The organism is Pseudoalteromonas sp. bablab_jr011, assembly GCF_016464045.1.
Classification (GTDB): domain Bacteria; phylum Pseudomonadota; class Gammaproteobacteria; order Enterobacterales; family Alteromonadaceae; genus Pseudoalteromonas; species Pseudoalteromonas lipolytica.
The window spans coordinates 1-57,671 of the sequence record NZ_JACDWU010000304.1; the positions used below are offsets into that span (position 1 = coordinate 1).

46 protein-coding genes (1 of these 46 running past the window's edge) are annotated in these 57,671 nt (G+C 41.6%); 23 read left to right on the forward strand and 23 right to left on the reverse strand.

What is annotated here, in order from left to right; genetic code table 11:
- Positions 1–255: 255 nt before the first annotated feature.
- The gene (locus JIG41_RS19535) at positions 256–1,713 is read right to left on the reverse strand and encodes a HAMP domain-containing sensor histidine kinase (RefSeq protein ID WP_036970681.1); all 1,458 of its coding nucleotides are present in this window, start codon (positions 1,711–1,713) and stop codon (positions 256–258) included.
- A 312-nt stretch (positions 1,714–2,025) separates the two neighbouring features.
- Between JIG41_RS19535 and JIG41_RS19540 the strand changes: the two genes are divergently transcribed.
- The 5 genes from JIG41_RS19540 to JIG41_RS19560 all read left to right on the forward strand — a co-directional run bounded on the left by JIG41_RS19540 (position 2,026) and on the right by JIG41_RS19560 (position 4,831).
- Positions 2,026–2,253, forward strand: a complete 228-nt coding sequence (locus JIG41_RS19540; RefSeq protein WP_118844038.1) for an EF-hand domain-containing protein — start codon at positions 2,026–2,028, stop codon at positions 2,251–2,253.
- Between the two features lie 9 nt (positions 2,254–2,262).
- Complete coding sequence (locus JIG41_RS19545; RefSeq protein WP_065978056.1) at positions 2,263–2,490, forward strand: hypothetical protein; 228 nt, start codon at positions 2,263–2,265, stop codon at positions 2,488–2,490.
- Positions 2,491–2,608: 118 nt separating this feature from the next.
- Positions 2,609–2,842, forward strand: coding sequence for an EF-hand domain-containing protein (locus JIG41_RS19550; protein ID WP_036970689.1), 234 nt, complete (start codon positions 2,609–2,611; stop codon positions 2,840–2,842).
- A 4-nt stretch (positions 2,843–2,846) separates the two neighbouring features.
- Positions 2,847–3,080 (forward strand): EF-hand domain-containing protein, encoded by a 234-nt coding sequence (locus tag JIG41_RS19555; RefSeq protein WP_065978055.1) that lies wholly within the window; start codon positions 2,847–2,849, stop codon positions 3,078–3,080.
- A gap of 104 nt (positions 3,081–3,184) precedes the next feature.
- Entirely contained in the window at positions 3,185–4,831 is a 1,647-nt protein-coding gene (locus tag JIG41_RS19560; protein WP_118844037.1) for an amidohydrolase, read from the forward strand.
- Between the two features lies 1 nt (position 4,832).
- Here the strand turns inward: JIG41_RS19560 and JIG41_RS19565 are convergent, their stop codons facing one another.
- Positions 4,833–5,066, reverse strand: a complete 234-nt coding sequence (locus JIG41_RS19565) for a YgjV family protein (RefSeq protein WP_036970694.1) — start codon at positions 5,064–5,066, stop codon at positions 4,833–4,835.
- A gap of 267 nt (positions 5,067–5,333) precedes the next feature.
- Between JIG41_RS19565 and JIG41_RS19570 the strand changes: the two genes are divergently transcribed.
- Positions 5,334–5,990 carry a Crp/Fnr family transcriptional regulator gene (locus tag JIG41_RS19570; protein ID WP_036970695.1) on the forward strand — a complete coding sequence of 219 codons (657 nt, stop codon included), beginning with the start codon at positions 5,334–5,336 and terminating at the stop codon, positions 5,988–5,990.
- 359 nt (positions 5,991–6,349) lie between these two features.
- Positions 6,350–7,984 (forward strand): hypothetical protein, encoded by a 1,635-nt coding sequence (locus JIG41_RS19575; protein ID WP_199525317.1) that lies wholly within the window; start codon positions 6,350–6,352, stop codon positions 7,982–7,984.
- Between the two features lie 674 nt (positions 7,985–8,658).
- Here the strand turns inward: JIG41_RS19575 and JIG41_RS19580 are convergent.
- On the reverse strand, positions 8,659–9,225 hold the full coding sequence (locus JIG41_RS19580; protein ID WP_036970696.1) for a phosphoribosyltransferase: 567 nt from the start codon (positions 9,223–9,225) through the stop codon (positions 8,659–8,661).
- Positions 9,226–9,418: 193 nt separating this feature from the next.
- Positions 9,419–10,714 carry an aminopeptidase PepB gene (pepB, locus tag JIG41_RS19585; protein WP_036971743.1) on the reverse strand — a complete coding sequence of 432 codons (1,296 nt, stop codon included), beginning with the start codon at positions 10,712–10,714 and terminating at the stop codon, positions 9,419–9,421.
- A gap of 161 nt (positions 10,715–10,875) precedes the next feature.
- On the opposite strand from pepB, the gene sfsA reads away from it, so the two are divergent.
- The gene (sfsA, locus tag JIG41_RS19590) at positions 10,876–11,595 is read left to right on the forward strand and encodes a DNA/RNA nuclease SfsA (RefSeq protein ID WP_199525318.1); all 720 of its coding nucleotides are present in this window, start codon (positions 10,876–10,878) and stop codon (positions 11,593–11,595) included.
- Here sfsA and JIG41_RS19595 read toward each other — a convergent pair.
- Positions 11,585–14,134, reverse strand: coding sequence for a penicillin acylase family protein (locus JIG41_RS19595; protein ID WP_118844034.1), 2,550 nt, complete (start codon positions 14,132–14,134; stop codon positions 11,585–11,587). The two genes, sfsA and JIG41_RS19595, sit on opposite strands and share 11 nt — an antisense overlap.
- Before the next feature lie 147 nt (positions 14,135–14,281).
- Between JIG41_RS19595 and JIG41_RS19600 the strand changes: the two genes are divergently transcribed.
- The 10 genes from JIG41_RS19600 to mdoH all read left to right on the forward strand — a co-directional run bounded on the left by JIG41_RS19600 (position 14,282) and on the right by mdoH (position 24,949).
- A complete protein-coding gene (locus JIG41_RS19600; RefSeq protein WP_036970703.1) occupies positions 14,282–15,271 on the forward strand; it encodes an AraC family transcriptional regulator in 990 nt (329 codons plus the stop codon).
- A 211-nt stretch (positions 15,272–15,482) separates the two neighbouring features.
- Entirely contained in the window at positions 15,483–15,926 is a 444-nt protein-coding gene (gene dksA, locus JIG41_RS19605; protein WP_036970706.1) for an RNA polymerase-binding protein DksA, read from the forward strand.
- A gap of 20 nt (positions 15,927–15,946) precedes the next feature.
- Positions 15,947–16,891, forward strand: a complete 945-nt coding sequence (gene gluQRS / locus JIG41_RS19610; RefSeq protein ID WP_118844033.1) for a tRNA glutamyl-Q(34) synthetase GluQRS — start codon at positions 15,947–15,949, stop codon at positions 16,889–16,891.
- A gap of 293 nt (positions 16,892–17,184) precedes the next feature.
- A complete protein-coding gene (gene pcnB / locus JIG41_RS19615; protein WP_118844032.1) occupies positions 17,185–18,471 on the forward strand; it encodes a polynucleotide adenylyltransferase PcnB in 1,287 nt (428 codons plus the stop codon).
- Positions 18,472–18,473: 2 nt separating this feature from the next.
- The gene (folK, locus tag JIG41_RS19620; protein WP_036970716.1) at positions 18,474–18,962 is read left to right on the forward strand and encodes a 2-amino-4-hydroxy-6-hydroxymethyldihydropteridine diphosphokinase; all 489 of its coding nucleotides are present in this window, start codon (positions 18,474–18,476) and stop codon (positions 18,960–18,962) included.
- A 29-nt stretch (positions 18,963–18,991) separates the two neighbouring features.
- Positions 18,992–19,786 carry a 3-methyl-2-oxobutanoate hydroxymethyltransferase gene (gene panB / locus JIG41_RS19625; RefSeq protein ID WP_036970718.1) on the forward strand — a complete coding sequence of 265 codons (795 nt, stop codon included), beginning with the start codon at positions 18,992–18,994 and terminating at the stop codon, positions 19,784–19,786.
- A complete protein-coding gene (gene panC, locus JIG41_RS19630; RefSeq protein ID WP_199525319.1) occupies positions 19,786–20,637 on the forward strand; it encodes a pantoate--beta-alanine ligase in 852 nt (283 codons plus the stop codon). Before panB ends, panC begins: the two co-directional genes overlap by 1 nt.
- A gap of 57 nt (positions 20,638–20,694) precedes the next feature.
- Entirely contained in the window at positions 20,695–20,934 is a 240-nt protein-coding gene (locus tag JIG41_RS19635; protein ID WP_065978048.1) for a hypothetical protein, read from the forward strand.
- Positions 20,935–21,330: 396 nt separating this feature from the next.
- Entirely contained in the window at positions 21,331–22,995 is a 1,665-nt protein-coding gene (locus tag JIG41_RS19640; protein ID WP_199525320.1) for a glucan biosynthesis protein, read from the forward strand.
- Entirely contained in the window at positions 22,967–24,949 is a 1,983-nt protein-coding gene (gene mdoH, locus JIG41_RS19645) for a glucans biosynthesis glucosyltransferase MdoH (RefSeq protein WP_036970731.1), read from the forward strand. The genes JIG41_RS19640 and mdoH overlap by 29 nt, the downstream gene beginning before the upstream one ends.
- 53 nt (positions 24,950–25,002) lie before the next feature.
- Here the strand turns inward: mdoH and JIG41_RS19650 are convergent, their stop codons facing one another.
- The 12 genes from JIG41_RS19650 to JIG41_RS19705 form a co-directional block, all read right to left on the reverse strand.
- On the reverse strand, positions 25,003–25,971 hold the full coding sequence (locus JIG41_RS19650; RefSeq protein WP_036970734.1) for a PstS family phosphate ABC transporter substrate-binding protein: 969 nt from the start codon (positions 25,969–25,971) through the stop codon (positions 25,003–25,005).
- A 91-nt stretch (positions 25,972–26,062) separates the two neighbouring features.
- Positions 26,063–27,394 (reverse strand): phosphate regulon sensor histidine kinase PhoR, encoded by a 1,332-nt coding sequence (gene phoR, locus JIG41_RS19655; RefSeq protein WP_182396142.1) that lies wholly within the window; start codon positions 27,392–27,394, stop codon positions 26,063–26,065.
- A gap of 54 nt (positions 27,395–27,448) precedes the next feature.
- Entirely contained in the window at positions 27,449–28,138 is a 690-nt protein-coding gene (gene phoB / locus JIG41_RS19660; protein WP_036970740.1) for a phosphate regulon transcriptional regulator PhoB, read from the reverse strand.
- Between the two features lie 147 nt (positions 28,139–28,285).
- Positions 28,286–29,236, reverse strand: a complete 951-nt coding sequence (locus JIG41_RS19665; RefSeq protein WP_199525321.1) for a porin — start codon at positions 29,234–29,236, stop codon at positions 28,286–28,288.
- A 398-nt stretch (positions 29,237–29,634) separates the two neighbouring features.
- Positions 29,635–30,699, reverse strand: a complete 1,065-nt coding sequence (gene fba / locus JIG41_RS19670) for a class II fructose-bisphosphate aldolase (protein ID WP_036970746.1) — start codon at positions 30,697–30,699, stop codon at positions 29,635–29,637.
- 193 nt (positions 30,700–30,892) lie between these two features.
- On the reverse strand, positions 30,893–32,068 hold the full coding sequence (locus JIG41_RS19675) for a phosphoglycerate kinase (RefSeq protein WP_036970748.1): 1,176 nt from the start codon (positions 32,066–32,068) through the stop codon (positions 30,893–30,895).
- 41 nt (positions 32,069–32,109) lie between these two features.
- Complete coding sequence (gene epd, locus JIG41_RS19680; RefSeq protein ID WP_036970750.1) at positions 32,110–33,126, reverse strand: erythrose-4-phosphate dehydrogenase; 1,017 nt, start codon at positions 33,124–33,126, stop codon at positions 32,110–32,112.
- Between the two features lie 262 nt (positions 33,127–33,388).
- Positions 33,389–33,850, reverse strand: coding sequence for an isoprenylcysteine carboxylmethyltransferase family protein (locus tag JIG41_RS19685; protein WP_074988879.1), 462 nt, complete (start codon positions 33,848–33,850; stop codon positions 33,389–33,391).
- 43 nt (positions 33,851–33,893) lie between these two features.
- Complete coding sequence (locus JIG41_RS19690) at positions 33,894–34,517, reverse strand: 3'-5' exonuclease (RefSeq protein ID WP_036970755.1); 624 nt, start codon at positions 34,515–34,517, stop codon at positions 33,894–33,896.
- Between the two features lie 9 nt (positions 34,518–34,526).
- Complete coding sequence (locus tag JIG41_RS19695) at positions 34,527–36,365, reverse strand: DUF294 nucleotidyltransferase-like domain-containing protein (protein ID WP_199525322.1); 1,839 nt, start codon at positions 36,363–36,365, stop codon at positions 34,527–34,529.
- A 120-nt stretch (positions 36,366–36,485) separates the two neighbouring features.
- Entirely contained in the window at positions 36,486–38,210 is a 1,725-nt protein-coding gene (locus tag JIG41_RS19700; RefSeq protein WP_036970761.1) for a sodium:solute symporter family protein, read from the reverse strand.
- A gap of 10 nt (positions 38,211–38,220) precedes the next feature.
- A complete protein-coding gene (locus JIG41_RS19705) occupies positions 38,221–38,484 on the reverse strand; it encodes a DUF4212 domain-containing protein (protein WP_036970763.1) in 264 nt (87 codons plus the stop codon).
- 385 nt (positions 38,485–38,869) lie between these two features.
- On the opposite strand from JIG41_RS19705, the gene JIG41_RS19710 reads away from it, so the two are divergent.
- Entirely contained in the window at positions 38,870–42,310 is a 3,441-nt protein-coding gene (locus JIG41_RS19710) for a PAS-domain containing protein (RefSeq protein WP_075594105.1), read from the forward strand.
- 12 nt (positions 42,311–42,322) lie between these two features.
- Here the strand turns inward: JIG41_RS19710 and JIG41_RS19715 are convergent, their stop codons facing one another.
- Positions 42,323–44,965: a DUF2339 domain-containing protein gene (locus tag JIG41_RS19715; protein ID WP_199525323.1), complete on the reverse strand. Its 2,643-nt coding sequence runs from the start codon at positions 44,963–44,965 to the stop codon at positions 42,323–42,325.
- Between the two features lie 459 nt (positions 44,966–45,424).
- On the opposite strand from JIG41_RS19715, the gene purU reads away from it, so the two are divergent.
- Positions 45,425–46,255, forward strand: coding sequence for a formyltetrahydrofolate deformylase (gene purU / locus JIG41_RS19720; RefSeq protein WP_074988871.1), 831 nt, complete (start codon positions 45,425–45,427; stop codon positions 46,253–46,255).
- 51 nt (positions 46,256–46,306) lie between these two features.
- Here the strand turns inward: purU and JIG41_RS19725 are convergent, their stop codons facing one another.
- Positions 46,307–46,957 (reverse strand): response regulator transcription factor, encoded by a 651-nt coding sequence (locus JIG41_RS19725; protein WP_036970789.1) that lies wholly within the window; start codon positions 46,955–46,957, stop codon positions 46,307–46,309.
- 96 nt (positions 46,958–47,053) lie between these two features.
- Complete coding sequence (gene acs / locus JIG41_RS19730; RefSeq protein ID WP_180311371.1) at positions 47,054–48,994, reverse strand: acetate--CoA ligase; 1,941 nt, start codon at positions 48,992–48,994, stop codon at positions 47,054–47,056.
- Positions 48,995–49,265: 271 nt separating this feature from the next.
- Between acs and JIG41_RS19735 the strand changes: the two genes are divergently transcribed.
- Both JIG41_RS19735 and JIG41_RS19740 read left to right on the forward strand, forming a co-directional pair.
- Positions 49,266–50,435 (forward strand): DcaP family trimeric outer membrane transporter, encoded by a 1,170-nt coding sequence (locus JIG41_RS19735; protein WP_036970793.1) that lies wholly within the window; start codon positions 49,266–49,268, stop codon positions 50,433–50,435.
- A gap of 138 nt (positions 50,436–50,573) precedes the next feature.
- On the forward strand, positions 50,574–52,697 hold the full coding sequence (locus JIG41_RS19740; RefSeq protein ID WP_199525324.1) for a TonB-dependent siderophore receptor: 2,124 nt from the start codon (positions 50,574–50,576) through the stop codon (positions 52,695–52,697).
- 535 nt (positions 52,698–53,232) lie between these two features.
- Here JIG41_RS19740 and recA read toward each other — a convergent pair.
- Positions 53,233–54,279, reverse strand: coding sequence for a recombinase RecA (gene recA / locus JIG41_RS19745; RefSeq protein WP_036970796.1), 1,047 nt, complete (start codon positions 54,277–54,279; stop codon positions 53,233–53,235).
- A gap of 58 nt (positions 54,280–54,337) precedes the next feature.
- Positions 54,338–54,835, reverse strand: coding sequence for a CinA family protein (locus tag JIG41_RS19750; protein WP_036970798.1), 498 nt, complete (start codon positions 54,833–54,835; stop codon positions 54,338–54,340).
- A gap of 21 nt (positions 54,836–54,856) precedes the next feature.
- Between JIG41_RS19750 and mutS the strand changes: the two genes are divergently transcribed.
- Positions 54,857–57,427, forward strand: a complete 2,571-nt coding sequence (gene mutS, locus JIG41_RS19755) for a DNA mismatch repair protein MutS (protein ID WP_036970801.1) — start codon at positions 54,857–54,859, stop codon at positions 57,425–57,427.
- A 95-nt stretch (positions 57,428–57,522) separates the two neighbouring features.
- Here mutS and rpoS read toward each other — a convergent pair whose 3' ends face one another.
- Positions 57,523–57,671, reverse strand: partial view of an RNA polymerase sigma factor RpoS gene (gene rpoS / locus JIG41_RS19760; protein WP_199525325.1) — the 3' portion only. It continues 835 nt past the right edge of the window; 149 of the gene's 984 nt are visible here — the last part of the coding sequence; its start codon lies beyond the right edge, outside the window — the gene reads right to left on this strand; it ends in the stop codon at positions 57,523–57,525.

Consider the following 57,671-nt stretch of genomic DNA (forward strand, 5'->3'; position numbering starts at 1 on the left):
AGTGTTTTCGGGCTATGACGAAATTGTTGATGAAGTTTCAAAAGCATGGAATCACTTTATTTCAATACCGGAGCGAGTGATGAAGATATGTAATCGGGAATGGATAAAGTTGATTTAATCTTTATGCGGAATGGTATTAGCTGTGTTTTATGCTCTTTTTGTGCTGTCGATGATGTTGGCTGTGTTAAGGCACACCCGGTCAAAAATACAACGAGTACAGCGGGTATAAAACTGGCTTTATTTACGAAGCCCATATCAGTTAACTCCTTGGGTTACTTGAATTGGTAATGTCACTGTAAATCGACAGCCTTGCGGTTCATTATCAGCAATATTAAGTGTGCCTCTCAGCTGCTCAACCGTTTCTTTCACTATTGTGAGGCCAAGACCACTGCCCATTTCAGTTTGCTCTTTGGCATTTTTCCCCTGATAAAAGGCACCAAAAACAGCGGTCTTTTCAGAATCAGCAATGCCTTTACCGACATCACTGACCGTCACTTGAAGCTGAGTGTGTTTATAACGCGCTTCGACCGTGACAACGCCTTGTTCAGGTGAAAATTTCAAGGCATTGGAAATGAGTTGCACAAGCATCATTTCTAACAACTCGGAAGAAATATACATCGCTTTTGAGGGGAGTTCATTTACCCATATTAACGACTGATTTCGCGCAATTAAACGATGTTCAAAGTGACGCTCAATATTCGTTTTCATACTATTGAAGTTAAGCTCTGTGACACTCTCTTTACTGGTACGAATCGCGTTATAATTTAATAAGCTTTCAATCATCACTCGTAAACGCGCCATACTCTGTGTAATTAGCTCAAGGACAGCCTGCTGCTCGCTATTAATTGGGCCAACAATTTCATCAGCGAGTAAATCAGTGCCTTCAACCATGGAGGCAAGCGGTGTTTTTAATTCGTGAGTAACATGACGTAAAAAGGTGTCTTTTTGTTGCTCTAGCATATGCAGCTGCGCTTGCACCCATTCTAATTTATTACCTAACTCAACTAGCTCCGATGAGCCTCGTACAGAAATTTTCTGCTGCCAATGACCTTGACCTAGTTTATCTATTACACTTGTTAGTTCACCTAAACGGCCGCTGATCCGCCATAAAAACCCACCACTTACTAATAATGTGAGTGGAATTAATGCAATCAACCAGTTTATAAACGACGCTTGAAGCGCCTTTAATTGCTGTTGATTCTTGGTGATCCGTAATTCATTTTGATCACGTAGCCACACAGTTTGCTCTGCAATAAGTTTGCTTGCTGGGGCAAATAATTCACCATCTTGTTTTTGCTCTGCAACTAAGTGTTGCTGGGCAAAGTTGAGTACTTCTGCCAATTGCTGCCACTGCGCCACATACTCTGTCGATGGACTAAGAAAAATAAGCTCATCAATACTTTGCAGCGATGACTGCCACTTATTTTCAATTAAGGTATCGAGTGATTCACTTTTTAAAACCCAATTTTGTCTTGTTGCTCTTTCTAGGCTATTTAAATCTTGTTTTAAACTATTAAACGCCTTTGTAACTAAATAATTATCGCTGACAATTTTTTGTGTCACAGCCAATTGTTTATTCAGTGCGTTTAAAAACACGATCACAACCAACGATAAAGGCAGCAAAGACAACAAAGTGCTAAAGACAAACTGGCCAATTAAACTGGGCCGCCAATCGAGCGCATGTTTAAATTTATTCGCAACGAGACCTTGCATACTGATCCTTTTCAACGTGACAGAAGATGATTATTAGATAAATAACTTAGACACTCGCTGAATCCAGCCTATATAACAGCACTTTTTAACCAACAAATGCTTTTTTGTTGCTAATCAGCAACAATATAACTCTCTGTTTTAAAATGAATAATCCTTTAGAACCCAAAAAACGTTGCAAAAAAGACACAACTCTTTGTAAGTATTGCTGAGCAAACCACTCAGAAAAAAATTAAACCATTGATATTAAACACATTTTAAAGTTGGCATTGTTTTTGTTAATACCGTAATAAGTTATAGATTTTAGGAAACAAAATGAAAACGATGGCCTGTATTTCAATCATGCTTGCCAGCTTAGTATCAATAAGCTCATACGCGCTTGATCTCAACGAGACGTTTAATGAACTTGATAAAGACAGTAATGGCGCGCTAAGTGAGTCTGAAGCATCTGAGGACGCACTGTTACATGGCAATTTTTCTCAAATTGATAGTAATGAGGATGGCCAAATTTCATTTCCAGAGTTTCAGTCGTTTATTCTATAGGAGATTGTTATGAAACAACTTATCGCTGCCTTTTCGCTGATATTTTTGGCTATCAGTGCGACCGTTTTGGCATCTCAAATGGATGTTCGTTTTACTAAGTTTGATAGCAATGCAGACAATGCAATTTCACTTTCTGAAGCTAATGAACACCCTGAGCTAATTAAGCAATTTACTGATCTTGATACAAATAATGATCAGCGATTATCTGAACAAGAGTTTGAAAAATTCAAACCTTAACCTCTTAAAGTGCTTGCCATAATCCCAGAGGGAGCGTGTAAACGGATTTAAATTTTGGGATTTAAATTATGGCAAGCACTTTTCCCAAAAAGGATTTTACTTTCTGAGGAGTTTTATTATGAAAATTGCGACACTTGCTTCATTCACTTTAATTACTATAAGCTTCAATACCTTAGCATTAGATGTTAAGCAGCGATTTGATCATTTAGACAAAGATAAAAATGGTTATTTAAGTGTTGAAGAGCTTGCATCTCAGCCACACTTGCAAAAGCACATGGCTAAATGGGATACAGACAACGATCAGCAAATATCACTCCTTGAATTTAAGCACTACTTAACAAACAAGAGTTAAAGCAATGTCAAAATACACTTTCGCCAGTCTTATAATCTGTGGTTTATATAGCAGTATGGTTTTTGCAACAGAAAGTATTGGAGAAAAATTTAAACAACTCGATCGTAATGAAGATGGCTTCTTAAGCCGTTCTGAATCTGCACGAGACCCCGCTCTGTGGTCTCGTTTTAAAAGTTACGACAGCGATAAAGACAATAAGTTATCGTTTGCTGAATTTAATGAATATGCTAGCAAATAATGCTGAGGGTGCGAGTCACCCTTTGCACGTTTTAATTACCTAATTATTTGCAGTTTACAGCAACTCTGATACTGTTTTTATAAATCAATAAAAATAAGAATAGTATGAAACTCATTATCAGCTTACTCGCAACTGCATCGATATCTTGCTTCGCTAACACCACCGTTATTTATAACGTAAATGGTTACACACCAACCTATCAAGGTCAGACACAGCAATTTTCAACCTTAGTCTTTAAAGATGGAAAAGTTGTCAAAACAGGCGATGATTCCCTTAAGGCTAGTTTTCCTGATGCGACAACGATCGATGGTAAAAAGGCAACACTGCTGCCCGGGCTTATTGATGCACATGGTCATATAATTGGGCTTGGCAATAACTTATCACAACTGGATGTTAGAAATACCCAATCTGTCGATATGGTCGGTAAAATGTTGGCCGAATTCGCTAAAGATAAACAAGGTTGGATAATTGGCCGAGGCTGGAACCAAGAACATTGGCCTGGCGGTCAATTTCCTACGGCAGCAGATTTAGACAAATACGTAAAAGACAAGCCTGTTGTGCTGTCTCGCGTTGATGGTCATGCCGTGTGGGTCAATTCAAAAGCAATGGCGTTGGCTGGCATAACGGCGCAAACAGATACGCCCTCTGGAGGCGAAATAATTAAACTTCCTTCGGGTCAGCCATCAGGGGTGTTTATTGATAAAGCAGAAACATTAGTAACGCAACACATCCCCAAGACAGATCACGCGAGTATCAATCGCGCACTTGATAACGCTGGTAATCACCTACTCAGTTTAGGCATTACATCAGCACACGATGCAGGTATAGACTACGATACGTGGCAAGTGTATAAACAGCGTGCAGAACACAATAACCTGCCTGTTAGAATTGTTGCTATGCTCAGTGCTGGCGATCCAAAGCTCGAAACCATGCTTAAAGCTGGTCGCTATAAAGATATGAACGACATGCTCTCCATTGGCAGTGTAAAAGTCTATGCAGATGGTGCATTAGGCAGTCGAGGCGCTGCATTAATTAATGAGTACGCTGATCGCAAAAACCATCATGGCTTAATGCTCGAAACGCAAGAAAAGCTTGAACAACTATTTACCTTAAGTTTTTCACACGGCTTTAGCGCGAATACCCATGCGATTGGCGACCAAGCTAATAAAACCGTTTTAGATGCTTATGAAAATGTCTTCAAGAAATCGGGAGGCATTTTATTACGGAACCGCATTGAACACGCGCAAATTGTGTCGCCAAACGATATTCCTCGCTTTAAAGCGTTAAAAATTATTCCTTCCATGCAGCCTGTTCATGCGACTTCTGATATGCACATGGCTGAGCAACGTCTGAACGAAACACAGTTGACGGGTGCCTATGCGTGGAAAACATTTTTATCACAAGGCTCCATTATTGCGGCAGGCTCTGATTTCCCCGTTGAACTTGCTGACCCATTCGATGGCTTATACTCAGCAATTACACGCATGGACCATAACCAACTTCCTGAAGGAGGTTGGCGTCCTGAAGAGTTACTGTCACGTGATGAAGCACTAAGAGCGTTTACATTGGGAGGCGCTTACGCTGCCCATCAAGAATTTAAAGTAGGAAGTTTAGAACAAGGAAAATGGGCTGACTTTATTTTAATCAATAAAGATTATTACACGGTGCCGCTCGCTGACGTTCACGCTATAAAAGTACAGCAAACCTGGCTGGCAGGTGAGCTTAAATATACACTTGAAAACGAAAATTAAATTACTTTTTAGCGTCAACTGTCGGTTGACGCTTTAATTTTATAATATGGTAGATATTAACGAAGGTAAGCAAGCCATTGGTAAATGCCACAGGCACGGCATCAATTGCTACACCATAAAGAGTAAATGCGATACAGCCAGCTAAGTTAAACCAACGAAGCTTCATAACATCGCTCATTGTTAAAGAAGCGACCAATAATGCAGATGCTAAATAGCCTAAATATTCCCAACTCAATTGTTCTCTCCTAGGCTTTAGGTTAGCATTAGAGTTTGTCATTTTTAGACTCACTCATTGCTCACTTTGACAATGAAAATAAAAAAGCTAACTTACTAAAAACCTTGTAAAGCCTGAGAATTAACCCGACTTTAAAATCATTACACGGGAAATGAAGGTATGAGTAACGTGAACACCTTACTAGTAAGTTAGCATAAATTCTTAGAATCTTAATGCTAGCGTCATTAAGATGTAATAAATAGGACAATTGTCCGAAGAGCGGCGTTAATGTTTCAATATCATTTTTCAAGCTACCTTGTTGATCAATTACTCACTTTTGCAGGGAGTCGTTTTCAACAAGCCAAAAAAGAAGTGCTGATCCATCAAGATCAACCACTTTCCAAACTCGTATTAGTGAGAAGTGGTACCGTTTCGTTTAGTTACGATGTCGGTAATGGTCGCCGCCTTTTGCTCGGTCAACTTGACTGTAATAATACATTAATTGGTGAGATTGAAGCTCTTAACAACCTCCCTTGTATCTACACAGTAACGTGTTTCAGTGATGTTAGTTACAATCTCATTGAGCTTAAACATTGGCGCGCACTACTTTTAGAAAAACCAGAACTGAGTTTATACACAGCACAAACAATAGCCGCTAAGTTTCAAGAGAACCAAAAAATCAACCTAGACAAATTGCTATTACCCTTAAGCTATAATATTGCTAAAGATTGTTTATTAAGAGCTGAAAATAATAACCCGACACTGCTTAGAGCCTACCCAACAGTGAATGCCGAAGCAGAACGTTTTGCCACCACCGAACGTGCCTATCGACGTGTTGTGACTGAGCTTGTAGAAAAGGGCTTAGTAAAACGCAGCAATCAAGGTTTACAAGTGGTCGACATAGACAAACTGAGTGATTACGTAGACAGTTTTTCGCAGTTATAAACTTGTTACATAATCTGTTATTATACTTTACAATTACGCAGGCGAACTGAAATTAATAGTCAGCATGAGTTCAGTTGCATAAACTATAAATATTCATAGAGTTGAGCTTTTTAATAGCTGAGCTCTGTATTATAATTCGGCAAAGCGAAATGTGCCGCCCACAATGTTTGAAGGACGAGACAAAACTTTCTTATTCTATTAATGAAAGTATATATAATGTTCACTTGACGTATATATAATGTACGCTTATCCTTCAATAACAGATAACCATGTGTGGCGTATTTCGGTGCACAAACCGGTACTATTTGCTCTAATAAAAGTCTGATTACTTTACGATAAAGGAAAGAAAGGTAACGATTATGGGAAACAATGAATTTAAACTAACAAAGCTAGCGCTAGCGTTAGGTGTCACTCTAAGCTTAAGCGGTTGTTTTAGTGATAATGATAACAACACCACAGTGCCAGAGCCACCAACACCAACAGTACAAGCTCCTGTTGCTGATACGCCTGAGGCACTTACTTTTTATGTAGCGGGTAATGTAGTAGATAACGAAACAGGTGAAGTGATTCCTGCTACAATTAAGTTTTTAGAGGAAGGTGCACCTTCTACAAATGTTACTGACATTGAAGGCGAAGAACTTACTAGTGTTACAGCTGAAGACGGTGTATTTTCATTTACGCTGGCTGATGATGCTGAACTAACAGAGTTGACTGTTCTTGTTACTTCTGAAGGCTACGTTTCAAAAAGTATTGTTGTTGATTTATCAGATACATCAGAATCTTTAGACGCGATAGTACCTCTTGTAAAACTTGATGATACAAAACTTGCTATTGATTCAAGTGAAGGTGCTGCTGCAGATGGTATCTTATCGGCTGATTTAACAGCTTCTGCTGATGCGGATTCGAGCGGTGCTACTGTAACAATTCCTAAAGATGTAGAACTAAGAGATGCTAATGGCGAGTTAGTTTCAGGTACAGATGTAACATTAAATATTGTCACTGCCGATATTGATGCTGCAGCTGGTAAGGCAGCCGCGGTAGATTTAATTCCTGAAGGTTTAAATGGCTCAAGCACAACTGAAGTCGCGGTACCTGCTTCAGTTATTAACGTAGAAATGTTAGCTGGCGATACTAAAGTTAAAAACTTCTCATCTCCAGTATCTATCACATCAAAACTGCCTGCAACTTATGTAACAGCAGATGGTACAGTGATTGAAACAGGTGATACGTTCGATGTTTTCTCTTATGATGAAGACACTGGTATTTGGATAAAAGAAACAGATCCTGCAACGGTTGGAACGGCTGGTACATTAACTATGCCAACAACTTTTAGTGTTGACCACTTTTCTACAAAAGTGTTAACACAAAGTAAAGCCGTTTGTAGTGGCCCTATTGCATACAACTTTACTGGCGATGCAATTCCGGCTGTAGGCTTAAATGTTAAAATTAAGTCGGACACTATCACTAAAGAGAAAAAAATCAAGAAAACACAAGGTAACTTCTTAGGTTCAGCTGCGGTTACTAAAGCGGGTATACCTGCTGACGCAGTTGTAGATGTTACCGTTACAGATAACAACGGTAATGTTTGGGGTACTCAAAGCAACTTATCAGTTTGTAGTAACTCTATCAATATCGCACTAGATAGCCCGGTTGAAATTATTGCGGAAGATTTGAATGTAACTTATACATGTTCAAACGCTGAAGTTGATCAAGACAAGCAATTCCCGTTAACAGGTGCTCTAGTTAAGTACGCTCTTGGTAAAAAACGTTCTTCAACAGCAACTGAAACAAATGGCTCTTATGCACTTTCAGGACTTGAAAGTGGAGAAACATATGCTGTAACTATCATTCCTCGTGGCATTGAAGTAGAACCTGAAGTGACCTCAATTACAGCTGATGGCACTGCAGAATCATTTAACTTCGACCGTGACAATTGTGAACTTAAAACCGTTGAAGTAACAGGTGGCACTGGTGGTACTGGTGGTAATGGCTAATATTGTTATTTAGCTAAAATATTTAAAAACCGCGCTTTATGCGCGGTTTTTTATTACATCAATATCACCCTGCCGAAAAGAAGCTTTTGATACCACGGCTCTACCTCCTAAAAAACCCCTCAAAATTAGTATGTTAAACAACAGTTACCATGAGTTTTATTCTCTTGAACATGTGAGCATGCTAAATGTGCTTGCTGATCTTTAACATTCTAATAGTGCCCTAAAATAATTCGGTAAGATTGAGGTTTCAGAGCGGTGCTGTATACACCCTAAAAAGACAAGAGATAAATTAAATACATTCCCGAAGCACTAACTTTTTATTCTCATCAACAACAACGAATAGCAGCTGGGACTAGTAGCAAACAAGGCTAAATAACAAAAAGCGATCTTCAACAAGCACTATCAAATGATACTAATTCGCTTAATTAAGTAAGAAATTTTGAGGCGATAAAACTTCGTTGATAATAAAGCAAAATTTCGGTATTTAGTTGTTCTCAGCAATTGCTCCTGCATTGTTCTACCTCCTGCTTCGATGCAGCCGTAAATAAGAAATTTTTAGCCCGGTAGTGACCTGTTTAATCTCTCAAAATGATTAAGTATTATTGCGAATTGGTGTGAGAACTGAATACAAAAAAGACCCTAAACAGGGCCTTTTTCATACATTTTTAAAAAACTTACTTTTTGAGCAGTAAATCGTGGATATTGGCTAAATCCGATTTACCTTCAATAATTTCATCCGGTGTTAAGCCTGAAAGCTCGTGAGGGAACACCAGCCACTCGTCAGACTCATGAATATAATAATCTGGCACCATGTCTACCTTTGAGTTTTTAGGCTTGTAGTAGGGGCAAGCAACGCGAATATCGCGTGGTAAGTTTAAGCGCATTAATTCAGATAACTTTTCTTTTAATGCAAAAATACTGCGGCCAGAATCAAAAACATCATCCACAATAAGCAAAGAGTCACCCGCATTTGCATTTTCAATAATATAATGCAGGCCGTGTACTTTAATTTCTTTCGATTGCTGATTGATACCGTAATACGATGATGTACGAACAGCAATGTGGTCTGTCTCTATGCCTTTGTAATCGTAGTATTCTTGTACTGCAATACCAATTGGAGCGCCACCACGCCAAATACCAATGATGAAATCAGGACGAAAACCATCGTCATAAACTTGTGCCGCAACACGAAATGAATCTTCGAGAAGCTGCTGCGCAGTGATATAGCACTTATCTGACATAAATAGAAACCCCAGTGTGAATTGATCATCCAAGTGTAGTTAATGAAATATAAACTAACCACTTGATGAGAAAATGTGGGGCGAGATTTTATACTATATTGTGCGAAAAATCTTGTATCCGTTTGTAAAATTACCAAAAACGAAAAACGCCCATAATCGGGCGTTTTTACTTATTTAGTTAGCAAACTGGTTATTACGCTTTCTCTAATAACGTTCTTGCTACTGTGCGCATCCCTTGGGTTGTTGCACCTGCAGCCCACTCGCTTGTGCTACCCATATTAAATGCTGCTGCAAGGTCAATATGAACCCATCCCTTGCCATCATTTGGCACAAAGCGAGATAAGAAACCAGCCGCATTCGATGCACCACCATAGCCACCGCCTTTTTGTGGGCGGCTGTTTGCTGTATCAGCATATGGTGAAGGGCAATTTTGTTGATGCCACTTCTCAAGCGGTAATGGCCAAGCGCCTTCCATTTCTTGCTCTGCAAAGTCTTGCACTTCACGGACAAATTCTTTATCAAGGCCAAATAGTGCGTTGTACTCTTGACCAACAGCCACCAGTGCAGCACCGGTTAGCGTTGCTGCATCAATAATTAATGGCGCACCGGTTTCACCCGCAGCCATTAAGCCATCAGCAAGCACTAGACGGCCTTCTGCATCGGTATTAACAATTTCAACTGTGGTGCCATTTTTATAGGTAAGAATATCACCTAGTTTATATGCATGGCCTGAAATTAAGTTTTCAGCACAACATAGGAATAATTTAATGCGCTTATTAACGCCACGGTTAATCGCAAGTGCTAAACCAGCCGTTACGGTTGCTGCACCGCCCATGTCACACTTCATGCCTAGCATGCCTTCACTTGGCTTAATAGAGTAACCGCCAGAGTCAAATGTAATACCTTTACCAACTAGCGCAGCGGCCACTGGCGCCGTTTCGTCACCCGTAGGGTTATAGTCTAGCTCAAGTAGTACAGGTGGGCGCTCACTACCACGACCAACCGCATGAATACCAATCCATTGCTGCTCAAGTAATGCATCCCCTTTAATAATTTGATAGCTAACATGCTCAGGCGCTAATGACTGAATAAACTCAGCCGCTTTACCAGCAAGGCTTTCAGGGAAAATATCATCAGCGGTCCCATTGATCATTTGACGAGCCCAAGTCGCTGCTTGCGTTAAAGAAGCCAGCTCTTTGCTGTCTGTTTTTGCATTCTCGGCAAATTCAACTGCGTCTAAATTCTTTGGTGAAACAAAGCCTTGGTAAAAAGCCCACTGTGTTTCTGTGCACCAAACATCACCCGTTAGCGCAATATTTTTTAAACCTTGATTCGCTAACGTACGCGCTGCTTTCTGAACGTTTTTAAGTGTATCTTGTTCAGTTAAATGAATAGTTGCGCCTTGTTCAGTAAAAGAAAGAGAGGCTTTATCACCCCAATGTGCGGCAGCAGCCTGCTCGCTTAGTTGAACTAAAAATTTTTCCGACATGTTAGAATACTCTTTTTGCGCTAAAAATTGTTCACTGAGTTTACTACAGGCTACGTCAGTTCCCAACCGCTTGCGATAAATAACGCCTTAAATGACAACCAAGGTGCACTCTGCTTGGTTATTCACTTACAATATAGAAAAGCTCAAATAAAAACAAAATAATGAAATTTAATCCTCCATTACAATCAGCCACTTTATTAAAGCGCTATAAGCGATTTTTGGCTGATTTAGTCACGCAAGATAATCAACAATTTACAGCACATTGCGCCAATACAGGCAAAATGACAGGCTGTGCCGAGCCAGGTTTTAACGCGTTTTACTCAACCAGTGATAACCCAAAACGTAAATACCCGCAATCGTTACAACTCACCCAAAATCAACATGGGCATTTAATTTGTGTTAATACTGCAGTTGCTAATCAAGTCGTTCAAGAAGCTCTCGAAAATCATCTTATCAAGCAGCTTGATGGCTACGATACACTGCAAGCTGAAGTGAAATACGGTCAAGAGAATAGCCGCATCGATTTTTTATTAACGGCTGAAAACACCGCTCATTGCTATGTTGAGGTTAAGTCAGTGACCTTGCTATCAGAGGAAAAGCCAGAAACTGGTCAAGGTTACTTTCCCGATGCTAAAACAGTGCGAGGACAAAAACACCTGCGCGAGTTAATAGAAATGGTGCAACAGGGGCACCGAGCTGTTTTGTTTTTTGCTGTATTACATCAAGGAATTAATACAGTCAGTGGCGCATCACATATAGATGCTAAATACAGCGAACTATTAGTACACGCCGTTGACTGTGGTGTAGAAGTATATGCTTATAAAGCAGAGATTTCAGCCAGTCACATTGTACTGGCTGAAGAAGTGCCGTTTATTGCTTAGTCATTGAGATATCAATTTCATCGATCAGATTTTGTTCTATATCTGCTTCTTTGTAGTATAACGGTCTGAGTTTTGCTGTTTGAGAATAATAACGGCTTTGATCATCAAAGTGCTCTGAACGTGAATCAGAGCTCTGTGACATGGTTAATAATCCTTTAGCAACCGGTCCATCCTCAGTAAAATTCATCACAAACATCCAGCTTGAACCATAGTTCACAGGGTAGCCTTGCGCTGATAAATTTGACGCTAAAGGTTGGCCTGTAACTGCATCCGGTAATGTTTGATAATCAGCATAAGGTATCAGAGTAGAGCGTGTTAAATTACTTCTATCGTATCTGAAAACATTAAAGCCTCCCTCAACATGCATCGGCCCAGCCCATGGAAGCTGCTCACCTGAAGCATGCCCTCCGGCCAGTGATTTTTCTACGAACTGAAGCTCAGCTAAAGTACTTGTTAATGGCACCCCATTCGCCTGCACATTTAACATAGCGTGCGCCAGCGCTTTTAATGCAACTTTATCTTGGCGTAGAGTATGAGGCGTATTAGCCGGGTCTGTAACATCAAAGTTGTTATATAAGTGTGCTGAAGGATTAAATAGATGCGCAAACTCACGGATCAATGCAGCACCTTCTGTATCTAAGTTCATAGCACCATTCCAGTTAGCAACGATATCGCAGGCAGGACTAATATCCACGTCAATACCCGCTGAAACTTGCACCGGTGTATTTCCTTGGGCAATACATTGTGAGGCTAAATCGGTAAACACCAGTTCACCTAAGTAGATGCGATTGCCAATTAATGCCTGTTCTAATTCATCAAGTGTAAATTTACCGTCTTCTCCCCCGCCTTCTTGCAATAACTTCAGACCCATTCGTGTTCTTAGTGATAAAGGCTTATGTACATCACCATACTGCGCAGCAAAACCAAGTAAAGGCTGTTTTAAGTTTGTCACCCAATAACTATCATTCGAGTTTTGTACATAGTCTGTCCGCGTAAGCTGGGGTGCTTCAGAAAAAGGCACTTTACCTTGGCTTTCAAAAAGCTTCATGTTGCCAGGCACCAAATCAAAGCCCGTTGATTCCCTCAAAGCAACGAGCTCAGGCTGCAAACGAATTGCTAGGTTAGCAGTGTCATCTAATTTAAGCACTGTGCTGTCATCAACGTAAAAAACAGTGCCCGTTTTATCTGTTGCCATCGTATTGTTGAACGACACCCCATCAAACTGAGCGAATGACGCTTTCATATCATCAAGACTCACGGCTTGGTTGAGTGCTGACCACTGCGCTACAACATCCATATTAAATTCATTGGCATCTTTTATGGTAAATGCTTGAGTGTCATTCCAGCCTAACCCTCTTTCAGCAGGCGTTTCTAGCATCAAACCATGGTGGCTGTAATAAAATGGTTTTGTAAGCTCAATCGTTGTGTTTGGCCCCACAGCAACCTCCACCGTTACCATTTTACTGGTAATAGTGTGTTGCTCACCCTCAACACCATAACTCATGCGATCATTTTCATTTAATGCGAGCTGATAAATTAAAAAGTGACGTGCCGTCGAGAAGGTGTGCGTCCAGGCCACATGTTCATTAAAACCTATATTAATAACACCAGGCATGCCTTGCAGGCTCCCACCCATCACATTCATGGCACCAGGGACTGTTAAGTGTGACTGCCAAAAACGCAAATTTCCTTCATGAGGAAAATGTGGATTTGCTAATAATCCGCCCTGACCGTTGGCCATCATCTCTTTACCCAGCCCCCAGCCATTTGAGCCCAAGTGCTCAAATTTCTTCTCTAACTTAAATTGCTTTGCTTGCTGATTTATATTTTTAACAAGGCTCGAAACGGCACTCGGTTCACTACCACTTGGCACAGGCAAATACTCATCACCATCACCTGGGTTTGCAAAAAATGCTAATTCTAAAAAGTTAGCTGAGCTTGCAAGTTGCACTGTCGCCATTGAATAAGCCAGCATATCTTGAGCCGTTAAGCTAATAACCCAAGGCTGAGATGCACATTCAGGCGCTAAATTTTCAGCCCCCGTATCAGTCACATATTTATTGAAGCCCTGCACAAACCCTTCAAAATGAGCACGACTTGTTTCATCTAATTCAGCATAATGTTCCGCCGCATACTCATTTACACCTAGAGCTTTATAACCAAAATCAGAGATTAAGTGTTTTGAATCGCCACTCCCCGCAACTTGATCAGGGCCATAGTATTTAGCACGCTCGCCGCGGGTTTTAATTATTTGATCCATTAATAAACACGCATGATCTTTTGCATAAGCATAGCCACTGCCAAATGCCAAGCTTTCAAGGTTTGATGCTGTAATATGTGGGACGCCATAACTTGTCCAACGAATATTGGCATCAAGCGTCTTGTTATCTGCAAAAGTAGGTATTGCGACCTTTACAACATCTTCAGGTTCGGGTGTTGTCGTAACGGGGGGCTCAACGGTTTTGTTATCGTTATCTGAGTTACAACCTACAGCAAGAAATGCGGCTGCAATGCTGAACATTATTGGATGAAGTTTCATTGTGCTTCCTTTATTATGAGTATTATATCCATCAACCAGCTTGCCTTAATTAAAAGACTAAATCTTGACCCTCCACGCAAAATATTGACTTTGCGCGCCTAGTCATGCAGCTTAACTGTTGCTAATAATAATAAAAAATGAACGACTATGTTTTATGTCAATAGCCAAATCATTCGCTCCTTGGTCTATTTCTTACAAAAACAAGGGCTTGAAAAAGAACAGCTGCATGCATTACTTGCTGAGCGCCGCTGTTATCTCAATGAAACTAGCTACCGATTTCCTGTATCAGATTACGAATCGTTAATGCATTATGCTGACACCCAGCTTAAGCAAGAGCATATAGGCCTTTTGTTTGGTCAATCACTCAAAGCACAAAACTGGGGGCTATTGGGGCATGTCGCCTTGGTGAGTCAAAATCTTGAGAAAGCGCTGCAGCATGCGCAAAGATTAAATTCACTGGTAAGAAACATTGGTCGAATAGAGCTGAGAAAAGTGCAGCAGCAATGCCAACTGAGCTGGCATGCACGAAGCCCAATACGACATTACATGGTAGATGAACTGTTTAGTAGTTGGTTATCGTTTGCAAACCACTGCTGCCAGCAGAACGCTGAACTTGCGCTTGAAAAAGTAACCCTTACCAGACCCATTCCGAGCACTGCGAGTGTGCACATTTATCAGCATACTTTTAACTGCCCTATCGAATTTGGTGCCAAATCCAACAGCCTTATTTTTAATGAAAAACTACTTAATAGCCGTTTACACTCGCCAAACCCAGAGCTTGAACAACTCTTGTTATCGCAAGCGGGAGATTTAACGCCGTATGCAGATCATATTAATGAATTAAATGCCTTTATTGCCTGCCAATTCCCTGTTATTCCAAGTGTTGAGCAAGCCGCATTACAATTAGGCTTAAAGAAACGCAGCTTGCAGCGCTACCTCACTGGGCAGCAACTAAGCTTCACAAAGTTAATTGATCAGCAAAGAAAACAACACGCAAAACGCATGTTACTGCAAGGCTATTCAGTGCTTGAGATCAGCAATAAACTGGGATTTTCAGAGCAGAGTGCTTTACAACGCGCATTTAAACGCTGGTACGACACAACCCCCAAAAAGTTTCTCAATGAACACATGTTTTAAGTTGTAATATGATTTTTTGCCCATATAACTTAGCAAATTAAAAATTGCACGGGCCGTGTAAACGAATAAAACCGCCCATTCTTATTTTTAAAGTCGATAAGTTGGGGCATACAGGATTAATTAAAAAATAAATTTGCCTCAAACAGAAGATTCTGCTATTTATAGCCGCCGGCTAATGCTGGGCAAAATATTAAGGATTTAGGAGAAAGTTATGCCAGACCAGAAAAGACTAGGGTTATTGGCTCAGGCCGGGTTAGAGCCGTATCAGGAACAGCCGGGTGAAGAGTATATGAATGATGCACAACGTGCTCATTTTAAAACAATTTTAGAAGCTTGGCGTAACGATTTACGTAACGAAGTAGACCGTACTAAATCGCACATGCAAGATGAAGCAGCTAACTTTCCAGATCCAGTAGACCGTGCAGCACAAGAAGAAGAGTTCTCTTTAGAGCTTCGCACTCGTGACCGCGAACGTAAACTGATCAAGAAAATTGAAAAAACAATTCAATTAATCAAAGATGATGACTTTGGTTATTGTGAATCATGTGGTATCGAAATTGGTATCCGCCGCTTAGAAGCGCGTCCAACAGCTGATTTATGTGTTGACTGTAAAACGCTTGCGGAAATTAAAGAAAAACAATCAGGACGCGGTTAATTACATACATTAATTAACCTATGTCTACCACAGCCGTTAATGCGCCTATGCGCACATACAGGGGCCGTTTTGCGCCATCACCTTCTGGGCCATTGCACTTTGGCTCATTAATAGCGGCTGTGGGCAGCTTCCTTGATGCAAAATCAAATCAAGGTAAGTGGCTAGTCAGAATAGAAGACATTGACACAACCCGTGTTGTACCCGGCGCAAGCGATGACATATTACGCACTCTAGAAGCGTATGGGCTGCACTGGGACGAAGGCGTTATCTACCAAACTAAACGCCATACTGAATACCAAGCCGTTGTTGACGCACTCATTGCAAAGAACCTTGTCTACGCCTGTCATTGCACCCGTAAAGAAATCAAAGCAATGGGCGGAATATACCAAGGGTATTGCAAATCAAAACATCACCCATTAAACGATTCTGCACTGCGCTTAACTCAGCAATTTGCGACGAGTGAATATCATGACCTTATTCAAGGTCAGGTGAATATTGACAGCCGACTTGCTAAAGAAGACTACCTTATAAAACGAAGTGATGGCTTATTTGCTTATCAGCTGGTTGTCGTCGTCGATGATATTGCACAAGGAATAAGCCACGTGGTGCGTGGAGCCGATTTACTCGAGCCAACAGCAAGACAACTCAGCTTATTTAAGCAACTAGGGCAACCAGCACCTAACTACGCGCATCTACCATTGGCTGTTGCAAAGCCCGGTTTTAAATTATCAAAACAAAACTACGCACCGGCCATATCAAAACGAGCGCCAAAACCAGCATTATTTGATGCGTTTCGTTTTTTAGGTTTAAACCCAGAGCCTGCTCTATTGTCTTCAACAGTCGAAGAAATGCTTAATTGGGCAATCTCAGCCTACCGTATTGAAAACATCCCAACAGCGCTAGAAATACAAGTTAGTGAGAATCCACACGCCACTTTTTGTGATTTTCAAGTCATTACAAAATAAATTGCCAATTTTAAAGGCAGAGTAACTTAATTTTTGAGCCACGCTGGTATATGATAGCGACCCAAAGTGTGCGAATCATTAACACCATACTGTAGCGTCATATAAAACACACATTTACTGACTCAATCTCATATCGACGAAGTGAAAAAACACACGCTATACTTGATGAGTCGCAAAGTCCGCGTCGTAGGAGACAGATTATTATTTCCAAGCTTTTTCAATTTTGTCGGCAAATTATCGGCCCAAATGCCTCGACTTCAACAAATGCCGCACAAACGAGCGAGTTACCTTTGGTGATCGAGCGCAGTGAACATGGTATTTCACGCAAACAATTTAGCCCAAATGCAATCAAAGTATTATACCGCCTCAAAGAAGGTGGCTACGATGCTTACTTAGTCGGTGGTTGTATTCGAGATATATTGTTAGGCCAACAACCTAAAGACTTTGACGTAGTTACAAATGCGACGCCAGAACAAATCAAAAAACTATTTCGTAACTGTCGCCTAATTGGTCGTCGCTTTCGTTTAGCGCACATTGTGTTTGGCCGTGAAATAATTGAAGTTGCTACGATGCGCGGCCATCATGAAGCCGACGAAGAAAAAAACCACGTTAGCCAATCAAGCGAACATGGGCAACTGCTGCGAGATAATGTGTACGGTAGTATTGAAGAAGACGCCGAGCGTCGAGATTTCTCAATTAATGCGCTGTATTATTCAATTAATGATTTTTGCATCTATGACTACGCCAACGGTATTAGTGCAATAAAAGCCAAACAGGTTGAATTAATTGGCGATCCAGAAACCCGCTACCGTGAAGACCCTGTACGTATGCTGCGTGCAGTCCGTTTTGCAACAAAGTTAGGCATGACCATTGCGCCTTCGACAGAAAAGCCAATGAAAGAGCTTGCAAGCTTATTAGACCACATTCCTCCTGCACGTCTATTTGAAGAGTCACTCAAGCTGTTTTTAAATGGTAAAGCAGAAGAAAACTATATCATGTTGCGTCAGTATGGCCTTTTCAAAGCCCTATTCCCTGCCCTTGATAAAATTTTGAATGCTAACCCAGATGGACTCGAGCACGCATTTATTCTGCAAATGTTTAAAAACACAGATAAACGTATCAATGCAGAGAAAAAAGTAACCCCTGCGTTTATATTCGCTGCACTATTGTGGTTCCCATTATTAGACATCGCTAAAAAATTACAGCAACGTGACCAACTTTCTGAGTTTGATGCATTTGCACAAGCGATGAATAAGGTACTCAGTGAAAGCGCACAACATGTTGCCGTACCTAAACGGTTCACTTTAGGCGCTAGAGATATCTGGCATATTCAACAACGCCTTGATAAACGCGGTGGTCAACGCGCATACCGGTTAACGCAACAGCCTCGTTTTAAAGCTGCCTACGACTTTTTACTATTACGTGTTCAAGCTGGTGAGCAGCAACATCAAGAACTTGCTACGTGGTGGACGGCGTATTTAAGCCAAGATATAAATGGCCAAAAAGAGATGGTTAAGGCACTTGGCCATCAAGGTGGTCCTAAACGCCGCCGTCGACCTCGTAAGAAAAAAGCAGAATAAACATGAACATAGTGTATTTAGGGTTAGGCGCAAATTTAAATGCGCCACGTACACAAATTCGTAATGCTATTGCAGCATTACAAGGGCTACCAGAAATTGAGCTGGTTTGCGTATCGCATGATTACGCAAGTAAGCCAATGGGGCCACAAGATCAACCCGACTATGTCAATGCGGTTGCGTGTATTAAAACGGCTCTGCAACCAGAGCAACTACTCGATTTAACCCAAGCAGTAGAACGTGATCATGGCCGTGTACGTAAAGAAGAACGTTGGGGACCTCGCACCCTTGATATTGATATTCTATTATTTGGTGACCAAGTGATCGACACGCCTCGCCTCACCGTGCCTCATTATGGCCTCGTTGAGAGAGAGTTTGTTGTTTATCCTTTATTAGAGATAGCCCCTTCTCTTGTTTTACCGAATAACCAATCACTTGCTGATATAACAAAAACGTTGCCTTTAAACGATTTACAAAAACTCCCTCAGCAGTAATCAACCTAGGCGAAGCCTTAGAGGAAATTATGTCTAAAATCACCGTTTCAACTCTTAATAAAATGAAACACGAAAAACAAAAAATTACCGCGCTTACAGCTTACGATGCCAGCTTTGCAAAATTGTTTCATGATAATGGCGTCGAAGTGATTTTAGTCGGTGACTCACTGGGCATGGTTTTACAAGGTGGTGATGACACATTAGCAGTAACGAACAGCGAGATTGCTTACCATACACGGTGTGTCCGCGCCGGTAGCCGCGAGCTATTCATCATCGCTGACTTACCTTTTATGACCTACTCAAACCCTGCCGATGCGTGTAAAAATGCAGCCGAGTTAATGCGTGCTGGCGCCAACATGATCAAACTTGAAGGTGGCGAGTGGTTACACGACAGCATCCGCGCAATGACGCAACAAGGTATACCTGTGTGTGGTCATTTAGGTTTAACACCTCAGTCTGTGCACGTATTTGGCGGCTTTAAAATTCAAGGCCGCGAACAATCACAAGCTGATAAAATGCTTAGCGATGCTAAAGCGCTTGAAGCTGCAGGTGCACAATTATTGGTATTAGAGTGTATTCCTAGTGAATTGGCTAAGCGTATTACCGATGAATTAACTATCCCGACAATCGGAATTGGTGCTGGCAATCAAACCGACGGACAAATTTTAGTTATGCACGACCTCGTCGGCATTTCAGCTGGTTATATCCCTAAGTTTTCAAAAAACTTTTTACTTGAAACAGGGAATATGCCAGCAGCCGTGCAAAAGTATTGTGAAGATGTAAAAAGTGGTGCTTTCCCTAGTACCGAACATGAGTTTAAATAATGCAATCAATCACTGAAATTAAATCGTTACGTAGTCAAATCAAAGCTTGGCGTCAAGCTGGACTTAGCATTGCACTCGTCCCAACCATGGGCAACTTGCACCAAGGGCATTTTTCATTAGTTGAAAAAGCAAAAACGTTAGCCGATAAAGTCGTCGTCAGTATTTTTGTTAATCCTATGCAATTTGGCGCCAATGAGGATCTCGACAACTACCCGCGCACGCTCAACGAAGATAAACAAGGCCTAGCAGAACTTGAAACTGACATCGTGTTTACGCCGTCAGTTGAAACCATCTATCCAAATGGCCTTGGTGAACAAAGCTTTGTTGATGTACCTGGCGTGTCGATGGGTTATTGTGGTGGTTCACGTCCCGGCCATTTTAAAGGTGTCGCTACCGTTGTGACTAAGTTATTCAATCTTGTGCAACCTGACTTTGCCTGTTTTGGTGAAAAAGATTTTCAGCAACTGCAAGTGATTAAAACCATGACACGCGATCTCTCTATCCCTGTCGAGATTGTCGGTGTACCTACGTGCCGTGAAATATCAGGCCTTGCTATGAGCTCACGTAATGGCTATTTGTCTGATGAGCAAAAAGACACCGCAAAAGTATTATTTGCAACCCTTAACGAGACGGCTGAGCAGCTAAAACAAGGCCAAACGAATTTCGCTGAATTAGAAGCTAAAGCCAAAGAAACGCTTGAAGCCGCAGGCCTAAAACCTGATTATTACTCGATTGCCGAGCGTTCAACGCTAAAAGCTGCATCAGCAGCGGATAAACAACTGGTTATTTTAGCCGCAGCCTTCTTAGGATCGGTTCGTTTAATTGATAATTTGCAAGTTACGCTGGATTAAGTTTCAACAATCTGGGTAAGATGGATTTAAAAGAATAGCCATAAACTAGGGATAAGCATGAAAAAATTACCAGCTCTTGCAGCATCATTGTTTGCATTCACCTTGTTAGCAGCTTGCTCAAGCAAGATTGATAACCCAGAAATGCAACAATGTGCCCAACAAAACTATCAATGCGAAGCCAGCTGCGAACAGCAAAGCACCGCAGATGGCTTAGTTCATAAAGTCTGTAGTAACAAGTGCATCGAAGCTTACAATCAATGTAAAGCGAATGCAGAAAAGTTAGGCGAAGTTAAATAAATTTGCCTTTCTGAGGCACTGAATTATATCAATTTACTTAATTAAACATTCTATTTTGAGTGTTATTGCGAATTGGTATGTGTCAGTTCAGTGCCTGCACCTTCCTTCTCGATTACAATTTCACTTTTTCAATTAAGCCTCTGCTAATTTTGTTCATATTTTTGTTCATCCTTTAAGCTATTCATATTAGGGCAAGCTTTCGTTCATTAAACTTCTCCATATTGGTGACGAATTAACAACTGCTACCGTGTAATTGTTTCTCACTAATTTCAAAATTTACTCTTCGCATTTAGCTGTACCAACTCAACGTCATTGAGATTATTAGTGTTTTTTAGGTTCACTTTTTGCTGAGAGGTATGAATGAATAAACGTGATTTACGGCTAAAGGAAAAATTAATGAAACCAGAAACCCGAACTAAGCTCTTCAGCGCTGTTAAAAAGAAGACCTTCTTGGGCGTATTATTAGCCATGAGTGCAGGCCATACTTACGCAACTGAAAACCAAACTCAGCCACAAGAAACTGAAACACAGCACACCGTTGTTGAGCAAAAGCCTGCGATGATCACAATTCCACAAGAAAAACTATTTGATGTAATCACTGCTCGCGCTAAAAAGTTAGCCTCTGAGCCGTATGTCGCACCAAAAGATTTAGAACTTGAAGCATTAACCAGCATTGGTTATCAAGATTACCGTGCTATTCGCTTTCGCCCAGATCAAGCAATCTGGAAAGATCAAAGCTTATATGAAGTGCAGTTATTTCATCCCGGCTTTTTATATAAATCACCGGTGGCAATTAATACCCTAGAGCAAAATGCCGAAGTTAAAAGCTTGCCTTTTAAAACTGATTATTATCGTTACGATGCAACCGCGGCTCCGTTGGAAGCAGAAATAAGCACTGCAATTAAGAATACTCAGTTGGGTCATGCCGGTTTTCGTCTGCATTTTCCGCTCAATAATAGCGAATACAAAGATGAAGTTGCGGTATTCCAAGGTGCCTCTTATTTTCGTTTAGTGGGCCCACACCAAGTCTATGGCCTTTCAGCCCGCGGACTTGCGGTTGATACTGCTCTTAGCTCGGGCGAAGAATTTCCCGTGTTTAAAGAATTTTGGTTAGTAAAACCAGCGCCTGAAGACACCACTATCGTGCTTTATGCACTGCTTGATAGCCCATCTGTTGCTGGAGCATATCGTTTTGAGTTAACACCTTCGACAAACACTGAAGTAAAAACTCAGATGCAAATTTTTGCCCGCAAAGATATTAAAAAACTGGGTATAGCACCACTAACAAGTATGTTTTATCACGGTGAAAACAGCACCAAGTTTTTTGATGACTACCGTCCAGAAGTACATGACTCAGACGGCCTATTAATGCAATCAGCAGAGGGTCAATGGGTATGGCGAGCACTTAACAACCCTAAAAAATTAAGTGTTACATCATTTAGTTATGATAATCCGAAGGGATTTGGCCTCGCACAACGTGACCGTGATTTTAACAATTACTTAGACACAGAGGCACATTACCATAACCGCCCGAGTATGTGGATTGAGCCAATGGGTTCGTGGGGGAAAGGCCGCGTTGAGCTGGTAGAGATTCCCACAGACACAGAAACTAACGACAACATTGTTAGCTACTGGGTGCCTGAGCAAGCGATGAAAGCAGGCGATAGCTTAAGTTTCAGCTATAAGCTATCAACTTTTAATGCAACCCTTGCATCTCAGGATAAAGCGAGTGTTTTAAGAACACGCATAGGCAGTGCAGCCCTGCCTGGCGAAAAGAATCCACCACCAAAAAGTCACCGTCAATTTACTGTTGACTTCAGTGGTGAAAACATCAATCAACTGTCTGCAAATTTTGCTATGAAGGCCGATTTAGCACTGTCATCAGGTGAGATTAGCGATAAAACAGTTCAGCAGTTACCGAATAATCAAGGATGGCGCGTCGCGTTTAAAGTGGCGCCAGAGGGAGATAAGCCTGTCGATATGCGCTTATCGTTAAAACTACGTGACAAAGAAATCAGCGAGGTATGGAGCTATGTCTGGTATCCAAATGACGTCCAATAGCAAAACATTAACACCAACCGCAATGCCATTTAAGAAAACTCGCGTTTGGCTATTTTCATGCCTTGCGCTAGCGATTACTGCATATGGTGTGTGGATCATGTTCGATATTTTAAATTCTAACGGCATGACACCGCTTGAGTACGCATTGCTGTTTTTATTTTCAGTGACCTTCGCGTGGATCGTAACAGCCTTTTGTAGTGGCTGTATGGGCTTTATTTTACAACTGCTGCGTATTGACCCACTGACGCTTAAACGTCAAAAGCCCATTGAAATTAACGAACATGCACTAAGCCAGACTAAAACAGCTGTCGTGATGCCAATTTATAACGAAGATACCGAGCGTGTGATCGCTGGTTTTGAAGTGAGTCTTCGATCGCTCGCTAAAACGGGCCAAATGCCGAACTTCGATTTCTATTTACTTAGTGATACACAAGATCCAGAGATTGCGCGCAATGAACTAAAAGCATGGAATGCATTAACGGCACGTTTAGGTGACTTAGCTCAGCATACTTTTTATCGTCGTCGTGAAGATAATAAACACCGTAAAGTGGGTAACCTCACTGATTTTTGTGAACGCTGGGGAAGTCAATACGAGCACATGATTGTACTTGATGCTGACAGCATCATGACAGGAAAATGTATGCTTGAGCTAACCACAAGCATGATCAGTAATCCAAAATCAGGCCTTATTCAAACGATTCCGATTCCGGTTCGCCAAGATACTTTTTTTGGTCGATTTTTACAATTCGCCTCAATTTTATACAGCCCTATGCTGGCGACAGGTTCTGCATTTTGGCAAACCAATCAAGCAAATTACTGGGGACACAACGCAATTATTCGTGTTGAAGCCTTCACGCAATGTTGCGGTCTTCCTGTATTAAAAGGCAATGCTCCTTTTGGTGGAGAGATTTTAAGTCACGATTTTGTTGAAGCATCACTGCTACACCGTTCTGGTTGGGATGTATTATTACTCAGCGATATTGAAGGCAGCTATGAAGAAGTACCGAGCAACATTCTAGACTACGCAATTCGCGACAGACGATGGGTGCAAGGTAATATTCAGCATCTCGGTTTATTGCCAAAATCAGGTTTGAAACTGATGAGTAAAATGCACTTTTTATTTGGTGCCACTGCGTATATCTCATCACTTATTTGGTTATCTATGCTGGCATTAAGTACCTTGGATGCAGTTACGCGTGCACTGAATAGTGATGTGTATTTTAACCATGCGTACCAGCTATTTCCTACTTGGCAAATTGCTAAAACTGATTTAATTGATTCACTGCTATTTATCACTGCGGTATTACTACTTTTACCAAAACTTATGGGATTGATAGTGACTTTAGTGCATCGCAATAAAGCCTTTGGTGGCAGTGTAAAATTGATCGCAGGCTCACTCATTGAGAGCGTATTTGCTATTGTAATCGCGCCACTCATGATGGTGTTTCATAGCTACTTTGTAGTGTGTGTATTTCTTGGTAAGAAAGTTAGCTGGGATGCGCAGCCTCGTGAAGGACGCATGGTGCCGTGGCAAGAAGCAATTGGGTATACTCTATTTTCAACCATCACCGCTATTATTTGGGGTGGTGTAGCTTATTACTATACCCCGACTTTCTTTTGGTGGTTATCACCTATTTTAGTTGGACTGATTTTAGCAGCCCCGATTGTACGTTACTCAAGTAGCATAGGATTAGGCATAAAAATGCGTAAATTGGGCTTATTCTTATGCCCAAGCGAAGTGCAAAACGATGACACTCTGGCAGCACTTCGTGTGCATCAGCAAGAGATTGGTCTTCCTAAAGACGAGCACGCTAATTTTAACATTCCCGCATTACCAACCGAGACCCCAACGGTGATGCCAATCCAAAGCTTTAAAGCTAAGCCTGGCAAAAAGCGCAAACAAGTTCGCCTTGCTCAGCAACGCATAAAAGCAAAACTCTTTGCTAAAAGCTAAAACGAAAAGAACCGCTCATTGAGCGGTTCTTTTATCACTGTCTGTATTGATTGTTACAGAAGACCTAGCTTTTTAAGTTCAGCCATTGCCATCTTGCCTGAAAGCGGCACATAACCATCTTTCTCAACAATTTTTTGACCATCTACTGATAACACCATTTTTAAGAACTCTGCATCAATAGGTGCAAGTGGCTTATTAGGGTGTTTGTTAACGTATACATATAAGAAACGAGAAAGTGGGTATTTGCCCGTTGCAACGTTTTCTAATGTCGCATCAACAAAGTTATCACCTTTCTTAGCAAGTGGCACAGTACGTACACCCGATGTCTTATAACCGATACCTGAGTAACCAATCGCATTCACTGACGAAGAGATTGACTGAACAACCGATGCAGAACCTGGTTGCTCATTTACATTGTTACGGAAGTCACCTTTACACAATGCTTTTTTCTTGAAGTAACCGTAGGTGCCTGATACTGAGTTACGACCATAAAGTTGGATATCTTTTGCAGCCCAATCACCTGTTAAGCCTACATCACTCCAACGATTTACTTGAGCATCAGCACCACACTTGCGAGTTGAAGAGAAAATAGCATCCACTTGGTCAATACGTAAACCTTCGATTGGGTTATCTTTATGTACAAAAACCGCTAGCGCATCAATTGCAACGCGAACTTCTGTAGGCTTGTAACCATAACGTTTCTCGAAAGCTTCAATTTCTTTAGACTTCATACGTCGGCTCATAGGGCCGAAGTTTGCAGTCCCCTCTGTCAGTGCTGGAGGCGCAGTTGAAGAACCCGCTGCTTGGATTTGGATGTTTACATTTGGGTAAAAGCGTTTATATTCTTCCGCCCAAAAGGTCATCATATTGGCAAGTGTGTCAGAGCCCACAGATGAAAAGTTACCAGAAATACCACTTGTTTTTTGGTACTCAGGCATATCTTTATCAACTGCAGCTGCTTGAGCTGATACAAATGTTGTTACAGCCACACCCATTGCGGCAACGAGATTTTTAAATTTCATAGGGGTTACTCCGATTTGTTCGTCCCATTTCCTAACTGCAGTCTACTCTAAAGACACTAGATGACAGTTAGATTACCCTAAAATGACAGTTTTATGACTTTGCATTAATTTCTAAAGAGTCTGGTAAGCGAACGACTTTATCGCTGCCAAAGGCAAACGAAAATGTCGATCCTTCACCAACTTTACTCTTAATATTCAAATGACTATCGTGACGTGTAAGTACATGTTTTGTTATCGCTAAACCTAAGCCAGAGCCACCCGTTGTGCGACTACGTGCTTTATCTACTCGATAAAAACGCTCTGTTAGGCGATTAATATGTTCGCTGGCAATACCATCACCGTTATCAGTGACACTAAACGCAGCCTGATTATTTTTAAGCTGCCAATCGACCACAATTTTACCGCCAGGCTTAGTGTAATGAATGGCGTTAAATACCAAATTAGAAAATGCACTGCGTAACTCATCCTCAGCACCTTTAATATCTAAATGGCTATCGACATTAAAAATAAGCTCATGGCCTTTATCTTGATTCAGCGATTGTGCTTCTGTGTGAATATAGGTGAGTAACTTTGGCACATTCACAGGCTTGTCGTTGTCTTGACGGCGAGCGCCTTCAATGCGAGACAATGACAAGAGTTGGTTTACTAGACTGTCCATGCGTTTGCATTGTTCGAGCATCGTTGTTTGCGCTTTATTCCACATACTTGGCGGTGGCATGTTATCGCCATCAAGCATTTCTAAATAACCAGTCACGACCGTAAGTGGTGTTCTCAATTCGTGTGATACATTGGCCACAAAGTCTTTACGCATTTGCTCTAATTGCTTTAATCGCGTGACATCACGAACAACCATCATTAACTGCGAGCTTGCATAGGGCATGACCCTAAATTCGAGTATTTGTTCATAACTGTGACCACCATCAAGCTCCAGTGGCTCATCAAAACTGGCTTGGTGCATATACTTAGCAAATTTAGGATCACGAATAAGGTTATCGAGTCGCTGTCCATGATCCGTTGGCCATTGTAAGCCCAATACTTTAAGCGCGAGTTGATTACACCAAATAATACTCAGATCTTTTTGCAACACCACAACCGCATCAGGTACCGCCTCTGCACCATCACGAAAACGGCGAATTAAATCAGCCAGTTCATTACGCTTTTTACGATTACGATGCTGTAAATGGTAGATCCCTTCAAAAACTTGCTCCCAAGCTCCCTCACCTTCAGGTGGGTTGAAACTACGCTGATTAAGGAGCCAATCACTAAGGCGATAGAGTTGATGATAATGCCAAATCAGTAGTGCAAAAGAGCCTAAAAATAAAAGCAAAAATGGCGCACCTACAAGCACGCCAACTAATAACAAAGGTAAGAAATACATAAACAGGCGTTTTGCTAACGCCTGTTTATTGACTACTCGATACATACACTCACTTTACCTTAAGAATGTAAATTAGCTGAATATAGTCAGCCAACGCACTTATAATTTACTTGAAAAACGATAACCTGCACCACGCACAGTTTGTACGAGCCTGTCATGTCCAAGGGGTGCTATCGCTTTACGTAAACGACGAATATGTACATCAACAGTACGGTCTTCGACGTAAACGTTTGTTCCCCATACATGATCAAGTAATTGTTCACGGCTGTAAACACGTTCAGGGTGAGTCATGAAAAAATGCAGTAGTCTAAATTCAGTAGGTCCCATATCTAATTCGCTTCCCTCAGAGGTGACACGATGTGAAATAGGGTCAAGGCGCAAACCATGTACTTCAATAGCCTCTTCGAGTGAAGTCGGCGATACACGGCGGATAACCGCTTTAATACGGGCCATTAATTCTTTTGGCGAAAATGGTTTAGTAACATAATCATCAGCACCCACTTCAAGACCGCGTACTTTATCTTCTTCTTCACCGCGGGCTGTTAGCATAATAATAGGGATTTGACGTGTATATTCGCTTTGCTTAAATTTCTTCGCAATCTGAATTCCGCTTCCACCGGGTAGCATCCAGTCTAATAAAACCATATCGGGGTATGGCTCAACCATTGCTTCAATTGCAGAATCATAATCTTCGGCTTCAATTGCTTGAAAACCATTTTGCTCTAAAACAAAAACCAGCATCTCTCTGATAGGCGCTTCGTCATCGACGACTAGTACTTTACGTGACATTCCAATTTATCTCTTTCGTTAGCGAACTGGTTTCATTATTATGACTAAGTATGACATTTTTATGAAAGTCTAACGAGTAATTCAAAAAGCACCAAAAAAACTCAGTAAAAATGAATGGTTTTCCGCTTAAATATGCTTTTTTACACCTTAAAAGTCATACCTTAATGTTACAGCAAGGTGATCTTCGTCAGCTTTATTATCGAGAGAAAACTGCGTATACCACATATACATACGTGCTTGTTTCGAAAGGCTTCTCTCAACGCCGACCGATGTTCCGGTGCCAGAGTCTTTTAATTTACCAAAGTCTCCTTCTGAGTCTTGATATTGAGCAAGTAACTTATACTTATCAATTTTATAAGAGGCACTAAGCAAAAAACCATCTTCAGTATCTGAGCCTGATACTTTTTCACTTTGTTGATACATGCCCCCAATCACAAGATCACCTATTTTGCTTTGTGCAGTAAACCGCGTGATGTCGTAACCCGCAACCTGACTGTCATGTGCAACACTTACAAAATAAGGTGTGTTTTTAAGTTTGCTATCACCGTATATAAAGGCAGCAGAGATGCCTGTTTCATCATCTTGCTTTGAATTGTCTTCAGCAATATACGTCACAACAAATTGTAAGTTTCCGACTATTGGTGAGCTGTAATGTACGACATCACCTAAACGATTTTCACCATTAAACAACGCTTTAACGTCCCCATTAAAGTCATTCATTTGGTCAATCTTGCCTTGTGATATTTTAAGGGCAGTATCATGACGGCCTAAAACAATTTGACCATAACTGCCTTGTAAACCGACATACTGATTACGCGCAGAGATATTTTCTTCGGTTTTACCATCGCTATCTTGATCTGCTGCATTTACAGCAAACTCAAACTTATAAACCGCTTTCAGACCCTCACTTATTTCACCGCTGCCTTTAATTCCAATCCGCGAGCTGTAGCTTTCAACTGATGTTTTACTTCTTTCATTGGTGTCACTATTGGCAACCCCTAAATGCGCCCGACCATATATATCAACGGCTTCAGCAACACTATTAAAAGAAAGTAGGCACATTGCAAAGCTCGAAAACATAATGGCGGTTTTTTTCATGGTAGCGATCCTTAATGTAAGCAATAACTTAAAAATCGAACATAAAGCCATATTGGTCAAGTTCTAAACAGTATATTTAAGATAAACATTTCAGATCACTGATCTACTAACTTCAGCAAGTCAGGATCAGATTTTTACCAAGCTGATCTATTTCGGATCATGATCTTACTAAGTTAGTCTACTAACTCTTTGATTTAATGCTCAACACGTTACCCGCTTGTTTAAAAGTTAAACAAAAATAGGCAATGATCATCCTAAAACTAGTAAAATAATGATCCGTGCTATTTATGGTTAGTAAAACAATGATCTTAAAATAAACAGTAAGTAAAACACTGATCCGTTAAGATCGAGGCAATAAAAAACCGGCCATTAAAGCCGGTTTTTTATATTAGTATCAATTACTTGATTTTAGGATCAAGTTCACCTGATAAGTATTTCAGGTGCATATCATCTAATGAGATAGGTTTGATCTTACCTGCTTGACCTGCTGTGCCAAATGCTTCATAGCGAGCAACACAAATTTCTGTCATCGCTTTCGTTGCTTCAGCTAAATATTTACGCGGATCAAAATTCGCAGGGTTTAGTGCAAGATGACGACGAATGGCACCTGTTGATGCTAAACGTAAATCGGTATCGATATTCACTTTACGCACGCCATACTTGATACCTTCGATGATCTGCTCAACTGGCACACCATAAGTTTCAGGGATCTCACCACCGTATTGGTTAATTACTTCTAACCATTCTTGCGGCACTGAAGACGAACCATGCATAACTAAGTGTGTGTTAGGAATACGCGCGTGAATTTCTTTGATGCGATCAATCGCTAAAATATCGTCTGTTGGTGGACGCGTGAACTTGTATGCACCATGTGATGTACCACACGCAATTGCCAGTGCATCAACGTGAGTTTTACGAACGAAGTCAGCCGCTTCTTCAGGATCTGTTAGCATTTGATCTGTTGTAAGCTTGCCTTCTGCGCCTACGCCATCTTCTTCACCCGCTTCACCAGTTTCAAGAGAACCGAGTACACCTAGCTCGCCTTCAACTGATACGCCACACGCGTGCGCCATTTCAACTGTTTGACGAGTAACTTCTACGTTGTACTCATAGCTTGAAGGCGTTTTACCATCAGACATCAATGAACCATCCATCATGACTGATGAAAAGCCTAATTGAATAGAACGTTGACACACACCAGGTGACGTACCGTGGTCTTGGTGCATAACGACAGGGATATGTGGCCATTCTTCAACAGCTGCTAAAATCATATGACGAATAAAAGGGGCACCAGCATATGCACGTGCGCCAGCTGAGCCTTGTACGATTACTGGGCTGTTAGTTTTGTCAGCTGCTTCCATAATTGCACGCATTTGCTCTTGGTTATTAACGTTAAACGCTGGTACGCCATAACCATGTTCAGCTGCATGATCAAGAAGTTGTCGCATACTGATTAAAGCCATTTGGTATTCTCCAAATTGTATCGACAGTAGTTTCCTACCATCTAGTTTGAACGGATAAATTATTTTTTGATGCATCACTGCATCACGAGAAGCCATCGCTTACCGCAAAAACTGTCTATAAAATAAGGGTGAGAGGTATTTTATAAACAGCCAAACCAGCGTAATTAAATAACCACGCTGGTGTTCGTACTAATTACTTAGCACGCTCTTCTAGCATAGCAACTGCTGGTAATTTTTTCCCTTCTAAAAATTCAAGGAAAGCACCACCACCTGTTGAAATGTAAGACACTTTATCGGCAATGCCGTATTTATCAATCGCAGCAAGCGTATCACCGCCGCCCGCAATTGAGAATGCGCTTGAATTTGCGATAGCTTCAGCAATCGCACGCGTGCCATTACCAAATTGGTCAAATTCAAATACGCCAACTGGACCATTCCACACAACCGTGCCTGCTTTTGCAATAATATCTGCAAGCTGTTTCGCTGTATCTGGACCAATATCGAAAATCATATCTTCATCGGTTACTTCATTCACATCTTTCAATGTCGCAACAGCCGATTCTGAGAACTCATTACCAACAACAACATCAGTTGGCACTGGAATTTCACCATTATTTGCTTTTGCAGCGGCACTTAATTTGTTTGCTTCGTCAATTAAGTCAGCTTCAAATAAAGACTTGCCTACAGGGTGACCAGCTGCTGCGATGAAAGTATTTGCAATACCTCCACCCGTAACAAGTTGATCAACCACTGTTGATAGTGAATCAAGTACGGTTAACTTAGTCGACACTTTAGAGCCACCAACGATAGCCACTAAAGGACGCGCAGGGTTATCAAGCGCTTTACCCAAAGCGTCTAGCTCTGCGGCTAAAAGTGGGCCTGCACACGCTACATCGGCAAATAAACCAACACCGTGCGTTGATGCTTGTGCACGGTGAGCCGTACCAAATGCATCCATCACGTAAACATCACATAATGCAGCTAGCTTTTTAGATAATGCTTCATCATTTTTCTTTTCACCTACGTTAAAACGTACGTTTTCAAAAACAACCACTTCATTATCTGCCACGTCAACGCCATCAAGGTAATCTTTTTCAAGACGAACCGTTTGCTCAAGCGCATCATTTAAATAATTAACGACAGGGGCGAGTGAAAACGCTTCATCATATTCCCCTTCCGTAGGGCGGCCAAGGTGTGACATCACCATTACTTTTGCGCCTTTTTCTAACGCTAATTTAATAGTAGGTAATGCTGCACGAATACGTGCATCAGAGGTCACTTTACCTTCTTTTACAGGCACATTTAAATCTTCACGAATTAACACGCGTTTGCCGTTTAAATCTAAATCTGCCATTTTAATGACCGACATGGACTTCTCCTTTGTTAACGATACTAAATTATAGTTATAAGTTATTGGCTTACAGCCATCATCGCACGCGCTGTATCGAGCATACGATTCGCAAATCCCCACTCATTATCGCACCACACTAACAACTTTATCAGTCGTTTATGACTAACACGTGTCTGAGTGCCATCTATGATACAAGAATGTGAGTCATGATTAAAATCTACCGACACCAGCGGCTCTTCAGTGTAACTTAAAATCCCTTCAAGGCGATCTTTTGCTGCTAACTTAAGTGCTTGATTAACGTCGGCTAAATCAACATCAGTGTTTACCGTGACGCTTAAGTCCATCGCGGTGACGTTAATCGTCGGTACACGCACGGCAATGGCTTCAAAGCGGCCATGAAACTTAGGTAAAATACGTTCGATACCACGGGCAAGTTTTGTATCCACAGGAATAATAGACTGGCTTGCCGCACGGGTACGACGTAAATCATGATGATAAGCGTCGATCACTTGTTGATCATGCATCGAGGCATGAATTGTCGTGATTGCCCCAGATTCAATAGAAAATGCATCATCTAATACTTTAATCACAGGCACAATACAGTTAGTTGTACATGAGCCATTAGAAACAATTGTATGCGCTGCTTTTAATTCATCGTCGTTGATACCATACACAATGGTTGCATCAACGTCGGCATCTGCAGGTTGCGAAAAAAGTACTTTTTTAGCCCCTGCATTTAAATGTAACTTAGCATGTTCACGCGAGTGATAAACACCCGTGCATTCAAGTACAACATCGACATCAAGGGTTTGCCAGGGCAATTCTGCCGGATTCTCTTCGGCAAATAGCGCAATAGAGTCACCTGCGACTGTTAGCGTATCTTCACCTAAATTAACAGGAAACGAAAAACGACCGTGGGATGTATCGTACTTAAGGAGATGGGCAATGCCCTTAGGGTCAGCTAATTCGTTAATAGCGACAATTTTGATTTGATCTTCAAGCCCTGATTCATAAAGGGCTCGGACAATATTACGCCCAATACGACCAAAACCATTGATTGCAAGTTTGATTGCCATGAAGAAGAAAATCCACTCTATTTGCTTGCAGATAAAGACAGCTGCCTTTTAGATGACGGTATTGTAATCGACCTTACACTTTTTTATAAGAGGGCAAGCTAAAATAAAGTGGTTTTAGGTGTTTTAGATGACCCTGGTTTTGGTAATCGACCTTACTCTTTTTTATAAGAGGGAGCACTTAAATAAAGTGGTGTAAAGTCGTGGTGGCGATAATTGAAAAATACAGTCTTCAGCAATCCCTAGTCTTATTCAGCTTTGATTGTTATATCCATCGACGAACTGCTTTTTTATATTCACTATATTCATGCCCAAACTTTTGCTGCATGTACCTCTCTTCAGGCACTATTTGAAATCGATTCATGTAAAGGACAAACACCACAGGCAGCATAATATTTACGATATTCCCCAAATAAATACCCCACCCAATTAAAATAAGTAAGAAACCGACATACATCGGGTTTCGACTAACTTTATAGACTCCATGAGTGACAAGGCTTGCCGACTCCTCAGGCAATCTCGGATCGACAGTCGTGCCAGCAGAGTGAAACTCATAAACACCCAATAAAGAGAAAGCGACCCCAATTAACGCGGTGATCACTGCCACAGGTAACAAAACGGCAAGCGTCATACTAAAAGGTGCCAACACGTCAGCTAACACCCACATTATGGCAGCGAATATCACGACTTGAATAATTGGCGGCACTGTTAATTCTAATTTATTCATACCAATTCCGTTTGTTGTCTAACTTTGCGATGAGCATAACACATTACAGCAACTCCCCCACTTTTAAGGCTTTACCCCGACTGATTTGATGACACTGCGCTAAAAAAAGCTCGGCGGTGGCCATGGCATCGGTTAAAGCATGGTGAGAACTGTAATGAGGTAAGCCATAGCGTTTACGGCACTCGCTTAATGTTAGGTCATCGTGGCCTATTTCATGGCCTTGCTGATGGAGACGCTTTTTTTCAATAACGAACGTATCAAGAATTAACCGCGCTTTAGCTTCTAAGCCTAGTTTACGGCACGCTTGTTTTAAAAACCCCCAATCAAGCGTCGCGTTATGAAAAACTAAAATACAGTCATCAACGTGTTGGTGAAGCTTAGCAAGAATTGCTTCAAGGCTTTCACCGCTATCGATATCTTGCTTGGCAATGCCGTGATAAATAGGGCTTTGCTCTAGGCTCTGTACGTCTTTATTAATTATGTGCTGTGCCCCACTCATTTTAATGCACTGGTCTTCTATCATCACCCATGCCACCGAGACAATTTCATGTTGGCGGGGATCAAGCCCCGTTAGTTCCATATCTATCACAACGTAACGTTCTTTATAGGCATCAGCTGCCAATAATTGTTTGCGAGCCATATAACGACTGAGCCAACGTTTAACCATCAGTTATCCTCATAAGCTGCCACGCGCAAACTTAAAAGCGGCGGCTTGCTGAGCTTGTTTAACTAAATAAAAGGCTTCTTTTAATTGATGACGTTCTAAAGAATTTAAGGTATTGGGGTTAATACAATTGCTCGGTAAGCCTTCTTCATTTATTTGTGTGCGTAAGCGCAGTTGCGTTAAGAAACGCCAACAATCTTTTAAGTTATAAACATCGTCTTTATTAAGTAAAGAATACTTCAGCAGTGCATCCAAACGCTCTTGGGTATTCGCCCGCTGAATACCCGCTTTGAGTGAATACAAACGCACTATATCGTTAATAATCACCACGCCGCGTTTTTTTAAATCAAGGTACTTGTGCTGTTTCGCATCTTTTTCTAATTTAAATTGGTTAAATAACCCAATGGGCACATGAGTATTTTTAATATCACTCGCCATAGCAGCATAAAATAAATCATTTTTAGAGATACGTTTTAATTGCTCATAAAAACGCGTGTACAGCGACGTTGAGCCCTCAATAAAGCGTAAATCAAAGTAGATTTTACAATTTAACATGGCTTCTGGAGTCGGCGATGTGATCCATTTATAAAAGCGTTCACACCACTCACTGATGCCCATTCGACACTGTGCATTACTGGCCATAATGTTACCTGGACAACGTTTAATACCGCATTCAACCAACTGCTCACACACAAACTCTCCCATGCGTTTAAAGTAGTCTTGCTGCTCTGTTGTTAAATCATCAGGTAAAAGTAAACCATTATCTTGGTCAGAATGCAGGGTTTGCTCTTCACGGGCTTGTGAGCCAAAACAAATAAAACTAAAGTGACTAGGGGCAGCGCCGTTATCTTCTTGAAATAAATGAATTAAACGCGAAGTTAACGCATCTGTTAAACCACTTAATAACTTACCGATAAGCGATATATCATCAATGTTATTCGAAAAGCCTTTTAATAAGCTGGGGATCTCTTGCGAATAGCGCTTTAAATCAATCACTGAGTGGGCTTTATATATGCGCCCAATTAATTGCACTGGGTCGCTTTTTTGCTGACGCAGTAAATCAGTACTGGTCAACATGCCTAAGGGCTTATGATATTCATCGAGCACAGGTAAATGATGAATATTGTGTTTGAGCATTAAGTGCAGCGCTGAGAACACCCGATTATTCTCAAAAATAAACTTTGGCTTACAAGTCATAATCGTGCTCACAGACTCGTGTGGGTCAACCTCATCAGCAAGCACGCGATTACGAAGATCTCGGTCTGTTACCACCCCTACTAAGCGCTCGTTCTCAGTCAACATTATTGATGAAACACCCTGCTGCTTCATTTTTTTGGCTGTTTGGCGAATACTCGCATCAGGCGAAAGAGTTACCGCTTTGCGGTTCATTAACTCTGCTATTTTCTTCTCAGACCAACTGTCGTTTTGACTCTTATAATGCGATGACAACAAACGATTCTTATGAGCACGGACAAAGTATTGCTCAAACACTTTGTACTCGCGGCGTAAATAATCAAAAGACGCTTGGTCCAGCATATAAACAATGCCTTCTTTTTGCACCGAGAGACTATTTTGAATAGCCTCCCCCGTTAGCAAAGAGGGAAAGCCAAAATAATCCCCTGCAGAGAGCTTCGTGATCACATCCCCTTTTGCATCGACTAAGTCATAATCTCCTGAGCGAATTAGAAATAATCTCGGATTGTCAGAGCATAACCATTTATTTTGGTTTTCTCGTGTGAGGTAAATAATATCGAGGTGATTAACAAAATACTCGCTTGCCGCCGAATCGAGCTGATTAAACGGGGTTTGATTAATTACAAATTGGGCGACTTCCTGTTGCTCTGCATTCATAGCTATTCTCGAAATTAAGTGAGGCTAATAACTACACTACCCCTGTTTTAAAAAAATAAAAAGCCCGACTTAAGTCGGGCTTTGGGTTTATCAAAAGTGTGTTCTTTTAGTACCGGTTTGTTAGTGCGCGTGCGCTGCACTTGACCCTTTAGGGTTACGAATGCCTTCCACCATTTCTTGAATTTCAACAGGTGTTTCAGCTGTTAGTTTAAGTACGATACCTGCTACTGCAAAGTTAATAATCATACCCACTAAACCAATCCCCTCAGGTGAAATACCAAATAACCAGTTAGCTGGGCCATTTAATTCAGGGCTAACAAACTTGAAGTAAATAATGTACGCCGCGGTGAATGTAATACCTGTAACCATACCTGCGATCGCACCTTCTTTGTTCATCTTCTTAGAGAAGATACCCATGATAATCGCCGGGAAGAAACTTGCAGCCGCTAAACCGAATGCAAATGCCACCACCGACGCTACGAATCCAGGCGGGTTAATACCAAAGTACGCTGAGATAACAATGGCGACCATCGCAGCAAGTCGCGCTGCAAGTAGTTCTTGCTTATCACTAATATCTGGTTTCAAGGTACGTTTTAACAAGTCATGCGATACCGAGGTCGAAATAACCAATAACAAACCCGCGGTGGTTGACAGTGCTGCCGCAATACCACCTGCTGCAACAAGGGCTACTACCCATGCTGGTAAGTCGGCAATCTCTGGGTTAGCAAGTACCATGATGTCGCGGTCAACATTCACTTCGTTGGCGCTATTTGGATCATCAATCTTGCCAGCTGAGTAGAACATTTTGCCATCACCGTTTTTATCGTTAAAAGTGATTAGGCCTGTTCTTTCCCAATTTTTAACCCATGCAGGTGCTTCAGCATACTCTGTACCGTTACCATCTTTACCGTTAATAGTATCAATCATGTTTACACGTGCAAACGACGCAACAGCAGGTGCAGTTGTATAAACGATAGCAATAAATACTAATGTCCATGCCGCAGAGATACGCGTGTCTTTAACACGTGGAACCGTGAAGAAACGTACGATAACATGAGGTAGACCCGCAGTACCCACCATAAGCGCACCCGTGATTGCGAATACATCGATCATACTCTTAGAGCCTTCGGTGTACTGCGCAAAACCGAGTTCGGTACTCAGTCCATCTAATTTATCAAGCACGTACTGGCCAGAACCATCTGCAAGCGTGGCACCAAAACCAGTTTGTGGGAAAAAGTGACCTGTCATCATCATTGAAATGAAGATTGCTGGAACAAGGTAAGCAAATACCAGTACGCAGTACTGCGCAACTTGCGTGTAAGTAATGCCCTTCATGCCGCCAAGAACAGCATAGAAGAATACAATCACCATACCAATGTAAACACCGGTCTCAATATCCACTTCTAAGAAGCGAGAGAATACAACACCAACACCCCGCATTTGACCCGCGATGTACGTGAAACAGATAAAGATTGCACATAAAATTGCAACCACACGTGCTGTTTGTGAGTAATAACGGTCACCAATGAAATCAGGGACAGTGAACTTACCAAACTTACGTAAGTAAGGTGCTAAACACAGCGCCAGTAATACGTAACCACCCGTCCAGCCCATGAGGTAAACACCCCCATCGTAACCCGCAAACGAGATAATACCCGCCATTGAGATAAACGATGCTGCACTCATCCAGTCAGCTGCTGTTGCCATACCATTTGCAAGAGGAGGAACGCCACCACCTGCAACATAGAATTCATTAGTAGACCCTGCACGAGCCCAAATTGCGATGCCGATATAAAGCGCGAAGCTTAAACCGACGATAATAAACGTGAGTGTTTGAACATCCATTGCTTAGCTCCTATTCGTCTACGCCATATTTTTTATCTAACGTATTCATTTTGAAAACGTACACAAAAATCAAAGCTACAAAGGTGTAAATTGCGCCTTGCTGGGAGAACCAGAAGCCGAGTTTAAACCCAAAAAAACGTACTTCATTCAGTACATCTACCAATAAAATGCCAAAACCAAATGAAACGATAAACCACACTGCTAACAGTTTAAATAGCAGCGAAATGTTTTCCGCCCAGTAAGCTTTTGCTTGTTCTTCATCTTTAAAAGCCATTTTTATCCCCTTATGCATCACTTAAAAGTAATGAGTGGTATTAGTTGTCATTAACTAAGTTAGCAACGGTTCGGCATTATGGAATTGAGACCATAGTCGTAACAGTCAGTTTACGTTTACGTAAACTGTAAAGTACCTTTTGTTAATAAATGGTAAAAAACCATATTTAACAATAAGTTAACCTACAAATATAAATGAGAGAAATAACCAAAATAGTAAAAACGAATGATCTGCGACATTAGTCTAATAAAAAGGCCAAAATAAAATTAAGCATTAAATATCATAAACTTGTAAAAATTGATTTTTAACAAATCAAAATCAACACATCGAAATCAGCTTTAATTCTGGTAAGGTAGTGGTATTACAATAATGACTGAATTTGAACATGACTGCTGCGCTTATTTTTGTTGCTCTTGCCTACATTGGTGTATTGTTTTGGTTAGCAAACTGGGGGGATAAAACCACGCCTCTGGCTAAACGCATTAGCCACCACCCTTTTGTGTATTCGTTTTCATTAGGGATTTACTGTACATCGTGGACTTACTATGGCTCAGTCGGTACTGCCGCCACCAGCAGTTGGAATTACCTTCCTATTTTAATTGGTCCTGCGCTGTTATTTTTCTTTGGCCAAGGCTTTTTACGAAAACTGGTACTTGTTAGTAAAAAACAAAATATTACGACCATTGCCGATTTTATTTCTGCCCGGTATGGAAAAAGACAAACAACAGCAATCATGGTCACAGTTATTGCACTGTTGGCGACCATTCCTTATATCGCGCTGCAATTAAAAGCCCTTAGTAGTAGCTTTTTATTATTACAAAACGACAACCGTATCTCAGGGTCAATGTTAGCGCTGTCAGCAACACTAATTATGGCCATGTTTGCAATATTTTTTGGGACCCGTAAGGTCGATGTTACTGAATATCGCTCTGGGTTAATGCTGGCTGTTGCGTTCGAATCGATGGTGAAACTATTAGCTTTAGCTGCAGTGGCTGGGCTTGCCTTATACACGTTATTTAACTTAAACACCGTACAAAGCGAGCAGTTAACTGGGTCACTGTGGCAGCACTGGCATAATTTTGACTTTTTTAGCTTTAATTTTATCGGTCAATCGTTAATGGCCGCGGCAGCAATAATCTGTTTACCAAGACAATTCCATGTAACCGTTGTTGATAACCAAGATAAACGCCATCTTTATACCGCTCGCTGGGCTTTTCCGCTTTATTTATTGCTTACTGCTGCAATGATTTTCCCTATTGCCACAGCAGCAATCCACCCTGGTATCGGCAGTGGTTTTTCACCCGACAGCTTTGTGTTAGCCCTGCCTTTAATGCACGAAAATGCATTTTTAACCACCTTTGTATTTATCGGTGGATTATCGGCAGCCACCGCGATGATTGTCGTCGCGACACTCACACTCAGTACTATGATCTCAAATGATGTGGTGTTGCCATTAATGTTGCGTCGCAAATTTAAACGTAACCTCATCACCAGTAGCTACAAATCACAAATATTACTGGTGAGACGTTTTACTATTGCCGGTATTCTGATCCTGTCTTATTTTTATCAACAATGGTTTGGTCATGGCAAAGCCCTCGCCAGCATGGGCTTAGTTGCATTTTCGCTTGTATCTCAACTACTCCCTGCCATTGTCGGTGGCTTATATTGGCGTAAAGGTCATGCTTACGGGGTATATGCAGGGTTACTTGCAGGCTTTATTTGTTGGGTGTTATTCCTCATGTTACCGATTTTAGATGCCGGTAATAGCCTAAATGCAGAACTACAACAAACCCTTATTACGCGAGGAACACTCATTGCGTTGTTTGCCAATATTGGTTGCTATATTAGTTTCTCGTTAGGGGCTGATGAGCGTTTAATTGATAAAATTCAAGCGGCTGCATTTGTTAATCCTAAAGAACAAGCGGTGTTTGCACGACGTTTAAATAAAAATGTAAAGGCCACTGTGTACGACTTTAAAGTACTGCTACAGACCTTTTTAGGTATTCAACGCAGTCAGCAAGTACTGGCGCATTTTGCTTTAACGCACAAGCTAGACGATAATAATGCTCACCCTACCCCTGAATTTATCGCCTATTGCGAACGCGCTTTAACGGGTGTACTGGGCGCGTCATCGGCGCAAGCGCTTATTCATACTGTCGCTTCTGGTAAACGAATGGCCTTTGAAGAGGTGGTAAACTTCTTTGACGAAACAACACAAGCTCTGCAATTTAATCAAAACTTATTATTCACATCACTTGAGAACCTCAGCCATGGTATTTCGGTTGTCGACAAAGAACTCAATTTAGTCGCGTGGAACAAGCGTTATGCCGAAATGTTTAACTACCCTGAAGGGTTCTTAGAAGTGGGTCAAGCCATTGAAGAAGTGATTCGCTACAACGCCGAACGCGGTGAATGCGGCCCCGGTGAAATAGAACGACACGTAGAAAAACGTGTACAACACCTTAAAAATGGCAGTCCACATCACTTTATTCGTCATCGCCGAAATGGCCAAGTGTTTGAAATGATAGGTAACCCATTACCAGATGGCGGCTTTGTGACCAGCTTCTCTGATATTACAGCGCATATCGAAACACAAAATGCCCTTGAAGAAGTGAATATGGATCTTGAAAATCGGATTGAAGCACGCACGCAAGAAATCCGAACAATCAATAGAGATCTACAAGCACAAATAGACAGTCGTGTACAAACTGAGCAAGCACTTACTTTAGCTAAAAAAGAGGCCGAGCAAGCTAACGACAGTAAAACCCGATTTTTAGCACTCGCAAGTCACGACATACTTCAACCGCTAAATGCTGCCCGCCTGTACTTGGCGGCAATTGATGATAAGACGCTTTCAAGTAACAATTTAAATAACTTTGAAAAACTGGGGGCAAGCCTCGATTCAACTGTCCACTTAATGTCGGCACTGCTTGAAATAGCCAAGTTAGAACAAGGCGCAATGACCCCAACACCTCGCCACTTTAGCATTGATGACATTTTAGCCCCGTTGAAAAATGAATACGCCATCATGTCGAGCGAAAAAGGCCTTAAACTTAAAGTGCGATCAACCGGTGTTATTGTACATAGCGATATCACTTACTTACGTCGTATTGTTCAAAATCTTGTTTCAAATGCTGTTAAATACACTAATAGCGGCCAAGTTTTGATTGCGTGTCGCAAACGAAAACATCATTTAAGAATCGAGGTATGGGATACGGGCCCTGGCATTTCAGAGCTAGAACAAGCGAAAATCTTTAATGACTTTTACCGCATTGAAGCGGGCGATAATAAAGGTGTAGGCCTAGGTCTTGGGGTTGTAAAAAGAATGGTCGACCTTTTGTCTTTGCGTCTCGATGTAAGCTCAACACCCGGCAAAGGAAGTCGCTTTAGTATTGAAGTGCCCTACGGAGACAGTCAATTTATACAACAAAAAGAGACACCGAAAAAAGGCGTTGAGAATCGTACAGCCATGAATATTGTGGCTGTTGATGATGACCCCGAAAACCTGCATGCAATGGCAAGTTTATTACAAAAATGGCAAGCAAATTATAAGCTATTTGAAAATGTCGACACCGTACTTGCGTATGCCAAAGAACATCGCGCACCCGACGTGATTCTAATGGATTATCAGCTTGGCCATGATTGCGACGGCATTACCTTAATAAAAACACTTCGAGAGATTTGGCAAAGTCCTGTTCCTGCCATTTTAATTACCGCAGTGCGTGACGAAGCCCTAAAACAGCAAACCAAAGCCGATAATATTCACTACTTGAGCAAACCGGTGAAACCGGCAAAATTAAAAGCGCTGCTTAATCACAGCACTTAAATGACCCCATTATTAAGGCAAAGCAACGGGCTTTGCCTTAAACTTTTGAAATAACCAGCTCAGTGCCACTAAAGATAATCCCAGCCCTATAAACGAGACGGCTCTTAACAGCCCTGTTAAATTTGCCATATCAATCAAAAATACCTTTAATACCACCAGCGCTAATAAACCAAGCCCTAGCTTTTGCACCGTAGCCAATGACTTTAAATGACCCATCACTACCACTAAAGCACCTATGATCAACCACACTAATGAATAGCTATAAAGCTCAGCATCTGAGGTAGGCTGCGCTAAGTTAATAAACTCACCTTGCCAGTTATGGCGTATTTCTGCATTAATATACAGTGCGGTGAAAGCACCCGCTAAAATATAAAATGGCTTCAGTAAACGGGAATTAATAGACCTAATTAATTGACCTGCCCATACACATATTAATGCCGGCACTAACCACACAAGCAGTAACCAGTTAAAAACAGGCATTTGACCAATGCGTATCTGTGCAAAGAAAGGATTTAACTCCATGAATAAAGTAGCAGCGAGCAACCCTGCAAGTGTTAGTAATCCTAACCCCGCTAGTTGGTAAAGTTTTACCATTTGCTGCGTATACCGAGCACGCAGTAAATATACACACCCTAATACCCCCCAATTACACGTAAGCAAGATGTGCTCGTACACTGACAGGTTATTAAAATCAGGATAATGCCCAACCAATTGATAACTGGTCTCTGTGGTAACAAATAAAGCAATACAGTGTAAGCCTGCGCCTTCTAACCAAACCCTCAATGGCTGCTGTTGCCAAAACCTTGCAGCCCAATAAAATAACCCAGCACACAAAGGATAGACAACAATACTCCAATGAACGCCAAGCAATACTGCATCACTGTAACTTGGTGTCCAAGGTGCTAAGCTTAAGCGTACCAACAAACACGCTATTAACGCTTTTAATGGCCACATTGGTAAACGCAGTGCATGCTTATTAATATAAAAGCTAATTAATACAACCTGCATAGCTAATGCAAGCGTCAAACGGCTTCCTTCAAGCAACATTGTGAGCGCTAAGCTGATGTTGCCATTGCCACCTAACCAAAAACAAAAAACCTGTAAGGGCTGCTTGTTACGCACCGCTAATTTAAATAACAGTGCACTGACCCCCAATAACACCGTACACCAGAGCGGATAAGCATCTGTAAGCGCATTATTAGGCGTAATAACATACAAGCAACCAATAATCACAAAGCTCGACAGCGAAGCTATCAGCGAGAATCCTAACCGTTGTGGATATTTGCGTGCTAACAGCAAACCATAACTAATAAACAGCGCGATAAAAAACAGCCCGACTCCGTAGTTTTGCCTAAACACAAAAAGCTGCTCGGTAAAATCAACGCTATTACGCTGGCTAATTAATAACAGCACAACACAGCCAACTGCAATCGCTAACCAACTATCCCACGCGCTGTTTTTAAGCACTAAAAACAACAGCACACTGACCATTAACAGACTACTAAGTTGCCAAGTGAGTAACGCATTATTGCTAAACATCAAAAAACCAAGCGGCGCTAAAATCGCTATAAGCAATGGATTATCGGGTAGTTGCTTAAGCTGCTTTATGAAACGCTGAGGGCGGTGTTCTATTTGAATAAACTTAAGACCCAAACGCACAATCGCAATCAGTAGAAAGATACTGAACACAGCGTATACGTTAATAAACCACAGAATATTATGTGAAGCGCTTACTGCCACTAACCAATACCAACCAAGGTGTCCAGTCCAGAGCAAATACCAAAGCCACTGACGTTTCACATAATGAGCCACCAAAGAGGCCGAAACACTCACAAAGCCAACATAGGTCAACAAACCAACAAAGTCGTTACTCCCTGTATTCACCCAGATCGGCACACTGTAAGCACCAATAATACCAATAGCCGCAAGCAGAGGACCAAAGCGCAATGCCATCCAACTGGCAGCCAACGACACCAGTGTCAAAATAGCGAAGGCAGGCAAAGGCGCTAATAATGCATAGTGGGTATAAGCCAGTAATGTTAAAGCAAAACAACTGATAAAGCCGCCACTGGCAAGCGCTGCCGGTATATAGTTATTAAAGCCTTCAAACACTATTCCTTTACGATGCAAGTACTCTGCTGCCACAATTAAACTTACCCCAAAAACAGCGCCTAAAGTTAATCGCATCGTTTCTGACAAGAGCCCTGCTTCTAGCGAATAACGGGCTAAAAAGATTCCGCCAAAAGCAAGTGCAATAGCCCCAACCCAGGTCAGCCAATTAGTTTTAAACACTGTAATAAGGGACGTGATAAACTCAAACGGAGCGGCTTTCCCTTGGGTAAGCATTGGCTCATGAGACGACCCCTGAGGCTGCCTTGCTGCAGAGAGCATTGGCTCAACGTGCAACGAATCAATCGTTGCTGTTATTGTTGAATGCGAAGCTGTGTTTGTTAATTGTGATGAGGCTCTTGGTACATGCTGTTGAAATTCAGTATCCGTTTGCGGCTTATCGGGCCTTGGCTCAGCAAGCTTCTCTCTTAATAACGCGACTTCTTTTTTTAAAACAGACAGCTGAAATAAAGCAATTATTCCAGCAACTGAACCGCCGAATACCACTAAAACAAGCAATATTAATAACGCAATACCTTCATCCATACCCAATCCTTGTCTCTGCTTTAACAACATAAAAGCGTTCATTGTTTATACAATAAACACTTAGTAAGAGTAAAGCGATGGTCGTTTCGCGTATTTTTCTATTAGCGAGGGTCAGCTCCCATTCGCTCAAACATCATTTTATAGTTTAAGTTATAGCATCATGCTCTATCCTCGCTATTTTCACCCTCACCGAGTTACGTTGCTTAAAAACGACGCTCTGTCGGCTGTGTTCACGTATCACATAAGATGCGTGCACTTCATTCACAACAAGGTGTTGTTGGCTCATCGGGTTAAACCTCAACACCATTACATGTAATATCAACAGTTTCAGCGCTTTGACTGTTATAAAGCCAGACCAGTCTGTTTAAAATTAATTATTAGATAGTCGAAATTGCGCTATGCAGCGCTAAAAAATTAGCAAATAATAACATTCACACAAATGGGATTAGAATGAGGACTATGAACACGATTTTAACAACACAATGCGATGATGATGTGGGTCTAATTGCCAAGATCACCGGTCTTTGTCATCAACATAATTTGAATATTACCCGTAATAACGAATTTGTAGACAAAGATGCCCAACGCTTTTTCATGCGCACCGAATTAAGCGGGGTTATTTCAGATGACTTTTTACCAAGCCTTGCTGAGCTACTTCCTGATGGCGCAGAGCTTGCGCTGCACAGCAGTGAAAAAACCAAAGTGGTATTGCTTGCCACCAAAGAAGCACATTGTTTAGGGGGAGTATTACTTAAGCAATTCGAAAAAGCCTTAAACATCGAAGTACTGGCCGTGATTGCCAACTATGCAGATTTAGCGCCACTGGCTGCAGGCTTTGGCGTGCCGTTTCATGTAGTATCGCACGAAGGTTTAAGCCGTGCTGAGCATGACCAAAAAGTGGGTGATTTAATTGCCAGCTACCAGCCTGATATTATCGGCCTTGCCAAATACATGCGTATTTTAAGCCCTGAGTTTGTGGCGCGCTTTGAAGGTAAAATTATTAATATTCACCATTCATTTTTACCTGCCTTTATTGGTGCAAAACCCTACCACCAAGCCTTTGAACGTGGGGTAAAAATCATTGGTGCAACCGCTCATTTTGTTAATAACGAACTCGATGAAGGGCCAATTATTTTGCAAGATGTGACGCATGTTAGTCATGCGGATACCGCAGAGATGATGGCAAAAATGGGTAAAGATGTTGAAAAAACAGTATTTTGCAAAGCCTTACAGTTGGCCTCTGAACATAAACTGTTTATAAACGGTAATCGAACCGTGGTGTTTGCTTAAGTAATGAATGAAGAGGCTGCTCGCCTCTTTATTATTTTTATTATCTAATGACTAGTTCGATTCAATAGGATCAAGTTGAAGTTTTGAGGCAATAAGCACGGCTTGAGTACGGTTGTATACGCCAAGTTTTCTGAAAATGGCCGTAATATGTGCTTTTACTGTCGCTTCAGAGATATGTAACTCATAAGCGATTTGCTTATTTAACAAACCTTCATGCAGGTACTGCAGCACTTTGTATTGTTGTGGGGTTAGTGATGCCACCTGAGCTGCAATTTCTTTGTCTTCGCCATCAACGGCTGCTACTTTATCTTTAAGCTCTGCTGGTAACCACACATCGCCTTCTAGAATATGATTAATCGCCATTGCGATATCATCCGATGATGATGATTTAGGAATAAATCCCATCGCACCGTATCCCATTACTTTCGACACAATATTTATGTCTTCACTCCCCGACACAACTGCAATCGGTAAGCTTGGGTAATCTTCGCGAATACGAATAAGGCCGTATAAATCGCCATTTCCTGGCATGTGAAGGTCTAGTAGTAAGATATCAAGATCTTCTTGTTCGCTTAGCACTTGCAATGTGGTATCGAAGTTTTCCGATTCAAATACTTCCAAATCCGTAAACTTAGTACTCAATGCCCCTTTCAGCGCTTCACGAAATAACGGATGATCATCCGCTATTAAAAACTGACTCATGGTTCACTCCTAATAAATTCGGCTGACACCTATTTCTAAGTGACAGCCGATATACTACGTTTAGAATCAACTTCTAATCAAGTTTTTAACGCGTTTTTAACGATTTAATCTATTCTCGATTAGCTCATCAACCACACTCGGATCGGCCAGTGTTGAAGTATCACCTAACTGTTGATGCTCATTAGCGGCAATTTTACGTAAAATTCGACGCATAATCTTACCTGAACGTGTTTTTGGTAAACCTGGCGACCATTGAATCATATCTGGTGATGCAATAGGACTTAGCTCTTTACGAACCCAGTTACGCACTTCTGCGGTTAATTCATCGCTCACTGTGACGCCTTCATTTGGCGTGATATACACGTAAATACCTTGGCCTTTGATGTCGTGCGGGTAACCCACCACGGCAGCCTCAGCAACGGCTTCATGAGCAACTAAGGCACTTTCAATCTCAGCCGTACCTAAGCGATGGCCCGATACATTCAGTACGTCATCAACACGCCCAGTGATCCAATAATAACCATCTTCATCACGGCGACAACCATCCCCCGTGAAATACACACCAGGGTAAGCAGAGAAGTAAGTTTGTTCAAAACGCTCATGGTCACCATACACGGTACGAGCTTGTGAAGGCCAGCTATCTAAAATAACCAAGTTACCGTCAACCGCACCTTCAAGTGTATTGCCTTCTGCATCATAAAGCGCAGGTGCAATACCAAAGAATGGACGAGTTGCAGAACCAGGCTTCATGTCTGTTGCACCCGGCAATGGTGTGATCATGATGCCACCCGTTTCTGTTTGCCACCAAGTATCAACAATTGGGCAATTCTCATTACCGATATGCTCGTAGTACCATGCCCATGCTTCAGGGTTAATAGGTTCACCCACAGAGCCCATAATACGCAGACTTGTGCGTTTTGATGTCGCTGTTGGCTCATCACCTTTTGCCATCAACGCGCGAATAGCGGTTGGTGCAGTGTAAAGAATAGTGACATTGTGTTTGTCGATTACTTCACCCATACGACCTGCAGTTGGGTAAGTGGGTACACCTTCAAATACCACTTGTGTACAGCCGTTAACTAATGGGCCATACGCAATATAACTGTGACCCGTGATCCAACCAACATCAGCACTGCACCAGAAAATATCGTCTTCTTTTAAATCAAATACATATTCATGGGTCATTGATGCGTAAACAAGGTAGCCACCCGTAGTGTGAACAACACCCTTAGGCTGACCAGTAGAGCCCGATGTATAAAGAATGAAAAGTGGATCTTCAGCATTCATTGGCTCTGGTTCACAATCTGCCGGTAAATCTGCCACTAAATCATGCCACCATACGTCGTGACTGTTCCACTCTACTTCACCGCCAGTTAACTGGTGAACAATCACATGCTCAACTGTGGTTACTGAATCTTGTGATACCGCTTCATCAACATTTGCTTTTAATGGCACGCAGTTACCAGCGCGACGACCTTCATCAGATGTGATCACGACTTTTGCACCTGAGTCATTAATACGGTCAGCGATTGCTGATGGAGAAAAACCACCAAACACAACAGAGTGAATCGCGCCAATACGAGCACACGCTTGCATGGCATATACAGCCTGCGGAGTCATTGGCATATAAATCGCTACGCGGTCACCTTTTGCAACACCCAGCTTTTTAAGACCATTTGCTAATTTTGCAACTTCATCGTGCAATTGTTGGTAGGTAATATTTTCGCTTTGCTCTGGGTTGTCTCCTTCCCAGATAAGGGCTGTTTTGTTTGCTTTAGCAGCGAGATGACGGTCGATACAGTTATATGAGGCATTAAGTTGGCCATCTTCAAACCAACGAATATTGATATGGCCTTTGTCAAATGATGTGTTTTTAACTTTAGTATAAGGAGTTGACCAATCAAGACGCTTACCATGCTCTCGCCAAAATCCTTCAGGGTCATCGATAGATTGCTTGTACAGTGTATTATATTTATCGTTATCAACTAATGCGGCATTCTTGATATGCGCGGGAACTGGATAGATACTTTGTGACATTGTTGTCGTCTCCATTTTAATTACTTGCCTTCGGCCTGCTTCAAGGATCACTCAGCAACGCCCCTTAAAGTATTAGACCTTAGTTGTATATCTCGCCAAATAGCTAAAAACTTCGTAATAGCCACCTATAATCTACTCCAATATATTGATGTAAGCGATTTATCGCTATGTAACACCTTAGTCTAATAGACCAATAGATAATTGAGAGAAGTCATTTCTTAAACAACAGTGATACAACAACACACAAATAGCTTCAACAGGAATAGACATTATGACAACAACAAAAATAACCGCTTTAAAGACCCTCACGGCATCGGCCGTGTTATGCGCACTAACAGGCACTGCAAGTGCTGCCACTTTAGGTAATACCGATATCACTTATGGCGGTTATGTAAAGCTAGATGCGATGTGGAGTGACTATTCATCAGGTGTTCCAGATGGTACCAGCATTGGTCGTGATTTTTATGTACCGAGTACAACTCCCGTGGGACCTGACGTTGACAGCGATGCAGTCTTTGATATGCATGCCCGCCAATCGCGTTTTAATTTTGGCACTGCAACAAAGTTAGACAATGGTAAAACTGTTAACACTAAAATCGAAATTGACTTTTTAGCCTCCGCACCGGGTGGTAATGAACGTGTTACCAACTCCTATGCTCCGCGTATTCGCCAAGCTTTTATCACGTATGATGGCTGGTTATTTGGTCAAGCGTGGTCAAACTTTCAAAACGTAGGCGCACTGCCAGAAACGCTAGACTTCGTAGGCCCTGCAGAAGGGACCGTTTTTGCCCGCCAATCACAAATTCGTTACTCAACGGGCAACTGGTCGTTCTCTGTTGAAAACCCAGAAAGTACAATTACGACCCAAGGTGGCGCACGCGTTGCAACGGATGATGCATCTTTACCTGATTTTACCGCGCGTTATGCTCATAAAGCAGACTGGGGTGAATTAGTTTTTACAGGTTTAGCGCGTCAACTAACCTATAAAAAGAATGGCGTCGATGCAGACGAAACATCCTTTGGTATTAGTGCATCGGGTAAAGTTAATTTTGGTCAAAACAACCTCAAATTCATGCTGACACAAGGTTCAGGCTTAGGTCGATATGTTGGTTTAAACGTAGCACATGGTGCAGTACTTAATGGTGATGAACTAGATGCCATCGACTCAACTTCAGGCTTCATTGGTTATCAACAACACTGGAATAGTCAGTGGCGTTCAACTTTCCTTTATTCATTTTTCTCAGCAGATAACAACACAGATCTGTTAGCTATTTCGGGTGATCCGACTAAAACAAGTCAAAGCTACAGCGCGAATATTTTATACTCGCCAGTAAAGAAACTCACATTTGGTGTTGAACTGAAACATGCTGAACGAGAATTAGAAAGTGGCGCTGATGGTGATATGGACCGCCTTCAATTTTCTGCAAAATACGTTTTTTAAGTATAAAAATAGTTTTACTTCCTGAGCGGCTCCGGCCGCTTTTTTTATTAAAGCCCCAAAAAGCAAATTGCAAATCATTTTCATTTAGATTAAATTACGCATTAATTTAAATCATCATTGAACTATTTGGAAATTTGCATGTCATCAACTAAATTTTTGCGCTTGTCACAATTAAGCATAGTGACTTCAGCTCTTCTTAGTGGCTACGCTTTAGCAGAACAACCAAAAGAAGAACCTGCGATCGAAAAAATTGCTGTCTACGGTCAACATCACAAAAACTATATTACCGAACAAGCTCAATCAGCGACCAAATTGGGCTTAACCATAAAAGAAACACCTCAGTCTATCTCTGTTGTTTCTCGTGCGTTGATGGATGACTTCTCACTTGATGATTTAAACTCAGTACTTGAAAGCACCCCGGGTGTGACTGTTGAGCAAATTGAAACCGATCGCACCTACTTTAAAGCTCGCGGCTTTGAAATTACCAACTTTCAAGTTAATGGCATGGGTTTACCCCAAGATAATGGCTCTATTCAAGGCACACTTGATACCTCTATATACGATAGTGTCGAAATTGTTCGTGGTGCTAATGGCTTAATGACTGGTGCTGGTAATCCATCGGCAACGGTCAACATGGTATTAAAACGCCCAACATATCAAACACAGGTCAATGCATCAGTGTCATATGGCTCATGGGATAATAAACGTCTTGAACTTGACGCATCAACGGCTATCAACGATAACCACGCAGTGCGTGCCGTATTTACAAAGCATAAAACAGACTCTTATCTTGATCGCTACGAGCAAGATAAAACAATTTATTACTTAGCATATGAAGGCCAACTGACTAACAGCACAGTCGTAACAGCTAACTATGTTAAACAAAATAAAGACGCAGACAGCCCTCTTTGGGGGGCGTTACCACTTTATTATAGCGATGGTACTGCGACTAACTTCGATGTATCAACTAGCACTGCATCCGATTGGTCATACTGGAACAACACCACCGAGCAGTTATTTTTATCCATTGAGCAAGCAATCACTAATACTTGGTTTTTAAAAGCCAGCTATGCACACTTAGAAAATGAGCAAGACTCTGAGCTTTTCTATGTTTATGGCACGCCTGATAGAGAAACAGGTTTAGGCTTAACAGGTTACGCAAGTGAATACGATCATAAAGATAAGCACGACATTTTAGATATCTATGCAACGGGTAAATTTAATTTATTTGGTATGGAGCATGACCTATCGTTTGGTGTTAACCAAGCAGACATGGATTATAATGATAAATCTCTTTATGACCGCACCACAGGCAATGGTTTCCCTAAAATGCCTGAACTGGGTGGTTGGAACGGAGTTGCACCAATTCCAACACTCACTGATGGTTTAACAGGAGCAGATCTGACTAGCCGTCAACGTTCAGCTTATATTTCAACACGCATTAGAGCCACCGATTCACTTAGCTTCTTAGCAGGTGTCAGCCAAGTAAATTGGGAAACTGAAGGTGAGTCATACGGGAAAGCGAAAGATAAAGACAGCGATCAAACCGTGCCCTACTACGGTGTTGTTTATGATATCAACGAGCGCTTTTCAACTTATGCAAGCTACACAGAAACATTTGTGCCGCAAACTGAGCGTGACATAAATGGTGACTATCTCAACCCTATTACTGGTAAAAGTAGTGAAGTGGGTTTAAAAGCACAATTACTTGATGACAACCTGTTTGTCACTGTTGCCTACTTTGATGCAGAGCAAGTGGGTCTTGCTGTAGCAGTACCAGGATCCTTACCGGATGATACACGCTACTATGGCGCAGACGGCATTAATAGCGATGGTTTTGAACTAGAACTTAGCGGTCAAATCAATGAAACATTGAGTGCAAGTTTTAGCTATAGCAACTTAAACATCGATGGTGATGAGCTGGTAAAAGACTACACGCCAGAAAATCAATTTAAACTTGCGCTAACTCACAAAGTGCCTGAAGTTGATGGCTTAACCTTTGGCCTAAATTACCAATGGCAAGACGATACGCAGCGCGTACAGGTTCGCGATGCTGATACTAATGCACCGCAAATAACTACTCAGCAAGATGCCTATGGTTTATTAAGCTTAATGGCCACTTACGATATTAACGACAATGTTAGTGTTAACTTAAATATTAATAACGTCACCAACGAAAAGTACCTTCATAGCCTATTCTGGGCACAAGGTTACTATGGTGCGCCACGTAGCTATGCTGTTTCATTCAACTGGCAGCTTTAATGAGTGCCAAGTTTGAAACGATAAGCTCTAAACGTTAAGAATTTAAAAGCCGCACACTGTGCGGCTTTTATGTATCGACTCGTTGCAGCTGGTTTATCCCGCGTTGACAGATTGAATCCCTTTTATCCCCTTACCTTAATCCCTTAAATTGTTCACTTATAGCATTACGCTTAATTAAGTGGTCTATTTTGAGGCAATAAAACCGCATTGATAACAAGGCAAAAATTTAGTTATTTAGTTATTTAGTTATTTAGTTATTTAGTTATTTAGTTATTCTAAATCAGAAATTTTTAACGTAGGTAGCGACTGGTTTAATCACTCAAAATGATTAAGTATTTTTGCAAAATGGTATTAATTAAGTGAACTGGTATAGGCCCGCCCCTGTAAATCGCCGCTACACCCAGCGCAACTTTTCACCTATAAAAACGGCTCAGTGCGACTATTATTCGCCCATAAAAAAACCGCTAACTAAGTAGCGGTCTTTTTGTGTTAAGGGCGGGTCAAATCACGCTTAACGATACACTGTAAAGGTGTTTTATAGCTCGTCTTCAGCTATCAAGCCAACATCTACACCGTCTTCAGGCTTAATAGTTGCTTGAAGTAATAGCATTTCACGTAACTTACCTTCAATCTCATCTGCGATCTCTGGGTTGTCTTTTAAGAACTTAATTGAATTTGCTTTACCTTGGCCTACTTTATTACCGTTGTAGCTATACCAAGCACCTGACTTTTCAACAATCTTATGTTTAACACCTAAGTCAATTAATTCACCGTGTTTAGAGATACCTTCACCATACATAATGATGAACTCAGCTTGTTTAAACGGCGGTGCAACTTTGTTTTTAACAATTTTAACGCGGGTTTCGTTACCCACAACTTCATCACCCTCTTTCACCGAACCAATGCGACGAATATCAATACGTACCGATGCGTAGAATTTAAGTGCGTTACCACCCGTTGTTGTTTCTGGGTTACCAAACATGACACCTATTTTCATACGGATTTGGTTGATGAAAATACACAAGGTGTTCGAGCGCTTAATATTACCCGTTAATTTACGAAGGGCTTGCGACATTAAACGAGCTTGAAGACCCATGTGTGAGTCACCCATGTCGCCTTCAATTTCAGCCTTTGGTGTTAATGCAGCAACCGAGTCAACAATAACCACGTCAACCGCACTTGAACGAACAAGCATGTCACAAATTTCTAATGCTTGCTCACCAGTATCAGGCTGAGAAACAAGTAACTCATCAATGTTTACACCTAGCTTTTGTGCGTATACAGGATCGAGAGCATGCTCAGCATCAACGAATGCACACGTTTTGCCTTGCTTCTGAGCTTCAGCGATAACTTGTAGCGTTAGCGTTGTTTTACCTGATGATTCAGGGCCGTATACTTCAACGATACGTCCTGCTGGTAAACCACCTATACCTAATGCGATATCAATCCCCAGTGAACCTGTTGAGATAGCTTCAATATCAAGGGCTTTGTTGTCGCCCAATTTCATAATTGAACCTTTACCAAATTGACGTTCAATTTGTGATAAAGCAGCGTCCAACGCTTTTTGTTTGTTATCGTTCATTCTGTTCTCCAAATCCGGCTAATGCAGACAGTATACTGTATGAAATCACAGTATCAAGCTAATTTTCTGATTTTATTATCTCGATAACTTTTTCTATTGAATAAACAATAGCTTGAGCTCTAACACTGGCTCTATCACCGGTAAAAACATGTTTGCTTGGGTAATTTTTTCCTGCAAAATGCACGCAAAACCACACCAAACCAACCGGTTTATCCCGGGTTGCCCCACCGGGGCCCGCAATACCCGAAATAGCAATCGCAATATCAGCCTTTGCAGCCTTCGCAGCACCTGACGCCATTTCTAAAACAGTTTGCTCACTGACAGCGCCAAAGTTCTGTAAAGTCTCGTTACTCACACCAATTAATTCATGCTTTGCTTGGTTGCTGTATGTAACAAAAGCACGGTCAATATAATGAGAACTTCCTGGTGTATCTGTTAGCGCATAACTCACGCCCCCACCCGTGCACGATTCAGCGGTAGTGATCCATAAGCGTTTATCCGTTAAAATAGCTCCTAATTTCGCAGCAAGTGTTTTAATCTCTTGATGTAATTCCATATTCAGCCTTTGGGTAAATACATGTCGTTTGATCTTTATGCTCCACACACTATAAAACAACAAACACCGATGATGCAGCAGTATCTAAAAATAAAAGCCGAGCATCGCGATATTTTATTGTTTTATCGTATGGGTGATTTTTACGAACTCTTTTTTGATGATGCTAAACGTGCAGCTCAACTTCTTGATATTTCTCAAACTCATCGCGGTAAAGCTGGTGGCGATCCTATTCCTATGGCCGGCGTACCTTATCACGCAGTAGAAAATTACCTAGCACGCCTTGTACAAATGGGTGAATCGGTTGCTATTTGCGAACAAATAGGCGACCCAGCAACCAGCAAAGGTCCGGTAGAGCGTAAAGTCGTGCGCATTGTAACACCCGGTACTATTTCCGATGAAGCCTTACTGCAAGAGCGCCAAGATAACTTACTCACAAGTGTGTGGCAAAATAAACACGGTGTTTACGGCATAGCCTACCTCGATATTAACTCAGGCCGTTTTAATGTACTTGAAGTGAATACTGACGAAGCATTTAGCTCAACACTGCAACGCCTCGCGCCAGCAGAACTGCTTTACAGTGAAACGTTTGCCAATATTCACTTAATCGAACATATTAAAGGGGCTCGCCGTCGCCCAGAATGGGAGTTCGATTTAGACACCGCACAACACCTCTTATGCGATCAATTTGGCACCAAAGATCTAGTTGGTTTTGGGGTTGATAAAGCCCATTGCGCTCTGATTGCCGCGGGCTGTTTAATGCAATATGTAAAAGACACTCAACGCATTGCTCTGCCACATATTCGCGCCATTACCCTTGAGCAAAACGAACACGCAGTGATCTTAGATGCTGCAACCCGTAAAAACTTAGAACTCACGGTTAACCTCTCTGGAGGCTATGAAAACACCTTGGCACAGGTGCTTGATAAAACCGCTACAGCAATGGGGTCTCGTTTATTAAAACGCCGAATTCATACCCCAGTGCGCAGTAAAGATGAGCTTAACTCACGCCTAAATGCGATTACTGCGATCATCGATGCTCAACTGTGCGGCGAACTGCACGAATCATTAAAACAAATTGGTGATATTGAGCGAGTTATCGCGCGCCTTGCATTGTGTACTGCCAGACCTCGTGACTTAACGCGTTTACGTAGTGCATTACAAGCGCTGGCACCACTGCATGAGCTACTGAATGATGCCAGCGATCCACGCATTAACCAGATCATCGCACAGTCACAAGAATTACCAGCGCTGCAAGATCTCCTAGAACGTGCAGTCATTGAAACACCACCGGTACTTATTCGTGATGGGGGAGTTATTGCCCCAGGCTATAATAGTGAGTTAGATGAATGGCGTGCGCTTAGCCAAGGCGCAACCGATATCCTTGAAAAACTGGAAGAGCGCGAGCGTGAACGCACAGGCATCAGCACCTTAAAAATTGGCTACAACAAGGTGCATGGCTTCTTCATTGAAGTTAGCCGTGCTAATTCACACTTAGTCCCTGCTGATTATATTCGTCGTCAAACATTAAAAAATAACGAACGCTATATCATTCCTGAGTTAAAAGAGCATGAAGACAAAGTACTCGGTAGCCAATCAAAAGCGTTGGCTCTCGAAAAACAACTTTATGAGCAACTATTTGAATTTATAGCACCGCATATTGAGCAGCTACAAACGATGGCTGCGGTACTGGCTGATTTAGACGTTCTTAATAATTTAGCTGAACGTGCGCAAGCGCTCAACTACGCCAAACCAACACTGTGTGATAACGACAATATAAGCATAAAGCAAGGGCGTCATCCCGTTGTTGAGCAAGTAATGAAAGACCCCTTTATTGCCAACCCTGTCGAGTTAAGCAACGACCGTAAGATGTTGATCATCACAGGGCCAAACATGGGGGGTAAATCAACCTATATGCGTCAAACTGCGTTAATTGTACTCATGGCACATATTGGGTCTTATGTCCCTGCTGACAGCGCAGAAATTGGCAATATTGACCGCATTTTTACGCGTATTGGCGCAAGTGATGATTTAGCATCAGGGCGTTCAACCTTTATGGTTGAAATGACAGAGACAGCGACCATTTTAAACAATGCCACGGCGCAATCTTTGGTCTTGATGGATGAAATAGGACGCGGTACTTCGACCTATGATGGCCTGTCTCTCGCCTATGCTACGGCCGATTATTTAGCCTCAAAAATTGCCGCAAAAACCTTATTCGCCACCCATTATTTTGAGCTAACTGAACTGGCCGAGCAGCAGCAAGGATTGGTTAATGTTCACCTAGATGCGATTGAGCATAACGACACTATTGCCTTTATGCATACCGTGCTTGAAGGTGCAGCAAGTAAAAGCTTTGGTTTACAAGTTGCCGCGCTTGCCGGTGTACCAAAAGCCGTTATTCAGCAAGCAAAGCAAAAACTAAAAATGCTTGAAAATCATCAGCCTGTTACAGCCCCAGTGCAACAACAGCAAGCACTGGCGTTTGACAATGAACCCTCTGAACTTGAGCTAACTTTACAGCAGCTGGACCCAGACAGTTTAACACCAAGACAAGCACACCAGCTGTTATACCAATTAAAAGATTTACTTTAATTGCGTGCATAAAAAAAGCTGACAATATGTCAGCTTTTTTGTGTGTTCTAGAGACCCGAAGGCCTCATACCTGAGTCAGGTATATTGTTGTCAACTCAAGTAAATTGGTCAAACAGGCTATCTGTACTTAAGCCTTCGTGTTGCAAAATATCTTTTAAACGACGTAATGCTTCCACTTGAATTTGTCTTACACGTTCACGCGTTAAGCCAATTTCACGACCGACATCTTCAAGCGTTGAAGGCT

Excerpts from the sequence above, each read along its gene's own strand:
- JIG41_RS19535 (WP_036970681.1), bottom strand. The coding sequence starts at position 1,713 with ATGCAAGGTCTCGTTGCGAATAAATTTAAACATGCGCTCGATTGGCGG.
- JIG41_RS19540 (WP_118844038.1), top strand. The coding sequence starts at position 2,026 with ATGAAAACGATGGCCTGTATTTCAATCATGCTTGCCAGCTTAGTATCA.
- JIG41_RS19545 (WP_065978056.1), top strand. The coding sequence starts at position 2,263 with ATGAAACAACTTATCGCTGCCTTTTCGCTGATATTTTTGGCTATCAGT.
- JIG41_RS19550 (WP_036970689.1), top strand. The coding sequence starts at position 2,609 with ATGAAAATTGCGACACTTGCTTCATTCACTTTAATTACTATAAGCTTC.
- JIG41_RS19555 (WP_065978055.1), top strand. The coding sequence starts at position 2,847 with ATGTCAAAATACACTTTCGCCAGTCTTATAATCTGTGGTTTATATAGC.
- JIG41_RS19560 (WP_118844037.1), top strand. The coding sequence starts at position 3,185 with ATGAAACTCATTATCAGCTTACTCGCAACTGCATCGATATCTTGCTTC.
- JIG41_RS19570 (WP_036970695.1), top strand. The coding sequence starts at position 5,334 with ATGTTTCAATATCATTTTTCAAGCTACCTTGTTGATCAATTACTCACT.
- JIG41_RS19575 (WP_199525317.1), top strand. The coding sequence starts at position 6,350 with ATGGGAAACAATGAATTTAAACTAACAAAGCTAGCGCTAGCGTTAGGT.
- JIG41_RS19580 (WP_036970696.1), bottom strand. The coding sequence starts at position 9,225 with ATGTCAGATAAGTGCTATATCACTGCGCAGCAGCTTCTCGAAGATTCA.
- pepB (WP_036971743.1), bottom strand. The coding sequence starts at position 10,714 with ATGTCGGAAAAATTTTTAGTTCAACTAAGCGAGCAGGCTGCTGCCGCA.
- sfsA (WP_199525318.1), top strand. The coding sequence starts at position 10,876 with ATGAAATTTAATCCTCCATTACAATCAGCCACTTTATTAAAGCGCTAT.
- JIG41_RS19595 (WP_118844034.1), bottom strand. The coding sequence starts at position 14,134 with ATGAAACTTCATCCAATAATGTTCAGCATTGCAGCCGCATTTCTTGCT.
- JIG41_RS19600 (WP_036970703.1), top strand. The coding sequence starts at position 14,282 with ATGTTTTATGTCAATAGCCAAATCATTCGCTCCTTGGTCTATTTCTTA.
- dksA (WP_036970706.1), top strand. The coding sequence starts at position 15,483 with ATGCCAGACCAGAAAAGACTAGGGTTATTGGCTCAGGCCGGGTTAGAG.
- gluQRS (WP_118844033.1), top strand. The coding sequence starts at position 15,947 with ATGTCTACCACAGCCGTTAATGCGCCTATGCGCACATACAGGGGCCGT.
- folK (WP_036970716.1), top strand. The coding sequence starts at position 18,474 with ATGAACATAGTGTATTTAGGGTTAGGCGCAAATTTAAATGCGCCACGT.
- panB (WP_036970718.1), top strand. The coding sequence starts at position 18,992 with ATGTCTAAAATCACCGTTTCAACTCTTAATAAAATGAAACACGAAAAA.
- panC (WP_199525319.1), top strand. The coding sequence starts at position 19,786 with ATGCAATCAATCACTGAAATTAAATCGTTACGTAGTCAAATCAAAGCT.
- JIG41_RS19635 (WP_065978048.1), top strand. The coding sequence starts at position 20,695 with ATGAAAAAATTACCAGCTCTTGCAGCATCATTGTTTGCATTCACCTTG.
- JIG41_RS19640 (WP_199525320.1), top strand. The coding sequence starts at position 21,331 with ATGAAACCAGAAACCCGAACTAAGCTCTTCAGCGCTGTTAAAAAGAAG.
- mdoH (WP_036970731.1), top strand. The coding sequence starts at position 22,967 with ATGTCTGGTATCCAAATGACGTCCAATAGCAAAACATTAACACCAACC.
- JIG41_RS19650 (WP_036970734.1), bottom strand. The coding sequence starts at position 25,971 with ATGAAATTTAAAAATCTCGTTGCCGCAATGGGTGTGGCTGTAACAACA.
- phoR (WP_182396142.1), bottom strand. The coding sequence starts at position 27,394 with ATGTATCGAGTAGTCAATAAACAGGCGTTAGCAAAACGCCTGTTTATG.
- phoB (WP_036970740.1), bottom strand. The coding sequence starts at position 28,138 with ATGTCACGTAAAGTACTAGTCGTCGATGACGAAGCGCCTATCAGAGAG.
- JIG41_RS19665 (WP_199525321.1), bottom strand. The coding sequence starts at position 29,236 with ATGAAAAAAACCGCCATTATGTTTTCGAGCTTTGCAATGTGCCTACTT.
- fba (WP_036970746.1), bottom strand. The coding sequence starts at position 30,699 with ATGGCTTTAATCAGTATGCGACAACTTCTTGATCATGCAGCTGAACAT.
- JIG41_RS19675 (WP_036970748.1), bottom strand. The coding sequence starts at position 32,068 with ATGTCGGTCATTAAAATGGCAGATTTAGATTTAAACGGCAAACGCGTG.
- epd (WP_036970750.1), bottom strand. The coding sequence starts at position 33,126 with ATGGCAATCAAACTTGCAATCAATGGTTTTGGTCGTATTGGGCGTAAT.
- JIG41_RS19685 (WP_074988879.1), bottom strand. The coding sequence starts at position 33,850 with ATGAATAAATTAGAATTAACAGTGCCGCCAATTATTCAAGTCGTGATA.
- JIG41_RS19690 (WP_036970755.1), bottom strand. The coding sequence starts at position 34,517 with ATGGTTAAACGTTGGCTCAGTCGTTATATGGCTCGCAAACAATTATTG.
- JIG41_RS19695 (WP_199525322.1), bottom strand. The coding sequence starts at position 36,365 with ATGAATGCAGAGCAACAGGAAGTCGCCCAATTTGTAATTAATCAAACC.
- JIG41_RS19700 (WP_036970761.1), bottom strand. The coding sequence starts at position 38,210 with ATGGATGTTCAAACACTCACGTTTATTATCGTCGGTTTAAGCTTCGCG.
- JIG41_RS19705 (WP_036970763.1), bottom strand. The coding sequence starts at position 38,484 with ATGGCTTTTAAAGATGAAGAACAAGCAAAAGCTTACTGGGCGGAAAAC.
- JIG41_RS19710 (WP_075594105.1), top strand. The coding sequence starts at position 38,870 with ATGACTGCTGCGCTTATTTTTGTTGCTCTTGCCTACATTGGTGTATTG.
- JIG41_RS19715 (WP_199525323.1), bottom strand. The coding sequence starts at position 44,965 with ATGGATGAAGGTATTGCGTTATTAATATTGCTTGTTTTAGTGGTATTC.
- purU (WP_074988871.1), top strand. The coding sequence starts at position 45,425 with ATGAACACGATTTTAACAACACAATGCGATGATGATGTGGGTCTAATT.
- JIG41_RS19725 (WP_036970789.1), bottom strand. The coding sequence starts at position 46,957 with ATGAGTCAGTTTTTAATAGCGGATGATCATCCGTTATTTCGTGAAGCG.
- acs (WP_180311371.1), bottom strand. The coding sequence starts at position 48,994 with ATGTCACAAAGTATCTATCCAGTTCCCGCGCATATCAAGAATGCCGCA.
- JIG41_RS19735 (WP_036970793.1), top strand. The coding sequence starts at position 49,266 with ATGACAACAACAAAAATAACCGCTTTAAAGACCCTCACGGCATCGGCC.
- JIG41_RS19740 (WP_199525324.1), top strand. The coding sequence starts at position 50,574 with ATGTCATCAACTAAATTTTTGCGCTTGTCACAATTAAGCATAGTGACT.
- recA (WP_036970796.1), bottom strand. The coding sequence starts at position 54,279 with ATGAACGATAACAAACAAAAAGCGTTGGACGCTGCTTTATCACAAATT.
- JIG41_RS19750 (WP_036970798.1), bottom strand. The coding sequence starts at position 54,835 with ATGGAATTACATCAAGAGATTAAAACACTTGCTGCGAAATTAGGAGCT.
- mutS (WP_036970801.1), top strand. The coding sequence starts at position 54,857 with ATGTCGTTTGATCTTTATGCTCCACACACTATAAAACAACAAACACCG.